51 protein-coding genes and 1 riboswitch (1 of these 52 running past the window's edge) are annotated in these 57,671 nt (G+C 53.1%); of the genes, 39 read left to right on the plus strand and 12 right to left on the minus strand.

The annotated features are described in order from the left end of the window. Positions 1–127: 127 nt before the first annotated feature. Positions 128–2,719, plus strand: a complete 2,592-nt coding sequence (locus JW953_23885) for a protein kinase (GenBank protein ID MBN1995747.1) — start codon at positions 128–130, stop codon at positions 2,717–2,719. Positions 2,720–2,805: 86 nt separating this feature from the next. Here JW953_23885 and JW953_23890 read toward each other — a convergent pair whose 3' ends face one another. After that, the gene (locus JW953_23890; GenBank protein MBN1995748.1) at positions 2,806–3,318 is read right to left on the minus strand and encodes a nitroreductase family protein; all 513 of its coding nucleotides are present in this window, start codon (positions 3,316–3,318) and stop codon (positions 2,806–2,808) included. Between the two features lie 116 nt (positions 3,319–3,434). Continuing rightward, positions 3,435–3,562: riboswitch (cobalamin riboswitch) on the plus strand. A 228-nt stretch (positions 3,563–3,790) separates the two neighbouring features. Between JW953_23890 and JW953_23895 the strand changes: the two genes are divergently transcribed. The 10 genes from JW953_23895 to JW953_23940 all read left to right on the plus strand — a co-directional run bounded on the left by JW953_23895 (position 3,791) and on the right by JW953_23940 (position 12,733). Beyond that, positions 3,791–4,759: a cobalamin-binding protein gene (locus tag JW953_23895; protein ID MBN1995749.1), complete on the plus strand. Its 969-nt coding sequence runs from the start codon at positions 3,791–3,793 to the stop codon at positions 4,757–4,759. Positions 4,760–4,763: 4 nt separating this feature from the next. Continuing rightward, positions 4,764–5,777 (plus strand): iron ABC transporter permease, encoded by a 1,014-nt coding sequence (locus JW953_23900; protein MBN1995750.1) that lies wholly within the window; start codon positions 4,764–4,766, stop codon positions 5,775–5,777. A gap of 71 nt (positions 5,778–5,848) precedes the next feature. Next, positions 5,849–6,679, plus strand: coding sequence for an ABC transporter ATP-binding protein (locus JW953_23905; GenBank protein MBN1995751.1), 831 nt, complete (start codon positions 5,849–5,851; stop codon positions 6,677–6,679). A gap of 13 nt (positions 6,680–6,692) precedes the next feature. Continuing rightward, positions 6,693–7,400 carry a histidine phosphatase family protein gene (locus JW953_23910; protein ID MBN1995752.1) on the plus strand — a complete coding sequence of 236 codons (708 nt, stop codon included), beginning with the start codon at positions 6,693–6,695 and terminating at the stop codon, positions 7,398–7,400. After that, the gene (locus tag JW953_23915) at positions 7,397–8,215 is read left to right on the plus strand and encodes an AAC(3) family N-acetyltransferase (GenBank protein MBN1995753.1); all 819 of its coding nucleotides are present in this window, start codon (positions 7,397–7,399) and stop codon (positions 8,213–8,215) included. The genes JW953_23910 and JW953_23915 overlap by 4 nt, the downstream gene beginning before the upstream one ends. Positions 8,216–8,247: 32 nt before the next feature. After that, positions 8,248–9,303: a nicotinate-nucleotide--dimethylbenzimidazole phosphoribosyltransferase gene (cobT, locus tag JW953_23920; GenBank protein MBN1995754.1), complete on the plus strand. Its 1,056-nt coding sequence runs from the start codon at positions 8,248–8,250 to the stop codon at positions 9,301–9,303. A gap of 181 nt (positions 9,304–9,484) precedes the next feature. Further along, positions 9,485–9,940 (plus strand): VOC family protein, encoded by a 456-nt coding sequence (locus JW953_23925; protein MBN1995755.1) that lies wholly within the window; start codon positions 9,485–9,487, stop codon positions 9,938–9,940. A gap of 23 nt (positions 9,941–9,963) precedes the next feature. Further along, entirely contained in the window at positions 9,964–10,620 is a 657-nt protein-coding gene (locus tag JW953_23930) for an HAD family phosphatase (GenBank protein MBN1995756.1), read from the plus strand. Between the two features lie 3 nt (positions 10,621–10,623). After that, complete coding sequence (locus JW953_23935) at positions 10,624–12,165, plus strand: cobyric acid synthase (protein ID MBN1995757.1); 1,542 nt, start codon at positions 10,624–10,626, stop codon at positions 12,163–12,165. Then, complete coding sequence (locus JW953_23940) at positions 12,152–12,733, plus strand: hypothetical protein (GenBank protein MBN1995758.1); 582 nt, start codon at positions 12,152–12,154, stop codon at positions 12,731–12,733. Before JW953_23935 ends, JW953_23940 begins: the two co-directional genes overlap by 14 nt. Here JW953_23940 and JW953_23945 read toward each other — a convergent pair. Both JW953_23945 and JW953_23950 read right to left on the minus strand, forming a co-directional pair. Continuing rightward, the gene (locus tag JW953_23945; protein MBN1995759.1) at positions 12,730–13,320 is read right to left on the minus strand and encodes a DUF4405 domain-containing protein; all 591 of its coding nucleotides are present in this window, start codon (positions 13,318–13,320) and stop codon (positions 12,730–12,732) included. The two genes, JW953_23940 and JW953_23945, sit on opposite strands and share 4 nt — an antisense overlap. A gap of 84 nt (positions 13,321–13,404) precedes the next feature. Then, on the minus strand, positions 13,405–14,109 hold the full coding sequence (locus JW953_23950) for a DUF2202 domain-containing protein (protein ID MBN1995760.1): 705 nt from the start codon (positions 14,107–14,109) through the stop codon (positions 13,405–13,407). A 161-nt stretch (positions 14,110–14,270) separates the two neighbouring features. On the opposite strand from JW953_23950, the gene cobD reads away from it, so the two are divergent. The 13 genes from cobD to JW953_24015 all read left to right on the plus strand — a co-directional run bounded on the left by cobD (position 14,271) and on the right by JW953_24015 (position 27,936). Beyond that, positions 14,271–15,287 carry a cobalamin biosynthesis protein CobD gene (cobD, locus tag JW953_23955; GenBank protein MBN1995761.1) on the plus strand — a complete coding sequence of 339 codons (1,017 nt, stop codon included), beginning with the start codon at positions 14,271–14,273 and terminating at the stop codon, positions 15,285–15,287. A gap of 65 nt (positions 15,288–15,352) precedes the next feature. Beyond that, a complete protein-coding gene (gene nadC, locus JW953_23960; protein MBN1995762.1) occupies positions 15,353–16,192 on the plus strand; it encodes a carboxylating nicotinate-nucleotide diphosphorylase in 840 nt (279 codons plus the stop codon). Positions 16,193–16,262: 70 nt separating this feature from the next. Further along, the gene (gene nadA / locus JW953_23965) at positions 16,263–17,291 is read left to right on the plus strand and encodes a quinolinate synthase NadA (GenBank protein ID MBN1995763.1); all 1,029 of its coding nucleotides are present in this window, start codon (positions 16,263–16,265) and stop codon (positions 17,289–17,291) included. A gap of 3 nt (positions 17,292–17,294) precedes the next feature. Continuing rightward, complete coding sequence (nadB, locus tag JW953_23970; GenBank protein MBN1995764.1) at positions 17,295–18,869, plus strand: L-aspartate oxidase; 1,575 nt, start codon at positions 17,295–17,297, stop codon at positions 18,867–18,869. Continuing rightward, positions 18,827–19,405: a cob(I)yrinic acid a,c-diamide adenosyltransferase gene (gene cobO / locus JW953_23975; protein MBN1995765.1), complete on the plus strand. Its 579-nt coding sequence runs from the start codon at positions 18,827–18,829 to the stop codon at positions 19,403–19,405. Before nadB ends, cobO begins: the two co-directional genes overlap by 43 nt. A 310-nt stretch (positions 19,406–19,715) precedes the next feature. Next, complete coding sequence (locus JW953_23980) at positions 19,716–20,576, plus strand: metal-dependent hydrolase (GenBank protein MBN1995766.1); 861 nt, start codon at positions 19,716–19,718, stop codon at positions 20,574–20,576. 14 nt (positions 20,577–20,590) lie between these two features. Beyond that, positions 20,591–20,797, plus strand: a complete 207-nt coding sequence (locus JW953_23985) for a hypothetical protein (protein ID MBN1995767.1) — start codon at positions 20,591–20,593, stop codon at positions 20,795–20,797. Positions 20,798–20,892: 95 nt separating this feature from the next. After that, on the plus strand, positions 20,893–22,179 hold the full coding sequence (locus tag JW953_23990; protein MBN1995768.1) for an argininosuccinate synthase: 1,287 nt from the start codon (positions 20,893–20,895) through the stop codon (positions 22,177–22,179). Positions 22,180–22,441: 262 nt separating this feature from the next. Beyond that, entirely contained in the window at positions 22,442–23,836 is a 1,395-nt protein-coding gene (argH, locus tag JW953_23995; protein MBN1995769.1) for an argininosuccinate lyase, read from the plus strand. Positions 23,837–23,970: 134 nt separating this feature from the next. Next, entirely contained in the window at positions 23,971–24,702 is a 732-nt protein-coding gene (locus JW953_24000) for a hypothetical protein (GenBank protein MBN1995770.1), read from the plus strand. Positions 24,703–24,835: 133 nt separating this feature from the next. Next, entirely contained in the window at positions 24,836–26,317 is a 1,482-nt protein-coding gene (locus JW953_24005; protein ID MBN1995771.1) for a hypothetical protein, read from the plus strand. Then, positions 26,314–27,663 carry a hypothetical protein gene (locus JW953_24010; protein MBN1995772.1) on the plus strand — a complete coding sequence of 450 codons (1,350 nt, stop codon included), beginning with the start codon at positions 26,314–26,316 and terminating at the stop codon, positions 27,661–27,663. Before JW953_24005 ends, JW953_24010 begins: the two co-directional genes overlap by 4 nt. A gap of 48 nt (positions 27,664–27,711) precedes the next feature. After that, positions 27,712–27,936 (plus strand): DUF2905 domain-containing protein, encoded by a 225-nt coding sequence (locus JW953_24015; GenBank protein MBN1995773.1) that lies wholly within the window; start codon positions 27,712–27,714, stop codon positions 27,934–27,936. A 99-nt stretch (positions 27,937–28,035) separates the two neighbouring features. Here JW953_24015 and JW953_24020 read toward each other — a convergent pair whose 3' ends face one another. From JW953_24020 to JW953_24030, 3 genes are all read right to left on the minus strand, one after another. After that, positions 28,036–29,967 carry a hypothetical protein gene (locus JW953_24020; protein MBN1995774.1) on the minus strand — a complete coding sequence of 644 codons (1,932 nt, stop codon included), beginning with the start codon at positions 29,965–29,967 and terminating at the stop codon, positions 28,036–28,038. 309 nt (positions 29,968–30,276) lie between these two features. Further along, on the minus strand, positions 30,277–33,036 hold the full coding sequence (locus JW953_24025) for a hypothetical protein (GenBank protein ID MBN1995775.1): 2,760 nt from the start codon (positions 33,034–33,036) through the stop codon (positions 30,277–30,279). A 620-nt stretch (positions 33,037–33,656) separates the two neighbouring features. Then, a complete protein-coding gene (locus JW953_24030) occupies positions 33,657–34,523 on the minus strand; it encodes an FHA domain-containing protein (GenBank protein MBN1995776.1) in 867 nt (288 codons plus the stop codon). A 341-nt stretch (positions 34,524–34,864) separates the two neighbouring features. On the opposite strand from JW953_24030, the gene JW953_24035 reads away from it, so the two are divergent. The 7 genes from JW953_24035 to JW953_24065 all read left to right on the plus strand — a co-directional run bounded on the left by JW953_24035 (position 34,865) and on the right by JW953_24065 (position 42,373). Beyond that, positions 34,865–35,053, plus strand: a complete 189-nt coding sequence (locus tag JW953_24035) for a hypothetical protein (protein ID MBN1995777.1) — start codon at positions 34,865–34,867, stop codon at positions 35,051–35,053. Positions 35,054–35,148: 95 nt separating this feature from the next. After that, on the plus strand, positions 35,149–35,409 hold the full coding sequence (locus JW953_24040; protein MBN1995778.1) for a hypothetical protein: 261 nt from the start codon (positions 35,149–35,151) through the stop codon (positions 35,407–35,409). Between the two features lie 253 nt (positions 35,410–35,662). Continuing rightward, the gene (locus tag JW953_24045; protein ID MBN1995779.1) at positions 35,663–37,627 is read left to right on the plus strand and encodes an amidohydrolase family protein; all 1,965 of its coding nucleotides are present in this window, start codon (positions 35,663–35,665) and stop codon (positions 37,625–37,627) included. Between the two features lie 28 nt (positions 37,628–37,655). Beyond that, positions 37,656–39,068 carry a tyrosine phenol-lyase gene (locus tag JW953_24050; protein MBN1995780.1) on the plus strand — a complete coding sequence of 471 codons (1,413 nt, stop codon included), beginning with the start codon at positions 37,656–37,658 and terminating at the stop codon, positions 39,066–39,068. Between the two features lie 87 nt (positions 39,069–39,155). Beyond that, positions 39,156–40,334 carry a LysM peptidoglycan-binding domain-containing protein gene (locus JW953_24055; protein MBN1995781.1) on the plus strand — a complete coding sequence of 393 codons (1,179 nt, stop codon included), beginning with the start codon at positions 39,156–39,158 and terminating at the stop codon, positions 40,332–40,334. A 2-nt stretch (positions 40,335–40,336) separates the two neighbouring features. Further along, complete coding sequence (locus JW953_24060; GenBank protein MBN1995782.1) at positions 40,337–41,008, plus strand: hypothetical protein; 672 nt, start codon at positions 40,337–40,339, stop codon at positions 41,006–41,008. A gap of 138 nt (positions 41,009–41,146) precedes the next feature. Beyond that, positions 41,147–42,373, plus strand: a complete 1,227-nt coding sequence (locus tag JW953_24065; GenBank protein ID MBN1995783.1) for a protein kinase — start codon at positions 41,147–41,149, stop codon at positions 42,371–42,373. Here JW953_24065 and JW953_24070 read toward each other — a convergent pair whose 3' ends face one another. Together JW953_24070 and JW953_24075 are read right to left on the minus strand one after the other, a co-directional pair. After that, positions 42,374–43,882 (minus strand): HAMP domain-containing histidine kinase, encoded by a 1,509-nt coding sequence (locus JW953_24070; protein ID MBN1995784.1) that lies wholly within the window; start codon positions 43,880–43,882, stop codon positions 42,374–42,376. Positions 43,883–43,908: 26 nt separating this feature from the next. After that, positions 43,909–44,631 (minus strand): response regulator transcription factor, encoded by a 723-nt coding sequence (locus tag JW953_24075; GenBank protein ID MBN1995785.1) that lies wholly within the window; start codon positions 44,629–44,631, stop codon positions 43,909–43,911. A gap of 257 nt (positions 44,632–44,888) precedes the next feature. On the opposite strand from JW953_24075, the gene JW953_24080 reads away from it, so the two are divergent. Next, positions 44,889–45,413, plus strand: coding sequence for a DUF456 domain-containing protein (locus tag JW953_24080; GenBank protein ID MBN1995786.1), 525 nt, complete (start codon positions 44,889–44,891; stop codon positions 45,411–45,413). A 15-nt stretch (positions 45,414–45,428) separates the two neighbouring features. On the opposite strand, the gene JW953_24085 is transcribed toward JW953_24080, so the two are convergent. Then, positions 45,429–45,899, minus strand: a complete 471-nt coding sequence (locus JW953_24085) for a GIY-YIG nuclease family protein (protein MBN1995787.1) — start codon at positions 45,897–45,899, stop codon at positions 45,429–45,431. Positions 45,900–46,062: 163 nt separating this feature from the next. On the opposite strand from JW953_24085, the gene JW953_24090 reads away from it, so the two are divergent. From JW953_24090 to JW953_24120, 7 genes are all read left to right on the plus strand, one after another. Continuing rightward, positions 46,063–46,941, plus strand: a complete 879-nt coding sequence (locus JW953_24090) for a hypothetical protein (protein ID MBN1995788.1) — start codon at positions 46,063–46,065, stop codon at positions 46,939–46,941. 41 nt (positions 46,942–46,982) lie between these two features. Continuing rightward, positions 46,983–47,693 (plus strand): class I SAM-dependent methyltransferase, encoded by a 711-nt coding sequence (locus JW953_24095; protein MBN1995789.1) that lies wholly within the window; start codon positions 46,983–46,985, stop codon positions 47,691–47,693. 86 nt (positions 47,694–47,779) lie between these two features. After that, positions 47,780–49,483, plus strand: a complete 1,704-nt coding sequence (ade, locus tag JW953_24100) for an adenine deaminase (protein ID MBN1995790.1) — start codon at positions 47,780–47,782, stop codon at positions 49,481–49,483. Between the two features lie 288 nt (positions 49,484–49,771). Further along, positions 49,772–51,043 carry a BMP family ABC transporter substrate-binding protein gene (locus tag JW953_24105; GenBank protein MBN1995791.1) on the plus strand — a complete coding sequence of 424 codons (1,272 nt, stop codon included), beginning with the start codon at positions 49,772–49,774 and terminating at the stop codon, positions 51,041–51,043. A gap of 172 nt (positions 51,044–51,215) precedes the next feature. Then, complete coding sequence (locus tag JW953_24110) at positions 51,216–52,748, plus strand: ABC transporter ATP-binding protein (protein ID MBN1995792.1); 1,533 nt, start codon at positions 51,216–51,218, stop codon at positions 52,746–52,748. After that, on the plus strand, positions 52,748–53,848 hold the full coding sequence (locus JW953_24115) for an ABC transporter permease (GenBank protein ID MBN1995793.1): 1,101 nt from the start codon (positions 52,748–52,750) through the stop codon (positions 53,846–53,848). The genes JW953_24110 and JW953_24115 overlap by 1 nt, the downstream gene beginning before the upstream one ends. Continuing rightward, entirely contained in the window at positions 53,845–54,810 is a 966-nt protein-coding gene (locus JW953_24120) for an ABC transporter permease (GenBank protein MBN1995794.1), read from the plus strand. Before JW953_24115 ends, JW953_24120 begins: the two co-directional genes overlap by 4 nt. A 21-nt stretch (positions 54,811–54,831) precedes the next feature. Here the strand turns inward: JW953_24120 and JW953_24125 are convergent, their stop codons facing one another. The 3 genes from JW953_24125 to JW953_24135 all read right to left on the minus strand — a co-directional run. Next, positions 54,832–55,446 carry a helix-turn-helix transcriptional regulator gene (locus tag JW953_24125; GenBank protein ID MBN1995795.1) on the minus strand — a complete coding sequence of 205 codons (615 nt, stop codon included), beginning with the start codon at positions 55,444–55,446 and terminating at the stop codon, positions 54,832–54,834. A gap of 584 nt (positions 55,447–56,030) precedes the next feature. Continuing rightward, positions 56,031–57,056, minus strand: coding sequence for an alcohol dehydrogenase catalytic domain-containing protein (locus JW953_24130; GenBank protein ID MBN1995796.1), 1,026 nt, complete (start codon positions 57,054–57,056; stop codon positions 56,031–56,033). Between the two features lie 94 nt (positions 57,057–57,150). Then, positions 57,151–57,671: the 3' portion of a transglycosylase SLT domain-containing protein gene (locus JW953_24135; GenBank protein MBN1995797.1), read on the minus strand. The gene runs 211 nt beyond the window's last position; only the last 521 of its 732 coding nucleotides appear in the window; the start codon falls outside the window, past its right edge; its stop codon occupies positions 57,151–57,153.

Consider the following 57,671-nt stretch of genomic DNA (forward strand, 5'->3'; position numbering starts at 1 on the left):
CGGAAAAGTCGTGAATATTTGGGGCTTTTCGTTCGTCAGTCGTCATTCGTCAGGTAAAAAAGTGTCAACAGAATTGTGGACCACCCTATTAATCATTCACAATTCACCATTACCCTGGGAGTAGACCATGACCGACCTCATCGGCCAGACTCTGGGCCAATACCGCATCATCGAACAAATCGGCGAAGGTGGCATGGCTACCGTGTACAAAGCCTACCAGCCCGGTCTGGACCGTTACGTAGCCATTAAAGTGCTGCCCCCCATTCACGCCAAGCAACCCGGCTTCAGCGAGCGTTTTGAGCGCGAGGCCAAAGCCATTGCCCACTTGAATCATCCTAACATCCTGCCCGTTTACGACTCCGGTCAGGAAAACCAAAATAGTTATATTGCCATGCGTTATGTGGAAGGAGCGGTTACGCTTAAAGCCATAATGGGGCCAGAATTGAGTTTGCAGCAGGCCGTCAACATTATTGGCCAAATTGCCGCCGCCCTGGATTACGCCCATCAGCAAGGTATCGTTCATCGGGATGTCAAACCGGGCAACGTATTGATGGATGGCGAGTGGGCCTTGCTCACCGACTTTGGCCTGGCCAAGATGACTGAATCTTCAGTGAAATTGACCGGCACCGGCGTGGGTATCGGCACCCCGGCTTATATGTCGCCGGAGCAGGGCCGAGGGGCGGCGGTAGACCACCGCACCGACATTTACGCCCTGGGCATCATTCTATTTGAGATGCTGACCGGCCAGATTCCCCACGACGCCGAAACGCCCTTTGCCATTGTGCTCAAGCGCGTCACCGAGCCGCTACCCCTGCCGCGCTCCATCAACCCAAACATCCCCGTAGCCGTGGAGCGCGTTATCCTCAAGGCCCTGGCCGCTGAGCCGGACGACCGCTACCAAACCGCCGGCGCACTGGCCGAGGCGCTCCACCAGGCCGTGGCCGAGTCTGGCGTTATCCCGGAGCAGGCCCTGGGCGTCACCAGAGTCAGGGTCACGCCGCCAACATCAAGCCCACTCCCAACTATCGCCGAAAAAAAACGCAAGCCCTGGCTGATACCCTTGTTGCTGGGAAGCGCGGGTCTATTGGCGCTGGTTTTGCTGACCGCCATCGGCCTGGGCACTCTTCTGCTCAACCGGTTTGGCGGCAGAACCACCCCCACCTCGCCCTTATTGATTGCCGGGATAACGACCACCCCCCAGGCCACATCAGAAGCCACCACCCCAGAAACAGCCCTGGCCCCCCCGGTGAGCACGCCCGAAACTGCCGCCACCAAACCGCTGCCAGCCGCGCCGTTGCCTGGTGCCACTCCGCCGGCCAACCGTTTTCTCTACCGGGTCAAAGAAGGCAACACCGAAAGCCTATATGCCACCACGCTCGATTTAGCAGGGCCATACCTTCTGGCCAGCGGCGCAGATAATGTATCTGGCCGCTTTTCACCCGATGGCGAGCGGATCATCGTGCAGTTGGAACGAAACGATAAAGACAGCCTCTACCTGGTGAACTTTGATGGCAGCAACCGGCAGGTCATGGTTAGTGATAAGGATTCGGCCTCCGGCTATTTCTCCAAAGAGGGAGACAAGATTCGGGTTCGCTGGAACAACAAGGATGACTACCACCTGATGGTGATGGCTGCCGACGGCTCAAACCGGGTCACGCTGGTCAGCGGGGCGACGACTTACATTTCGGAAAGTTGGAGCCCGGATTGGCAAAAAGTGGCCCTGAGCGTCAAACGAGGCGATGAATACACCCTTTATGTGGTCAATAGTGACGGCAGCGACCACCAGACTATCACCAGTGGCTCAAACAACTCCTACTCCCCCGATCTCCTGGCCGACGGCCAACGGCTGGCCTATCGGGTTGACAACGGCGATACCGAAACGTTATACCTGGCCAATGCCGACGGCAGCCAGCCAATGACTCTGTTCAACGGGGTGGATGCGGTCTGGCCCGCCGGTGTCTCCAACTCAGGCCAGAAGTTTTTTATTCAGGTCAGAGAAACCACTGCTGACCCCTACGATTTGTATATTGCAGACGCCTTGAGCGGGCAAAAGCAGCGGTTACTCAGCGGCAACCAGGCTTACGGCCGGTTCACTCTGGACGACCAATGGATTCTGGCCTACACCCGTTTGGATCGGGCCGAGCAGCCCGACGAATATTACCTGTACTTGATCAGCCCTGACGGGGCGCAGCAAAAAGAAGTGTTAGGTCCCAGCGAGTATACCAGTTGGGGAGGTTCCTCGCCTGACGAGCAATGGTTGCTGGCTTACGACAAGCGCAACCAGATTTACCAGGTGTACCTGGTTGGGGCCGGGGGCACGCTACAGCAAAAAATTGTAGACACCAGCGAAGGCGCGGATTGGGATGCCACCGGCTACTTCTCCCCTGATAGCCGGCGCTTGTTGATTCGCTTGGGCTACAAAGAGCCTTGTTGCCACACCACCCTCTATGTGATGAACGCCGATGGTAGCCAGCGCGCGCTCCTGGCCGACTATGCTCCCTGGCAGGTGACCGGCTCTTTCACCGCGGACGGCCAATCTATTATTTTCGACTCCAACCGGGACGGCAAACAGGCCATCTACGTGGCCGAGGCCGACGGTAGCAATGTGCGCCAGTTAGTGACCGGCTACCATCCGCAGGTGGCCTCTGGCCAGCCCGGTTCGATGTACGTCCGGGCCACGCCAAACCCCACGGCTACGCCTACAACCGCGTCACAATAACCAGGTAGTCCAGGCCCATCTGTCTCATTTTAACCTCCCCCAAACTTAAAAACGCCAACGTTCAAGCCGAGCCAACCTCAACCAACTTAGGCCCAGCCTTCGTACCGCACCAAGTCTGCCAAGTTCTTACGCTCTTTTGCGCCAGGTTGGTCAGCCGGATAACCCAGCGGGGTAAAGGCCACCGGCTCCACGTCATCCGGCAAACCTAACACCTCACGGGCCGCCTGAACGTCAAAGGCCGCCACCCAACACGTGCCCAAACCCAGGGCAGTAGCGGCCAAAATCAAATGGTCCATAGCAATGGCCGCATCCACGTAATGGTAATTCTGACCATCCCGGCGCGTCCAGGCCTGTCCCGGCAGGCTGCACATGCAGATAACCAACGGGGCCTGGCTGAACCAACTGCGGTGGTAGACGCGCTTCAACTCCGCCTCCCGACCGGCCGTATGGATAACAACAAGCTGAAAAGGCTGTCGGTTATAGGCCGAGGGGGCCAATCGGGCCGCATCCAGCACTTTTTGTAACTTGTCCTCCGCTACCGGATCAGGCTGGTAAGCCCGCACGCTGTATCGTTTTTGCATCAGGTCTAAAATGTCCATAGGTTTGACTCCTTTGCGCTAACAAAATTCTATTTGTCCCTAATCATATCGCTCCTGACCCGTTTGACAAATGTGACCACCTGTGTTATTTTCTAAGCTACAATTGAATCACAAAACGTAACAGCGCCCCCACCGGGTGCGCGCTCGCGTAGAGGAAGCCGGTTCAAGGCCGGCACTGTCCCGCAACGGTAATCTTGCTCCACGGCAAGAAAGTCCGACACTCCCCTGTTGCGTTATCGTCTCGTGACCACCTACGAGGAATAGGGGGGCGAGGCCGGAACCCAGAAGTTTTCAGCCCGCCAACCGGCGGCTTTTTTGTTTTGGTCTCCTCTCTCCTCTTCTTGGTTGGCCAATCTATAAAGACTCAGTAGGTCCAAATTTGGGCTGGTAGTCCGCACTTCAGTGCGTTTTTTTAGGCATTAAAATGCCCACTCCAAACAACATTTTGGATCTGCTGAGACTGAGGAGAACAATGAAAATCATCAATCGTTTCAATACAATTTTTAGCTTAACCGCCATCATCCTGCTGGCGCTGCTCAGCGGGGGTTGTACCCAAACTACCGCGCCATCATCATCGCCGCCAGAAACAACACCCGCTCCGGCGGCCGCATTTCCGCTCACCCTGACCGACGACCTGGACCGCGAAGTCACGCTTCCGGCCAGGCCAGAGCGCATCGTTTCGCTCCTGCCCAGCAATACCGAAATCCTCTTTACCGTTGGGGCCGGCGACCAGGTAGTTGGCGTAACCAGCTACTGCAACTATCCCCCAGAAGCGACCAGCCGCGAGCCGGTAGGCGGGATTACCAACAAGTCGCTCAGCGTAGAAACCATTGTGGCCCTGGAACCGGACCTGGTGCTGGCCAGCGATTCGCAGGATGAGATCATCCCGGTGCTGGAACAAGCCAGCTTAACCGTACTGGCCCTCAACCCGGCTACTTTCGACGACATCTACGCCAATATCGAAATGGTCGGCCAGGCAACCGGCCATCTTGACCAGGCTACGGCTCTGACCGCCGAAATGCGCCGCCGGGTAGCAACCGTCAGCGCCAAAGTGGATACTATTCCGGCCGACACCCGGCCCTCTGTTTTTTATGAGGTATGGCACGACCCCCTGATGACGGCCGGTCCCAACACCTTTATCGGCCAGATGATCAACATTGCCGGGGGCAAGAACATTTTTGCCGACGTGAATGAGGACTGGCCGCAGGTTAGCGCCGAGACCATTGTCGAACGTAATCCAACTATTATCTTTGGCCCGGCTAACCACAGCGATGAACTGACGATTGAACAAATCACCACTCGCCCCGGCTGGGCCGACATTGCCGCCGTGCAAAATGAGCAAATTTACATCTTGGATGGCGACGCAGTGAGCCGCCCCGGCCCGCGCGTAGTTGATGTTCTGGAAGAAATAGCCCGTGACCTCTACCCAGATTTATTCTAATCGGATCCGCCGGGATTACCTTTGGCCCACTCTGCTGTTAAGCCTGTTGCTGCTCCTGGCCATTTTTTTTAGCCTGGGCCTGGGCGCGGTTTCCATTACGCCGGGCCAGGTGTGGGCTGCGCTTAACCCACAAATTTCGCCGGAAGCGGTCAGCCCGGCTGTCCACACCATTGTCTGGGATTTTCGGCTGGCGCGGGTTTTGTTGGCGGCCCTGGTGGGCGCGGCGCTGGCCGGAGCGGGCGCCGCCTTCCAGGGATTGTTTCGTAATCCCCTGGCCGATCCGTTTGTGATTGGCGCGTCGGGTGGAGCGGCCCTAGGCGCAACCCTGGCCATGGCTTTTGGCTGGACGATTGCCTGGCTGGGTTTTGCGCCGGTGTCCCTGGCCGCCTTTGCCGGGGCGATGCTGGCGGTGATTCTGGCCTACACCATCAGCGAAGTCAGCGGCCAAACCAATATTTTGGCCCTGCTGTTGGCGGGGACCGCCCTGAGTTCGGCTTTTTCCGCCGGAGTATCACTGCTTTTGGTGCTCAATGACCATGACTTTGTGAACATTTTCTTTTGGCTAATGGGCGGCTTTTCCGGGCGCAGTTGGGACGACTTATGGCTGGCTCTGCCCTACATTGCCGTGGGTCTGCTTGGCCTGGGTTTACTGGCCCGTCCATTAGATGTGTTGGCCTTTGGCGAAGAGACCGCCCAGGGTTTGGGCGTGTCCGTCCGGCCGGTGCGCTTGTTGATTGTACTTTGCGCCACCCTGGCCACGGCGGCGGCTGTGGCCAACAGCGGTATCATTGGTTTTGTCGGCCTGATTGCGCCCCATATTGCCCGCCTGCTGTGGGGTCCTGTTCACGCGCTTCTGATCCCCACCAGTATCCTGCTGGGAGCGTTATTGCTGGTTATCGCCGACACCGCCGCCCGCACCATCATGGCCCCGGTGGAATTGCCGGTGGGCATTTTGACTTCGCTGCTCGGTGCGCCTTTCTTTTTGTATTTGCTCCGCACGCGCCGGGAGATGTTCTAAGATTCGTACGGCGTGTTGCTTATTGCGCACAGCATTCTACCTGATACGCAGTATGAGTAGGATGATTTGAGATGAAAAAACAAACTTCCCCCCCTCGTCTGGAAACACAAGCCTTATCCTGCGCCTACGCCGTAAATGGGCGCAAGACAATCTTGCATAACATTAACCTGGCCCTCTATCCCGGCGAATTGATTGGTCTGATTGGGCCTAACGGCGCAGGCAAAACCACGCTGCTGCGCGCCCTGGCCCGCCTGCTACAACCCCAAGAAGGGCAGGTGCTGCTGGACGGCCAGGATATTTGGCAATTGTCGCCCCGGCAAGTAGCCCAACACATTGGCCGGGTGCCCCAATCGGCCAACGCGGCCTGGCCTTATACTACCGAGCACGTGGTGCGCATGGGGCGTTATCCTCACCGGGGCTGGCTATCTCCTTTTAACGGCAAAGATGCGGCAGCCGTAGACAAGGCCCTGACCCTGCTGGGCCTACAGTTGCTTCGCGGTCGTTTGCTTAACACGCTCTCCGGCGGCGAACAACAGCGCGTGCTCATTGCCCGCGCCCTGGTGCAGGAGCCAACCGTTCTGCTGCTGGATGAACCCATTGCTAATTTAGACATTAACCACCAGCATCAAGTTTTGGCTATGGTGCAGAACTTGGTGCTGGGCTATAATCTGGCCGCTTTGCTGGCCATTCACGATTTGGGCCTGGCGGCTCGCTACTGCCACCGGCTGATTCTTCTCAATGAGGGTCGGGTCTGGGCCGCCGGCTCCGCCGCTGAAGTTTTGGAAACCAACCACTTACGAACCGTCTTTGGAGTCGAGTCCCAACTTTACCGCGATCCGGCAGGGCAGTGGGCCTTGAGTGTACAGCCGCCAGGCCAGCCAAATGACAGAAAACCAAGATGAGGTTGTACGAGTGATGAATCGACTCTATTTGGTCCGGCATGGCGAGAATCGGGCCAATATCACCAAAGAATTCTCGCACAAACAGGTTGATTACTCGCTAACCGATAAAGGAGTTCTGCAAGCGCAGCAAACCGCTGCTTATTTTAAAACCAGGGATATTCACGAAATCTATGCCTCGCCCCTGAAACGGGCCGGGGAAACCGCCGAGATTATTGCCGCCTCCCTCAAGCTGCCCGTGACGATTATTGAGAACTTCCGCGAGGTTAACCCCGGCATCTTAGAAAGCCAGCCGCCAACGCCTGAGAATTGGGCCATCTATCACCGGATAACGGTAGACTGGTTGAACGGCAAACCTGAGTCATCATTCCCTGGTGGGGAAAACTATTTCATGCTCTGGGATAGAGTACGGACCGGCCTTGAGCAAATTGTGGCAGGCAAACATGGCCGAAATATTCTCATTGTGGGTCACGGGGGCGTTTTTACCTACGTTTTAAAAGATCTCTGCCCAAACAGCAACGCGGCTTGGCAGGGCAATAGTCCTAATCACAATTGTTCCATTACCGAGATAATGGTTGAGGCAAAAAATGGGCATTTAGCGGGCAAGCTGATCACCTGGGCCGCTTACGACCACCTCACCGGCGCGGCAGCAAATTTGGTTTCCGGGATTCCGCAAGACGGTGAACTTGAGGATGGCCAAAAAGACCAAAAATCACCGCAATGAGCCTTATCGTTTCCGTCCAACAGTTGCAAACAGATTTATTGCGTTTAGGTGTCGCCAAAAACATCACCCTGGTTGTCCACATCTCTCTAAAAAATGTCGGGTGGATTGCCGAAGGCCCGCCGGGAGTCATTCAAGCCCTTAAAAGTGTTATTGGTCCGTCCGGAACATTGGTGATGCCCTCTATGACCGACGGAGATGGTTTGTACGATCCAAACTCAACCCCTACCTCAGATATGGGGATTGTGGCCGAAACCTTTTGGCGCATGCCCGGCGTTTTGCGCAGTATTCACCCCAACAGCGCCTTTGCCGCCCAAGGCCCTTTGGCCCAAAAGATCACGGCCACCCACCCGCTGGCCGACCCCGAAGGCATCAACAGCCCCATCGGTCAAGTGTACCAAAATGACGGCTGGGTGCTGCTTTTAGGCGTAGACCACAGCGCCAATACCACCATTCATCTGGGCGAGTCGCTCAGTCACGTGCCTTATCGCAGAGTCAAGACCGTTCAGTTAGTGGAGAATGGTCAGGAGACAATTAAAGAAGTGCCCTTCATTGACCACTGCTGCCGGAACTTTGTGAAAATAGCCCCTTTTTTACAAAACAGGGGTCTGGCGACGATTGGTAAAGTGGGTTACGCCACCGCCCAACTGATGAAGTCAAGAGACGTTGTGCAAACCGCCCGCAAGCTACTGAACCAGAATCACTTCTTTTTCTTGTGCCCCCCTGGCCGGCAATGTGAACAATGTGACGAAGCCAGGGCCTACGCCCAGCGATGCCACGATTCAACAATTCAGCCAATTCCGAAAAGCAAAAATTAATCATTCATAATTCACAATTTCCCAAGGAGCCAATCCTCATGCTGGAAAAAACCATCACGGTCATCAACCCCTTAGACCAAAAGGCTATGGCCGCGGCCCAAGACCGCCAGGCCCAACTGATCAAACCGGCCGGGGCGTTAGGCCGCCTGGAAACGCTCTCTATTCAAATGGCCGGGATCACCGGGCGGATTGACCCGCCGCTGGCAGAACGGGCCATCATTGTGGCCGCCGGTGATCACGGCGTCACTGCCGAGGGCGTCAGCGCTTATCCTTCAGAAGTCACCCGGCAAATGGTGCTCAACTTTCTCAACGGAGGCGCGGCCATCAATGTGCTGGCCCGGCAGGCCGGGGCGCGAGTGGTGGTGCTCGATGCCGGCGTTGCGGCTGATTTGCCTGAGCATCCCGACTTAATCAGAGCCAAGGTCGCGCCCGGCACCAACAATTTTACCCAAGGCCCGGCCATGACCCGCAACCAGGCCATCCAATCTATTGAAACCGGTATCGCTGCGGTTGCCCGCGAGATAGAAAAAGGGCTACACCTGGTGGGCACGGGCGATATGGGCATTGGCAATACCACGCCGTCCAGCGCTATTTGCGCCGTGTTGACCGGAACAGACATCGCCACAGTGACCGGGCGGGGCACAGGCATTGACGACGACACCTTAAAAATTAAAGTGGCTGTTATTCACCAGGCCCTGGAGAAAAACCGGCCTGACCCCCATGACCCGCTGGATATACTGGCCAAAGTGGGCGGTTTTGAAATTGGCGCGATTGCCGGGGTGATTTTAGGCGCAGCCGCTCGCCGTATTCCGGTGTTGGTGGACGGCTTTATTTCCACCGCCGGAGCCTTAATTGCCGCTGCGTTGGCTCCCCTCAGCCGGGACTACATGATTGCGGCTCATCGTTCCGTGGAGCCGGGCCATAAAATTATGCAGCAGCATCTAAATTTGGACCCCATTTTCTACCTGGATTTACGCCTGGGTGAAGGCACGGGGTCGGCCCTGGCTATGCCGGTGGTAGCCGCGGCTACGGCCACGTTAAACCAGATGGCCACTTTTGCCGAAGCCAGCGTGAGTGGTAAACTCTAATCCTTAACCCGCAGAAAAGAAGAGGGTGGTTTTTATGAACAGCGACAAAATCAAAAGAGGGTTGGAAAAGAGCGGACAATGCCCCGGCCCCAAGATAACCACCGGCTATTTGTCAAAATATATCAAGTTGGTTTCTTCCAGTAGAGAGGGCGCAGTATGCAAATAGGAGCGGAGATCAAAAATGGCTTTTGAAACCAAGTTTGTCCACACCAACATCGTTGCCCGCAACTGGCAAAACCTGGCTAAATTTTACCGGGAAGTTTTTGGCTGCGCGCCCGTTCTGCCGGAACGAGACCTCTCCGGCCAGTGGCTGGAAGATTGCACCGGCGTGCCCGGCGCCAAAATTCAGGGAGTCCATCTCCGACTCCCCGGCTATGGCGATGAAGGCCCCACGCTGGAGATCTTTCAATACAACCAGGCCCAAGAACGGCCCAAAACCGCCATCAACCGGCCCGGTTTTGCGCACCTTGCCTTTGCCGTAGACAACGTTGAGGCAGCGCAACAGGCTGTGCTGGCTGCGGGCGGCAGCACGTATGGGCAGAGGGTCACCGTAGAGATTCCCGGCGCAGGCCAGATTACGGTGGTCTATGTCACCGATCCCGAAGGCAATATTATAGAGTTGCAACGTTGGTCATGATCAAGCCGAAAATGAGCAGGAAAATGGCTAAAGGTTTTATTTTTGACATGGACGGGGTGATCATTGATACCGAACCCCTTTACTTAGAAATCGTCAGAGGCATCCTCACCGAACTCAATATTCTCATTACCGATGAAGAACTTCACGCTTACGTTGGCATTTCCAGCCGGGAGATGTGGCCCATCATCAAAACCAATCATCGCCTGCCCCAGGCGGTGGATTGGTTAATCAGCCAGGAAAAAGATAGCGTCACGGCAGCCTTACAAAAGGTCGCCACCCTGGGGCCGGTGACCGGAATCCCGGCACTGCTTGACTTTTTGCGGCAAAACAACTTCAAAATCGGCCTTGCTTCGGCTTCGTCGCGCCAAAACGTGAACCTTATTTTGCAAAAACTGCAACTGGCCAATTATTTTAACGCCACCGTCAGCGGCGAAGAAGTGACCAACGGCAAGCCGCATCCCGAAATATTTTTGATTTGCGCAGCCAGATTGGGCGTAAAACCGGAGAGATGTATTGTGCTTGAAGACTCGCCGCACGGCATCGCGGGAGCCAATAAAGCCGGGATGAAAACTATTGGTTTTGTCAATCCCAATTCCGGCGGGCAAAATTTGAACCATGCCGATTATCTGACCGCCAAAATAGATACCAGTTTACAAAACTATATTAAGGCCGCCCTCTAAACCATGACCGCCAAAACATTAATGATCTTGGGCACGCACTCCAACGCCGGAAAATCCATCCTGGTCACGGCCCTCTGCCGTATCTTTGCCCAAGACGGCTATCGTGTGGCTCCCTTCAAGGCCCAGAACATGGCCCTCAATGCCGGCGTTACGCCCGAAGGTCACGAAATTGGCCGGGCCACCATCGCCCAAGCCGAGGCCGCCGGCATCCCCGCGCACGTTGACATGAACCCCATTCTGCTCAAACCGGAAGGCAATCGCCGCAGCCAGGTGGTGCTGAACGGTAAACCCTACACCCACATTGACGCTGGAAATTGGCACAGTTTAAAACCAACCCTGTGGCAGCACGTCACTGCCGCGTTGGACCGTTTGCGCCAACGTTACGACCTGGTAATAATGGAAGGCGCGGGCAGCCCCGCCGAAATCAACCTCAAAGAAGGCGATATTGTCAACCTTAAAGTGGCCCAATATGCCCAGGCCCCGGTGCTGCTGGTGGGCGATATTGATCGTGGCGGCGTGTTTGCCACGCTGGTGGGTACAATGGTTTTGCTGGAACCGGCGGAACGGGCGCTGGTCAAAGGTTTTGTCCTCAACAAATTCCGGGGCGACCTCAGCCTGTTGGGGAATGGGTTGCAGATGCTCCAGGAATGGGCTTTTAATACGCCCACTCTGGGCGTGATTCCATATTTGCCCCACATTGGGATAGCGGCGGAAGACTCGGTAGCGTTGGATGAGCAGGGTAGGTTGGCAGAATGGCAGAATGCAGATGTATCCCCCCTGGATATTGCCGTTATCCGGCTGCCGCGCATTTCCAATTTTGATGACTTTGACCCGCTGGCTACCGAACCGGGCGTGCAAGTCCGTTTTGTGGAACGATTAGAGACTTTAGGCGCACCCAATGCCGTTATTTTACCGGGCAGCAAAATGACGCTGGCCGACCTGGAATGGCTGCGCCTATCCGGCCTGGCCGAACAAATTATTAAACTGGCTCACAACGGCAGGCCGGTGGTGGGCATTTGCGGCGGCTACCAGATGTTGGGCCAATCTCTTTTAGACCCCCAGGGGGTAGAAGCTGCGCCGGGCACGCGCTCGCCGGGCCTGGGCCTGCTGCCTGTAGAAACCGTCTTTGCGGGAGACAAACATACGGTTCAAGTGCAAGCCACCTTGCAGGCCGAAGTTGGCCCTTTGGCCGCCCTGCGCGGCACCCCCCTGCAAGGCTATGAAATTCATATAGGGCGCAGCCAACCTACAGACTCGTCGCTACTACATTCATTGTGCCGGATAGGTCGAGGCAACGAAGGTCACCGTGACGGCGCCCTCAACCCGGACGGGCGTATCTGGGGCACCTACCTGCATGGCCTTTTTGACAACGACGCCCTGCGTCACGCCTGGCTGCGCAGTTTGGGCTGGCAGGGAGCGGGGCAGGTCTTTGATCGCCAGCAAGCCTACAATCGCCTGGCCGATCATGTGCGAGCGCATTTGGATATGGCGGCCGTGGAACATATTGTTTGGCAGTATCAACCAGAGCAAAATGGACCTATCTGAAAAAAATAGAATCTACCTGACCGCTATGAGTCTTGTTGAAGCGTTGTCAGCCCGGTTGGGTGTAACCTCGTATATCTGGGGAGGCTTTACCCTGGACATATACCAAGGTCATTTGTTGAGAGAACACCAAGACCTTGATTACCTCACCGAAAATCTTCACACCTTAATCCCTCAATTGAGCGCGCTGTTTGTTGCCCAAGGTTGGCAACCCGAAAAACTGGCTAACGGCGACTTACGGGTGACCAAAAGTGGGTTCAAGATTCACCTAGGCCATCTTGAACTTGCCATTGAAGCAAAGTGGTCTCATAACGGCGAAAAAGGCTATCTCTGTTTTCCCCGGGCTTGGCTTCAGCCAGAGCCGGTACAATTTTACAACGTTAAATTGCACGTGATAGCGCCTGAATTTGAATACGTACTGAAAAAACATCCGCAACTGCTTAACCCCTCGTGGGAACCAAGAGAGGTTGACATTTTTGCCGGTGAAAAACTGAGCGAGATTCTTGAGAAAAAAGGCGTTGATTTGGATGATTTGTATACCCAAGTAACTGCTTGGACTTTGGTAGATTAAACCGGTTCAGGACGGGTCGAGTTCTTGTAGGCCGGCATCATCATACTGGCGGCGTAACGTTTGGCCGTAAGCATAATCCAATGCCAGTGTAAAACGATATGGAGAGCAGCCACAGATATCATCGCCACGCCCGTCCGATGGATGTCATTCCAGACGTGATGATCAAGTCCAAACCAGGTGACGCCATAGTAAGGATTGCGTCCCCCCTGGAAACCACCTGCCGGTAGAATCAACCAGGCCACTAGGCCAGACAGATTGACCAAAAAGAAAACTGTAAACAACAGACTATTTAGCGAAAAGTTGAGCCGGGACTGATGGGCCACTTTGGTAAAATAACGCTGGCCAACTACCTTGATCCACTTCCAGTGAATAACAATGTGCACACCCAAAATGATCAACGTGCCTAAACCAACCCAATCGTGAATATCCACCCAGGTAGATCGGGTCAGGCTAAGAAAAGTCAGGTAGTCACTACCGCGCCCGTGAGGCAAAACCAGCCATAGCAGTAGCCCGGTCAGGGCGGTGATGATAAAACCCAGCAAAGCACTGAGGTCAAGCCAGAAGTTGAAACGATTTTTGCCGTTCATTTTTGTTTCCTTGTTGCAAATATAGGGTAGGGATGAGTTCCCCTAGAAACTTACTTCCAGGGGAACTCTCAGGAACTGATGCTGTTATTGCGCACACCGCTGGAAGGCAGGCAAGTGCTTTTCCGTTGAGGCGCGTTGCAAGGCCTGATATACGGTTAAAATATCGGTGCGATCGGTGGTGGTAAAGAGTTCATTGTAAAGGGCCGCATTGGCAATTTCAGCCTCGACGCCGGCCGCGCACGCAGCCTGCACACTGTCAAAACTCTCAACATGGCCAACCCACGAATTATCCGGCACAGGCACGTCATATCGTTCAAAAAGGTTGACCAGGGCAGCAATATGTTGCGCTTCGGCCCTTTGAATATTAGTAAAGGGTTTCACCTGACCAAAATCTGCTATCACCTGGTCGTAGACAGCCCAGGCGTGGTACTCATCGTCCAAAGCTTTGAGGAGGCCCTGAATCTCGGCTTCGGTGAGCGGTTCATCACTGGGGGCGGGGGGTAATGGGTCATTACTGCCATTTCCACGCTGGTCCAGGTTGCCTTGACCATTACGCTCGTTATCCCGACCCGCTCCCATCCGACCGGCACCTGGCTGTCCAGAACCACGTTTACCACCCTGCTGCCCGCGAGACTCGGCAAACTGGTTGGATTCGTCCTCTGCCCCACGCCAACCTTGCCCATAGGTTTGTTCATTTGCGCTGGCGCTGGCACCATGATCATAAGCAACTACCACGATGAGGCCGAGTAATAGAACCAACAAACTACCAATCAAAATTTTCTTTAACATGGTGATACCTCCATTAAATTAACTATTCTCCAAATACTTTTCTTCCCTAAAGAGGGAAGCTTTTGACTTGACATTTATGATGTCCTACTGAGCTTATTCTACCCCAACAATATGAAGCACTTGTGGAAGAATTATGGAATTCCTATGGAGAAGGTTATGACATGTTTCGAGTAATTGTTATCCTCCTGGCCCTATTTTTGGACCTGGCCTTTGGCGATCCACCCAACCGCTTTCATCCTTTGATGTTGATGGGACAATGGTTAACTTTTGGCAAAAGGTTGGGGTTAAATAATTCTCTAACTATGCGAAGTCAATTTTGGTTTGGCACTTTTTGGACTTTGGCCGGGATTGGCCTTTTTGCCCTGCCGTTCGGTCTTATTGAAAAAAAACAAATGCCTTTGCTCATTCCTAAATTAAATCTGGTAACGAACAAAATAAGGCCATTCCCCCTTCATCTGTCCACCTTTATCCTTCAGCCCTTATTTCTCAAGCCTGTTTTTGCCTACCGTGGCCTGCGGCAAGCCGTAAGCCAGGTTGCTAAAGCCTTAGCTAATGAAGATTTGGTTGAAGCACGACGCTTGTTAAGCTGTCACCTGGTCAGCCGGGATACGGATCAACTCAGCGAGGCCGAAATCGCCGGAGCAGCCATTGAATCGCTGGCCGAGAATCTCACAGATAGCCTGGCCGCCCCCCTGCTGGCTTATGCCGGGGCGGGTTTGCCTGGGGCTTGGGCCTATCGTTTTGTCAATACGGCCGATGCTATGTGGGGGTATCGCACGCCGGAGTTTGAGCAGTTGGGCAAATTTCCGGCCCGGCTGGACGACGCGCTCAATTGGCTTCCGGCCCGGCTGGCCGGCTGGCTGCTGGTTGGGGCGGCCTGGCTGGCCCGCGAGGATGCCGGCAATGCCGTCCAAACGATGTTGAGCCAGCGCCATCAAACCGCCAGCCCCAACGCGGGTTGGACAATGAGCGCCATGGCCGGGGCGCTGCGGGTCACCTTAAACAAACGCGGGGTTTATGAATTGGCGGGAGGCCAGGCGAAACTCAACGCCGCCGCCATCGAACGCGCCCTGCGGATCGCCGATATTTGCGTGGGGTTAAGCGTAGCAATGATTTGCCTGGGTCTTATTGCCGCCAAAATCCTGGTCAGGGGCCGCTGGCCAAAATCCGGCCCCTAAATTTGACATTTGTTTTTTTCAGGCTATAGTTAGTGTATAATTAACACTATTTATCATAATGATCCATGACAAACAATATCCTATCACAGATTAAACCCATCATCCAAAACGCCCTGGCCGAAGATATTGGCGACGGCGATGTAACCTCCGACTGCATTATCGCTCCCGATATCTGGCTTCAGGGCCAATTGATGGCCAAAGCCGACGGGATTGTGGCCGGCCTGGCCGTGGTTCAACTTACCTTTGGCCTGCTTGACGAGCGCGTGCAGTTTACGGCTCACCTTGCCGACAGCGAGGCCGTAGAAACCGGGACAATTATAGCCACGGTAAGCGGTCCAGGCCTGGCGCTGCTGAGTGGGGAGCGGGTGGCGTTGAATCTGCTGCAACGGATGTCGGGCATAGCCACGCTGACGCACCAATTTGTCCAGACGGTATCGGGCACAAAGGCCGTCATTCTTGACACCCGCAAAACCGCTCCCGGCCTGCGTTTGTTGGATAAGTGGGCGGTGCGGCTGGGCGGTGGCCAAAATCATCGTTTGGGATTGTACGATATGGTACTCATCAAAGATAATCATATTACCGCCGCCGGGAGCATCACCGCAGCCGTTCAACGCGTGCGGGAAAAAGACCTACAAGGCCGGGCTATTGAGGTGGAAGTAAAAACATTGGCCGAATTACAAGAAACCTTGACCCTGGGAGTGGACCGCATTTTGCTTGATAACATGAGCCTGGCCGAAATGCGTCAGGCCGTGCAAACAGCCAATGGCCGCACTCCCCTGGAAGCATCGGGGAACGTGAGCCTGGATGACGTGGCCGGCATCGCCGCAACCGGAGTGGATTACATCTCGGTGGGGGCCTTGACCCACTCGGTAAAAGCATTGGATATCAGTCTATTACTCAAATGACCATTGACCACCGGCCGCAGAAAAAAATTATGGCAGTCGGCAGTCACACAGAGAGTGAGGTAAAATCAAAATGAGCGTTGAAGCAACTTACCAACAAATGAAGGCCAAACTGAACAAAGTGGTGCCCGATGTTGAATTGCGCTACAAGGCAGAATTGGCTTATCAAATCAACCAACTGAAAAAAGAGAAAAACGCGGTGATTCTGGGGCATAATTACATGGAACCGGCCCTCTTCCACTCCATCCCTGATTTCACCGGCGACTCCCTGGAATTGGCCCGCAAAGCGGCTACCACCGACAAAGACATCATTGTCTTTTGCGGGGTTAAATTTATGGCCGAAACCGCCAAAATTCTCAACCCGGAAAAAACCGTGCTACTGCCTGCCGAAAAAGCGGGCTGTTCCCTGGCCGCCAGCATTACGGCGGAAGATGTGCGGCAGCTTAAAGCCCAATTTCCCGGCGTGCCGGTGGTAACGTATGTCAACACCTACGCCGACGTTAAAGCCGAGTGCGACATTTGCTGCACGTCAAGCAATGCCGCCGCTGTGGTTGAATCTCTGAACAGCGATACCGTTATCTTTTTGCCCGATGAGTATCTGGCCCGGAATGTGGCCAAGGAAACCGGCAAACACATTATCTTCCCCGGCTTCGGCAATGCCATTGATCCTACTCTGGATTATCAAATGATTGGCTGGCATGGTCGGTGTGAAGTCCACGAAAAGTTTACCGTGCAGGATATTCAAAACGTGCGGCGACAATTCCCGGATGTGGCCATTTTGGCCCACCCGGAATGTCCACCCCAGGTGGTTGAGGCATCCGATTTTTCGGCCAGCACGTCGGCCATGATCAAATTTGTGCAACAAACCGATAAACCGCAATACCTGCTGCTCACCGAGTGCGCCATGGGCGACAATATTGCCGCCGCTAACCCCGATAAAGAAATGTTGCGGCTATGCAGCGTGCGTTGCCCTCACATGAATGAAATTACCCTGGAAGATACGCTCAATGCCCTCATATTAAACCGCTATGTGATTGAGGTGCCGGAAGATATCCGTGTCCGGGCCGCCAAATCTGTGGAGCGGATGATAGCGATTGGATAAAAAATGACTAACGACTATATTGAAACCGAAGTGCTGATCATTGGCTGCGGCATTGCCGGCGGCACCGCCGCCCTGCAATTGGCCGACGCCGGGGTCCAGGTGACGGTGGCCACCCGTACCTGGAAACCCCTGGAAACCAACACCTACTATGCCCAGGGAGGCATTATCTATCGCGGTGCCGACGATTCGCCGGAATTGCTGATTGAAGACTTGAATCGGGCCGGGGCGGGACACTGCAACCCGGAGGCGGTTGCGATTTTGGCTCAAGAAGGGCCGGACCTGGTGCGGCAAATTTTGATTGACAAAGTGAACGTCCCCTTTGACCGCACCTCGGATGGGGAGTTGGCCATGATCCGGGAAGGCAGCCACTCCGCCGCCCGCATTTTGCACGCCACCGACGCCACCGGCCGGGCCATCGAGCTAGAATTGCTCAAAATCTTGACCAAACACCCCCGGGTTACATTTCTCACCGGCCATACTGCGGTTGACTTGCTCACACCGGCCCACCACTCCCGGAACCGGCTGGCTATCTACGAGCCACACTCGTGTGTGGGAGCCTATGTATTGGACCAGGCAAGAGAAAAAGTAATTCGTTGTCTGGCCCAAAAAACCATCTTGGCCACCGGTGGCCTGGGCCAAATTTTCCTACGCTCCACCAATCCCTCCGGGGCGCGGGGAGACGGCCTGGCCATGGCTTATCGAGCCGGAGCGCGAGTGATCAACTGTGAATTTGTGCAGTTTCACCCGACCACGTTTTACCGTCCGCCGGCCCCGCACTTCCTCATCTCCGAAGCCGTGCGCGGCGCAGGAGCGCGTTTAGTAGATGAAAACGGCGAGCCGTTCATGCAAAAATACGACCCGGAGTGGAAAGACCTGGCCCCCCGTGATGTGGTTTCCCGCAGCATGCACCAGGAAATGCTAGAACGAGACGTGCATAATCTATACCTGGATCTGCGCTCTTACATCCCGGTAGATAAAATTCAAGAAAAATTTCCTAACATTTACGAAAGCTGCCTGGCGCAGGGGGTAGACATTACCCGCGATTTGGTGCCGGTGGTGCCTGCGGCGCACTATTTTGGCGGCGGCGTTTGGACGGATAAGTGGGGGCAAAGCACTATCAACAATCTTTACGCGGTAGGCGAAGTGGCTTGCACCGGCGTGCATGGAGCCAATCGCCTGGCCAGCGCCTCGCTGTTGGAAGGCGTCACCTGGGGCTACCGCGCGGCGCAGCGCATTATTGAACGCAAGCTGGGCCGGCAAGCCCCGCCTGATCTGGCCGATATCCCTCCCTGGCAGGATACCGGTCTCGACCCACCGGACCCGGCCCTCATCAGCCAAGATATGACGGCCATCAAAAACATTATGTGGAACTACGTGGGCCTGGTACGCACCACCCCCCGCCTGAAACGAGCCATGAGCGAACTCCGCCACCTGGAAGTGGAGATTGAAAACTTCTACCGCGCCTCCCGCCTTACCGACGGGCTGGTTGGCCTGCGTAACGCTGTTCGCGCGGCCATTATTGTTACCACTGCGGCGTGGGAGAACAAAAGGAGTATGGGGTGCCACTACCGCATCTAAACCGCCAGGCCCGCCGGGAAAAAGGGCTGGTCATCGTTAACACCGGCCAGGGCAAAGGCAAAACCACTGCCGCCCTGGGCGCCATGCTCCGCGCCTGGGGCCGGGGGATGAAAGTGGGGGTCATCCAATTTCTCAAACACGAAAAAGCCCGCTTTGGCGAAATCAAAGCCGGCGAAAAAATGGGCATTGACTGGATTTCCACCGGCGATGGATTCACCTGGGTCAGTCAAGATATGGATCAAACCGAGGCCAGAGCGATCCACGGCTGGCAACTGGCCCAAGAACGCATCGCCCGCGGTAACTATGACCTTTTGATTTTAGATGAGTTTACCTATCCCCTCCACTACGAATGGCTGGATACAAACGCCGTGATTGAATGGCTCAAAGCCAATAAACCTCCTATGCTGCACCTCATCATCACCGGGCGTCACGCCCCGGCAGCCCTGATTGAGTATGCGGATTTAGTTACTGAGATGCAAGAGATTAAGCACCCCTACCAGGAAGGCCTTAAAGCCCAGCCAGGAATTGAATTTTAGACTCCGGCTACTTGGGAGATGATCATCAACCGCATAGAAGCAGGTTGAATTTACATTGGGTATGGTCCCATCAAAACCCTACCGCTTAATGGCTAGGGTTTTGCTAGTTTTAACGGCGACTCGCTGCTTACCAGGAGAGATGTTGACGCTTCTCTTTTTAACCGTTGTGTACTATAATTTGGGGCGCAAAGTAAATAATTTTTCGAGTTAATATTTCAACTTGCCAGATTGGGTGACACATCTTGGGACAACTTATCTTGCCACGCACACTACCCTGCGCTTGAATCCGGGTTTAAGGCGATGGGTGGATGTGCGTTACCTATTATTAGGCGCACTTCTGCCGGATGCTACCCGCTTCACCATTATCTTGGTTGATGTGCTGGATTGGCCGGCGATCTCCACCTTCACCTACTTCATCCCGTTTCACAGCCTGCTCATCGTGGCCCTCCTGGCCGGAACAATAGCCCTGCTTATGCCAGCAGCAGGAAAAAACTGTTGCCGCGCTTTTGTCCTGATTCTGGCCGGCGCAATTGCTCATTTGTTGCTGGACGATCTGGAAGGCTGGGTGGGATGCGGCAGCACCACCTTTTATCCATTTTATTTTGGCAAGCCGCTAAACGGCTGGAATAGTGAAGGTGGTTTTGCCACATTTCTGTTGATTGTTTCGGCCCTGGCCATAGGGATTGCCTTGAGCCAACGCCAACGCCCGCCGGCGATTTCGCTGCAACTAACCCGCAAGCGAGTAGAGGGCGCTGCGGCTCTGCTCATCATGGCCCTGATCCTGCCTTTGTTTTTTCGAGAATGGATGATTGAGCGCAACGCCTACTTTTTGGGCTTTGTCCTCAATCCACCCGCTTTTGAAGGGCAGAGCGTTGAACTATGCTTTAGCGAGGTGATTGTGGCTGAACCGTTGACCATTGAAGAATTCGACACTCCATTTGTCCTGGACACTCCCCCCACCTTTGCCAAAGGAGAATGGTTAAGCGTGCGGGGGATTTACCAGGATGGGGTGATTCATCCCACCACCTTAATCCGGCATCAAGGTTTTTCGGATGTAATTTTGTCTTTAGCCGCTATCGTTGCTTTTGGGTTTTTGATGTTTGATTTTAGAGATTTGAAAATCCTTGGCTGGCATAACTTGTGGCCGCGGTCGGGTAAAACTCAAACTTGAGGGGAGTAATTTTTATGAACCTGGAAAAAAAACTTAAACGTAGTATTTTGATTGGCGCGCTCATTGGCGCGGTGCTGGGAGCCGGAACCGCTTACCTGTTGCTCACCGCCCCTTCGGATGAAAACGTTGATGAACCCATTACGGGCAAGGAGTTGCTGGGTTTGACCAGTTTAGCCGCCCTCCTGGTGCGGCGAATGGACAACCTGCGCCGTAAGTTATAGCAAAACAAAATAGAAAATAAGAATTAGAAATTGAAAGCGGAGTCCACAGCCTGCTTTCAATTTCTAATTTCTAATTTGAACCCCCTGGAGAAAAAATGGCTAAAAATCAAAAAGAACAAAAAATCGCCCCTCAAATAAAAAAAGTAGTGCTGGCCTATTCTGGCGGATTGGATACCAGCATTATTGTGCCCTGGCTAAAAAACAATTACGGCTGCGAGGTCATCTGTATGTGCGCCAACCTGGGCCAGGCCGAAGAACTGGACGGCCTGGAAGAAAAAGCTCTGGCCTCCGGCGCCGGCAAGTGCTACGTGGAAGACCTGCGGGAAGAGTTCATCACCCAATACATTTTCCCCACCGTGCGAGCCGGCGCGGTGTATGAGCGCAAATATCTGCTGGGCACCAGCTTTGCTCGGCCGCTCATTGCCCGGCGGCAGGTTGAAATTGCCGCCCTCGAGGGAGCCGATGCGGTGAGCCACGGGGCCACCGGCAAGGGAAACGACCAAGTGCGCTTTGAATTGACCTATCAGGCCCTCAACCCCAAACTGCACGTCATCGCCCCCTGGCGCGAGTGGAATATTGTTTCTCGAGAGGACGCCCTGGATTACGCCGTTGAGTACAACGTGCCGGTGGCAGCTACTGGCAAATCCATCTATAGCCGGGACCGCAACATCTGGCACATCAGCCACGAAGGCGGTATCCTGGAAGACCCCTGGCAAGAGCCGGAGCAAGAGATGTACCAACTCACCGTTGAGCCGGAAGATGCGCCTGATCAGCCAGAATACGTGGAGCTTGATTTTCAAGAAGGCGTTCTCAAAAAGATTGACGGCGTGGCCATGGGGCCAATCAGCTTGCTGGGTAAATTGAACCAACTCGGCGGGCGGCACGGTATTGGCCGGGTTGACATTGTCGAAAATCGGCTGGTGGGGATGAAAAGCCGGGGCGTGTACGAAACCCCCGGCGGCACCATTTTGTTGGAAGCGCATCAAGCCCTGGAGCAGTTGTGCCTGGACAAAGAAACACTCCATTACAAACAACAAATTGCCCTCAAATACGCGGAGCTGGTTTACAACGGCCAATGGTATACACCCCTGCGGGAAGCGTTTGACGCTTTTGTCAACGCCACCCAGCGCAATATGACCGGCACCGTCCGCCTAAAACTGTACAAAGGAAGCGTCATCCTGGCCGGGCGCCGGTCGCCCTACAGCCTCTACCGCGAAGATTTTGCCACCTTTGGCGAAGAAGATGTTTACGACCAAAAAGATGCGGAAGGTTTCATCAAACTCTTTGGCCTGCCTATGAAAGTAGAAGCCATGCTGGACATCGAGGGGGTCAGGCGTGGCCTGTATGAGGAGCCGGATTACAGCAAGTTCAAACGAGATTAACCTTTTGCGCCTCTCAAATACAAATACAAAACCGCCATGACGCAGGAGTAAACATGCGCGGTATAGCTTTGAAATTTTGGGATGATTCATAACTCTGTTGACGCTTTTTCACCTGACGAACGACAAACGACCATTGACGAACAAAAATAGCCGGATGTCCGCCATTTTCTTGTCGTTGGTCATTGGTCGTTCGTCGAAAGTGTAAAATTAATTCTTGTGTTTTATGAACCATTCCGAATTTTTTACTGGATTTGAGACTCAAATGACCCAACTCTGGGGAGGCCGCTTTAGCGGCGTTACCAACGCGCTCATGCGCCAATTTCAAGACAGTATCTATTTTGACCTTCGCCTTTGGGAAGCCGACCTAGACGGCAGCGTGGCCTATGCCAGAGCATTGGCCCGCGCCGGAGTTATTACCCAGGCCGAAGCCGACGCACTACAAAATGGATTGGCGCAAATTCGAGCCGAATTTTCCCAGGATCGTTTTGTGTTAAAAGACGGCGACGAGGACATCCACACCGCGGTAGAACGCCGCCTTAAAGAGTTGGTTGGCGAGGCGGCGGGTAAGCTGCACACGGGGCGATCGCGCAACGACCAGGTGGCTACCGATACCCGGCTGTGGTTGAAACGGCAAATCGTCGCGCTCCGAACCCATCTGACCAATCTACAACAGGCTATTCTGGCCAAAGCCGATGAACACATTGATGTGATTATGCCCGGTTACACCCATTTACAGCAGGCTCAACCGGTGCGCCTGTCTCACTGGCTGCTCAGCTACGCCTGGATGCTGCAACGCGATAAAGAACGGCTGGACGACCTGACCTGCCGGGTGGACGTGCTGCCCCTGGGCAGCGCCGCCCTGGCCGGCAATCCCTTTGCCCTTGACCGCCAATTTCTGGCCGCTGAGCTGGGCTTTGCCGCCATCTCGGCTAATAGCATGGACGCCGTGGGCGACCGGGATTACCTGGTGGAATTCCTCAGTTGGGCCGGCCTGCTGCAAATCCATCTTAGCCGATTGGCCGAGGATTTGATCATCTACAGCAGCCAGGAATTTGGCTTTGTGGAGATTGACGATGCCTACGCCACCGGCTCCAGCATTATGCCCCAGAAAAAGAATCCCGACTCGCTGGAACTAATCCGGGGCAAAACTGGGCGGGTGGTTGGCGCGTTGACCGGCCTGCTGACCATGCTCAAAGGCATGCCCTCAACCTACAACAAAGATCTACAGGAAGACAAAGAACTTCTCTTTGATACAGTGGATACGCTCAACATGACTCTGCCCATTGCCACGGGCGTCATTGCCACCCTCAAAGTCAATGAGGCCCGCATCTACGAAGCGATGGACAGCACCATGCTGGCCACGGAACTGGCCGATTACCTGGCCGGCAAAGGGATGTCCTTCCGCGAGGCGCATCACCTGGTAGGCCAAATTGTACAGCAGGCCCTCGCCCTGGAACAATCGCTTGACTCATTTCCCTTGACCGCCTATCAACAATTCAGCCAACTTTTTGACCATGAGGTCTACGAGTGGCTCACGTTCAAACATGCCGCCGACCGACGCGCGATTCCCGGCGGCACGGGTGAGGCTGCCGTACGCGAGCAGCTTACTTCACTGCGGGAGCTAGTAGAAACAAAAACAAAAGTGAAGGCGACATGAACAGACATAGACCAAACAGAGCCCGTTTTATGAGACAACATCACAGACCAGACTGGCATCGTTTTTTAAAAAAATACCGCGGCCAAATTAACGTCGTTATTATGCTAGCGGCCATCAACCTGTTTACAGGAATCATGTCGGGTGAGTTTTGGCCCTGGTTTTTGATCCCTGCCTTCTTCATTATGGGCTTGCCCATGATCCAAGATGCGGCCAACCTCCTGCTGGGCGAAGAAGAAGATGAGGAAGAAGAAGCTGGGGAAGAAGAGGCCAGGCAAGAATCCAGGGAGCAACCGGCCGCGGTAGAACCGGCCCGCACCCAAAAACATCAAGTTAGCCCGGCCATTCAGGCTCATCTGGACAAAGCCCGCATTTACAAAGAACAAATCGAAGCCTATATCCAGGCCACTGCCGACCCGCACAGCCAGGCCCGGCTGCAAGATTTATCAAACCAGATTCAGGAGTGGACCCAAGCTATCGAGGAGATGGCTACCCGGATTGACCGCTTTCAACAAAACCGCGTCATTCGCCAGGATTTGGAAACGGTTCCCGACTCCATTGAAAAACTGGAGGCTCAACTGGCGGGTGAAACAGACGAAACCCTTCGCGCCGAACTGGCCCGCACCCTGGCCAACCGTAAAAACCAACTCGTCACCCTGCAACGGCTGCAAAACACCATGCGGCAGGCTGAGATAAAAATCGAGAGCACCCTTGCCTCCCTGGGCACTATCTATTCGCAGCTACTCACCAGCCAATCTACCGACCATGTGGCCGATTATAGTCGCCTGTCGGCTGAAGTGAATGAAGAAGTACGTACCCTACAAGACCATCTGGAAGCCCTGGAAGAGGTCAAACTGGGGCGATCATAACCATAAATTTCTCAGCCGCCAAGTTTTATATTTTTCACTCTCTGGTATAATACCAATGGTTACGAAAGGGGAAAAATGAAAATATCTCCCCTTTTTTATTGTTTGACCCTTACGGTCACATCGAGAAGGAAGAATGACCTTGTTCAAGAAGTTTTTACCTCTGTTATGCCTGGCCGCGCTCGGGCTGTGGTTGACCGGCCCGGCCTACGCCCAAGACCCACCAGAAGGTCCGCTGCCCACGCTTGACTGGCAAGAACTACCCACCGAAAAATTCATCATTGTTTACGCCCAGGGCGTCACACTAGAAGGACAGCCGGTGGATTGCCCCGCCTGCGGCCTTGCTCCCGCCGAATACTACGCTACCCTTGTTGATGAAATCTACACCGACTTGGCTGCTGTTTTCAACATTGAATTGCAAACACCCCTTAACCTGCGCCTCTTCCCCACCGAAGAGAGCTACTTTCAGGTCAATCCCCTGGCCAGGGAGTCGGGCGGGGTGGTGGCCCACTCCATGAACGATACAGAAGAAATAGCCCTGGCCTTGCCCCGCACCGAGGGTTGGGCCGAGGAAGACCTGACCAACAACATCCGCCACGAAATCACCCATCTTTTTGCTTCCGCGCTATCAAACGGCAAACTCAACACCGGCTTTCAGGAAGGTATTGCCCAGTATCTGGAAAAGCCAAACGAAAAAACCGAAAAAAAACAAGATTTACTGCGCCAGGCTTATGAGCAGCAACGCCTCTTAACCTGGGCCGAATTGGACGACGCGCAAAAATTTTATGGCGACCCCCAGGTAGCTTATCCCCAGGCGTTCTCTATGGTTTCCTTTTTGATTGACCGCTACGGCCTGGCCAATTTTATAACCTTCATCAAAACAACGGCCAACGAGCCTGGTTATCGCAGCGCCCTGGAGTCTGCCTACAACATCCCGGCTGATGAATTGGAAGCCGAATGGCTGGATTATCTGCCCCAATATTTTGATGGACGCTGGCAGATCAACGCAATTTACGCTTACGACTTGAGCCGGGTCATCGAATTGGTCAATAAAGGCGCCTATACCGATGCCGAAACTGAACTAAGCGCCATCATCACTTTACTCCAAACAACGGAGCAAACCGACACGCTGGCCGCAGCCGAGTCCCTCCTGACCCGTATTCATCAAGGCCACAGCGCCGCCGCCTTTGCCGACCAGTCTCGGGCGGCCATCCAGGCCGGTAATTACGTCCAGGCTATTGAACTGGGCCACGCCGCCATTGCTGCTTACCAACAACTAGGGTACCTAGAGCGTATCCCCGAAATTCAAAATCACATCCACCGGGCCAACATTGGCCTGGAGGCGCTCGACCAATTGAGCCAGGGTGAGGCAATGCTGAACACGTTGCGCTTTTTTGAAGCAGAACGTGAAATCTACCAGGCCACCGTTTTGCTGCAATCCCTAGGTAATCAAACCGCCGCCCAACATGGCATTGAACTGTTGCAACAATCGGCTCAACGCCAGCGGATGCTGGCTTACGCCTTGGTGACCGTAGGCATTGCCATTTTACTGTTCAACGGCCTGCGCCGGCTCTTCAATCGCCTGAGTGCCACTCCCCTTGAGGTAGAATTGACATGACCGCCGAAACCCAACCTCTCTTCTTAAAATCCTTGCAACAACTTCAAACCGCCTTTTGGTTACGCCGGGCCGCCCACTGGGTGATCCGCGCCGCCTGGTTAGCCCTGCTCGTCCCCACCATTTTTATGGCCGGTTACCTGTGGCTAAACTGGGAAGTGCGCTGGTATTATTGGACGCTGCCCATGCTCCTCATTGTCTTACTTTCTTTGCTCTGGTCTAGCCGCCCCATTAGCCGCAAACGCATTGCGTGCCGTTTGGATGATCGCCTGGAACTGCAAACCCGTTTAACCACGGCCCTTGAAATAAGTGATACGCCCCAAACCCACAATCCGGTGGAGCAGCATCTTTTACAGGAAACCGAAGAAATCACTGCCACCCTGCGCCGGGGGGTGCCTCTTGTCAACCGGACCCTGTGGGTGGAAATACAAGCCCTTATTGCCGTTGCCGCGATACTGGGCGCCCTACTGATGATTGACTCCCTGGCGCCACGGATTCCGCAGGTCAATCCAACCGACCTGCCCGCCACCTGGAAAGAACCAAGCGCCAGCGAGGTGCTGCCTTCGGAAAATCCGCCGCTGGCTCAATCCATTGCCCCGGAAGACGTGCAAACAGACCCGATGCACGAAGAGGATTTTCAAACCGCCCTGCGAATTTTGGCCGACGTATTGCGCGACCATGCCGTCACCCATTCCATTGCCGAAGCCATTGACGATAATGACCTGGAGCGGGCCGCTCAAAATTTGCGCCGCCTGGCCGATCAATTGGATAACCTCTCACCAGAAGCGCGGGCCGAGTTGAGCAATCTATTACAGGAAGCGGCCGACAAAATTGGCAACATTGCTCCCAGCATCACCGATCCCCTGCAAGCCGGCAGCGCCGCCCTGGACAATGACGACCTGCTGCAAGCCGGCCAGTCTCTGGAAGAGCTAGCCCGGGTTTTGGAGGAAATTGAAGATTCGCCGGCTGAAGTGGCCGAGTACAAAGAAGTGGCCGAGGAAAATATTCCCGCGCCCGATCCCCTACAAACCGAACAAAGCCCCGCTTCTCCGCAAGACGACACAATGGATGACAACCCCATTGAGAGTGAAACAGAGCAAGACGAACAGCCCACCGAAGAAGAACGCCTGGCTATGGAAGGCGACCCTTTGGAGTTGGAAAGCGAGGCCGAATCCGAAGAAAGCGTGGTGCAAGAGGCCGATCCTGACGCCGAAGCCGGTGATGCCGAAGCCGAAGATGCTCCCTTCACCCGCCAGCCCCTCGACGCGCCGGCCCAACAACTGGGCCGCGATCCCTTGATCTATCCCTGGGAAAAACGGGAAGTCATTAGGCGGTACTTTACGCCGTGATGCTAAAATGCTAACCGGAAAAGTGTTTGATTGCTCGATAAAGAGGATATGGCAAGCGTAGGGAAAATCATCGTTGCCATAGGCGTGTTGCTGGTGGTTCTTGGCCTGGGGCTATGGTTTTTTGCCGATAAATTCAGTTGGTTTGGCTATCTCCCCGGTGACATCCGGGGCGAGCGGCCAGGATTTCGCTTCTATGCTCCCCTCACCAGTATGCTCATCATTAGCCTTGTGCTTAGTATTATCCTCTCTGTTTTGGCCAGGCTCTTTAAATAGTTGACCGTTCAAAGTTAGTTGACCGTTCAAAGTTGCCAACACAAGAACCCCCACTATCGTTTAATGGGGGTTCTTGTGATTCTTGCGGCAGCCTGCCTTTTACGGCCCGCCTTGTATTTCAAGCTCGTATTCAAGGGGTCCAATATCGTGATTGTATATTTTAACGTAATAAGTGTGTTCTTCCATCAATTGGCCCCGCCACAATACCTGTAGACTTTTTACATCTTTGGTCTCGTTGGGAGAGGTAGCGCTGGTACCTAATGGTTCAAGTTCGTCTGTTGTGCCGCGTGTCCAAATTTGCAGTTGGTCGGCGGGATATATGGCAAAATCGGCGTGGCGGGCGCGGATGTCGTCCAAAGGGGTGTTGGTCAGGTAAAAGATGAAATCATGTTGGGGTGTGGTGTCGTTGTAGGAATCTCGATAGTAAAATTCGTACCAAATTTCCTCACCGGCGTCCAACGTGCCTTTGGTGGTGCCAATTTTGAGCGGGATAGATTCGGGAGGGGATTCACCGGGGACCGGCGGCTGCATCGGGCGGGTGGGCGGCGAAGCTTCCGGTTGGGACACGCGCCCGGCAGTATCGTCGGCCTGGTGAAGGGTAGGATTGCCCAATTCGGCATTTTCCACATCATCCGGGAACAAGTAATAGTCTATTACATCCACAGTGCCGTTGGTGACTTTAATGAGATAACGATCGCCATCAACCAACGAACCGGACCAAAGGCGCTCGCCGGTATTGGGATCCTCATCTCTGGAAACCCACGCGCCATCGCCAAAGTGGGCCATATAGTCGGCATCGCCCCGCTCCCACACATGATATTGGCTGGCCGGGAATAATTCAAAATTAACGTAGTGACTCGTGTAGCCGGTGCGGGGAGTAAAGAACATGGTCAACGCCATATCCTCAATCAAATCTTCATCCAAATCATCTCGCCGCAGCGAATACCAGTGTTCGCCATGAGGAGCCAGCCGGCCGCTGTTTACATTGTTCAGGTCAAGTTCCAGAGGATTATTGGGATAGATATTCACCGGCGTATAATCTACCTCGGGTTGGATCGGTTCGGCAAGGGTTGTGGTTGAGCCGTCATCCTCGTCATCCCCAGTATTGTCATCATCGGTGCGCAACTCAGGATTTTTAACCGTTTGCGGCGGAATAGCCAGCCAGCCCAACGAGTCGGCTTGAATGAGCCATTGGGCCGCCGATTGAGCTTCCTGGCCTTCGATAGCTTGCGCAATCAACGTCCATAACATTTGAGGATCGGCTTCGTGGGGATCGGGGATGGCTTCCGGCAGCGTATCTGCCGTAACAATCCAGCCCACGGCCTGGGCTTCTTGCATCCAAATAGAGGCCTGGTCGGCCGTCATATTGTCTACGGCCATGGCGGTCAGGGTCCAGGCCAGTTGGCGCGTATTGAGGGCCTCGGCATTGCCAATGGTTGTCTTAAAGCTGGCCGGCACGGCCCGAGACAAAGCCGGTTGTTCCGCTTTAGCTTCCAGGGCATAATCCAGAGCAAAGGGGGAATCATTAAAAACACGCACATAGTAGCGCTCTTGTTCGGCCACACTGCCTGTCCAAAAAGACTCGGCCAGGCTTTGATTGGTAGTTTTTAAAGGAGAACGTAACCCTAACCCCACTACTTCTTGCGGATCGGCCGGGTTTTGAAACCAAGAGCCGGCAGGTTTTTGGGCCAACACCTCAAAGTTGACCTGGGTGGGACTGATGAGCGCCTCGCTCTCGTAGCGTAAAGCCAGAGAAATCCAAGGGATCTCAGCATCGGCAAAGTTGTTTCGCGTATAGGTATACCAATCCTCTTCGCCGGGGTTGAGATGATCTACATTGACTCCTTGGCCGAGGGAACGAGCGTCTTGAGCAGAGTTGCCGCTTGGAGCGCTGAAAGAGAAATCCAGCAGGTTGGGGCCGGGATTGGTGGTGGCAAACACCGGCACGGCAACAATAAGCAGCGCAATGATCACCAGGCTGTAACCAAACAGCGTTTTGTAAGTTAACTTTGATAAAAAGGTCCGTTTCATTTTCATCCTCCGTTCTACACAACAAAACACAACAGGCCAAGTGGAGGAAGTTGGTGGGGTTAAGCACAATTTCCTACAAACAGCTTACCATAAAATCAAGCCTTAGTCAATTATGTCAAGTTCCCAAAATAACAAAACCTCCCGGCTTTTACAGCGAGGAGGTTTTGCCAAAATGAAGACCCTAAAGGTTTTTGGCGAACCGGAGCCTGGATACCTTTAGGGTCTGGGTTAACCTGGCAGAATCTTGGCGACGTTTTCCGCGGCGATCTGGTGGTCACTTTCGTCGCGGTAAACCTGACCGCGGCGACTTTAGTCGCTTAGACAATTCCAGGTTTGAACACCTTCACCAAAGTTGATGCTCACCAGGATGATGTCGAGAACGTCCACAATCTCATCCCGGTTGATGTCGGTGGGCAGGCCGGGGCCGGTATTGCCCAGACTGAGGCCAACGGCGGTCGCGTCGGTGATGTCTACAATGTTATCACCATTAACATCGCCACTCTTCAGAGCAACCGTAACCAGGATTGTCTCCGGCGCCGTTATGGTGGGCGCAGTACAAACGGACGGCAGGTAGCCCGGCGCATCGGCGGTGATGGAGGTATGCAGTCCCGGGGTCACATCCACAATGCTGAACTGACCCGTTGCCCCGGTGGTATAACTTTGCCCACTATCATCAACCGACACAACGGCATCCGACCAATTGTTGTTAGCTCGACCCGACAGGCTGACTTGTCCTGTAAGCGTAGCCATTCCCGGTTCGGTGGTCGGCGTCGGCGAAGTGGTCGGCTCACTCGTCGGTTCGGTGGTTGGCGTCGGTGAAGTGGTCGGCTCAGTTGTCGGTTCGGTGGTTGGCGTTGGTGAAATGGTCGGCTCAGTTGTCGGTTCGGTGGTTGGCGTTGGTGAAGTGGTCGGCTCAGTTGTCGGTTCGGTGGTCGGCGTTGGCGAAGTGGTCGGCTCAGGGCCAATCGTGACAGTATAACTCTGCGGGATTACGTCAAAAGCAGTGGCTTCGGGATTACCCAGTTTCTCATTTTCAAAGGTAAACGTCACCTCACCTGAAGCGTCGGTGGCCACAGTAACTTCAAACGTCAGCAGCACAACATCACCGGTCAAGCCGGATACATCACCCTGGCGGCTGGCCACCATTGTGATTTTACCGGCCACATTGTCTACATTATTGAGTACAACAAAAGGTAAATTGGCGTTGACCTGGGAGTTACTGACTGTAACTTTACTGGAGTCGTAGTTGACGTCCAACTGCGCTCCGTAAATGCCGTCGCCCCCTACCCCTTGCGCTTCAACAGCCACCGTGAAAGACTCGCCCGGATTGGCAGAACTGGGGCCATCAAAGGCCAGGATAACCGGACTGGGAGTTGGCTCGGCAGTGGGTGAAGTGGTAGGTGAGGTGGTGGGGTTAGTGGTAGGTGAAGTGGTGGGGTTAGTAGTGGGTGTAGGTGTAGGCGTAGACGGCTCGCCTGTTCCCTCGTCGGCAAAAATCAAAACTGCTCCGCCACCTGACTGGCCGCCATCTGGAAATTCATTCCAGCAGCGGTCGGTAACGTACACTTTGCCGTTGTTGGGATTGATGGCAATTTCAAAGGGATTTTTCCATTGCAGGCTATCGCTCACCAGCGGCGGATTACCAACAACCGTGTGGGGGAGTTTCCATACACCGGGCGCGTCACCGGCCAATACTCCGCCATCAAAATTGATGGCATAGGTCCCGCCCCGCGCTTCGCTGTTGCAGACGGCCTCGTCGCCATAGGCATCCACGTAGGGGAAGCCAGCATAGGTGCCCAGCATGTGCTGCGTGGCCGGGTTGTAAACCAAACCAACTTCGGCATAATCACCAACCTTGATATCGGAATTGCGCAGCAACACATTCTTGGGGTCTATCGTCGAAAAGCTATAGACCAACAATTTGTTGGGGTTGATAAAATCGGGCTGGACCGGGTCAGCGCGAGTATCACGGGCATAGGTCATGAACAGCCGCGGCTCAATCATCCCTTCCTCTTGCCAGAGACCAATGGCATAGGGTGAACCACTGGGGCGTTTAGCGTCTCCATAGGGCAGGATAATATTCTGTTCCGTGTACCCAAAAGGTTCGGCGCTATTAAGCCCCCGGAACTGGAAGGGGCCAGGATTGTTGTAATCTCCGGTAATGGCGTCACGCATGGTCACATAATTGTAGCCTTGTAAACTCTTAGCCACTACCAGCTCAAAGGGACTGAAACCATATTGGTTGGCGATAGGTGGCTCGGCCACAATCTCGGTGCCATTGATAATTACCACCCGCCCGTCCTTATAATCCGGAAAGTGAACCCAACCCGTAAGCGGGTTAACGTCTGGCGCAGTAGGCCCAAAAGTATCGCGTTCCGGTTTAACATTGGCTATAACGTTATCGGTGTTGGCGTCAATCACGGAAACCAACCCGTCTTCAAAAGCGCCCACGTAAACGTTATCGCCGGACACAGCCACGCCCCAGGGGCCACGTCCAATACCGTCCGGCCCGCCGGGAATGGTGCGGAGCACTTCATCAGTGTCACCATCAATCACGGCTACAAAGGGATACGGCTTGGTTACAACCGTTTCAGTTACCGCGCTTGTTGAAACTTCTGATAGGATGACCGGCCCCTGAAAAGCAACGTAAACCTTATTTAACCCGGCATGTATCGCCACTCCCTTGGGATGCACCGGATAAACGGCGCCTAGAGTCACTTCAGCCTGCTCTCCTTCAGCCAAGTCAATAGGAGTACGAGGGGTGGTAGGGTAGTAGCCCTGGCTGGTTCCGCTGAAACGCAGAAAGGGGGTATAGCTTCCGGGAGCCAGATCGGTAAACGTAGCCGGAATAGGCAAACAATTGGTTTCGTCGTTCAAACAAGCCTCTACACCGGCAGGAACAACGCCGTCAACAGCATCGTCGCAATCACCATCCGCGTTTTGATCGGTACAGGCGTTGACCATAATCGTCCCATCACCTTGGGCATAAACCACGCCAAATGGTAAAGCGATAAGCAGTAACAGCCCCAACACGATAAACCACCGTTTAGTAAAAATTATATTTCTCATTTTTGCGTCTCCTAACTATTATCTGGATTCAGGCGTATAGCCCGAATTCAGGCTAACAAACCTCTAACGAGGAAAAGCGTAACTGCCTATCGCAGTTTAGCGCTATAAACGGGCGTTAAATCTTATTGCCCAACCGAATCCCTCCCAGGTATTACCCCTAGCCTGGCGGGCTTCTTCCACTGAATGTTTGCGCCTCCATTTTGCCATTACCTCCTACTCTTTTCTTAAGCAACAAAAACGCCCCCTGCGCGCTTTGAGTCTTTTACAGATAGACCCAAAGACAGGGGGCGTTGAAAGGCAAGCACATACTTTAAACAGGACGAAACTTGGCTAATTCAAATCTCGTCCTGATGGTCTGGCGTGTTGCCGGATAGCCCTGAACGCAGGTGTAAATTTGTTAAAGAACAACCCCCAACTGGTGGGGTTGATTAGGTTACACTTAAGGTAACACTACTTAACAATTGTAACATATTTTAAGGCAATGACAACAGGGTAATAAGTCCTAATCAGGATTTGCTGGGGATTCAGCCCTGGCACAAACAATGCCAACAAAGATTACATTATTGGGGACAATTATAATCTGGCGGAAAGGAAATTGTTGATAACAGACAGTGAGGCAATTACTTTTCGTGATACACTAATGTGGATACACCTACTAATATAATATCGCCATCTTCCAGGTAACGGGAGCCTTCAATGCGCTCATCATTAACAAAGGTGCCGTTCAGACTATTTTGATCTTCGATGATAAAATGGCCAGATTCACAAATGATTCTGCTGTGCTTACGAGAGATTTCTTTGTCATTGGACAAAGAAACAATATTATCACCGGCGCGTCCTATGGTGGTGATACCGCCGACCAATTTGAATACCTCTCCGGCGTGGGGACCAGTAATACAATCCAAATAGGCTGTTATTTCACCAGCCTTTTCCGCCGGAAGCACAAAGGTGGCTTCGTCATCTTCAACTCCAACCTGTTCTTCTTCAAACACCAGGGTAGGATCCTCGTCATCATCAAAGTCCAGGCTAACTTCTGGCAATGGTTCTGCCAATTCGCCAACTGCGGCAGGCATTGCCGTTCCTTCAGCCGCTTCGGCTTCGGCAAGGGCCATTGTCATTCCCTCAACCGCCTCATCTTCGTCGGGCAGTTCAAGGGTGGCATCGGTATCTTCTAAAGCGGCAATGTCCATAGGGGGCGCGTCTATCTCTTTTGCGTCCAGCCCAGACGCGCCCACACCCGTTTGTAACAATACAGGCCGAGAGTCGTCTTGCTCCACCGACTGACCGGGCCTGCCCCTGAGACATCTTATCTGGCTACGGGGAATCATTATCGGCTCGTCGCCAACTTGGATAAAAACATTCAATTCATCTTGAGTTAAAAATTCGCCGTCAAGCGTGTCACCATCCAAAAATTGAACAGTGACCCACCCCTTCAGAGTCAATAAAAATAAATCTTTCGCCTTAAGTGGATTATCTTTAGCCGGCATTGATCTATTCCTCCCAGAATCAATTAGAATTGAGGAGGAAACAAAATATACTCCAACCTCTACTAACTATTTTATTTCAGGTTACTATCAAGGTCAAGCAAGTAACGAGTTTTTACAGGTTTATCTTACAAAAGTTGGGGAGATTGGGATGATTTAACTACAAATTAGGATTTAGTGGAGAGATTTCAGTTGAGGTTTAGATACTTGACTGACCGGCCCAAATTAGCTAAACTTTAACCACAAATCTATTCAAGATTTTGGGGGAGACAATTTGGCCAAAACTAAAAAACCAAATCCAAACGGGGAGTAAGGTTGGGGCGATTATTTCGCCGGCAGCGATTGTGATTGCCGCATTACGGCTGATAACTGCCAAACTGATTATTGTTGATTGGTTCTACCGGCTGATGATTTTGTTGACCATCGCCGGGTTGGGCGTTTCAGCCTATTTGCTGTGGGCCTACACAATCCTGGCTCTATTTGACGTTTCTCTGATAGGTGTGTTATATTCGGCATATCTCACTTATTTGTAATTGAAGCAATATGCCGGCGGTGCATCGCTTCAGCCGTAATCATAAACGGCTATCTTTATTCTATCTACGCTAAACTTATATAGTGAAAGGGAACGATGGCTACTAGAATTATTTGTCGAGCGCTTGACTGCATCTTCAACGAAAGTAAAGCGTGTATCTCTGAAGAGATCGTATACGATCCAGAAGAGGGTTGCTTGACCTACGAGGTCTTAGATGATCTGGTTGAATTGGAGGAAGACGAAGAAGAGTGGGAAGATGACGAGTTGTTTGATGAAGATGAGGAGGAGGAGGAACTGGATTGGGACGATGATGAAGACCTCTTTCTGGATGACGACGATCTTGATGAAGACCTTTAGGGATTCAGATGCCCTCTACCTGGACAGGGTTCAGAGTTAAGGCCTTTTTGGACCCTGCTAACAAATTTTGTTACGTTGGAGTCCCCATGGATTTTAAGGTGGGGCGCTTTAATATTTTCATAACTTCAAATCAAAACATTAAAATCCTTAAACGAGCCAGCGGCCGGTATTGCCCTGGCTCGTTTCATAAATTCTGGGCTTTTGCCAGACCGTAGAAAGTGCAGGAAAACAAGTGATAAAACAACCGGTAGATATGCTCTTAACCAATGGTTACCTGGTAACAATGGACAGCCAGATGAACCTGTATTCCTCCGGCGCAGTCGCAATAAAAGATAATCTTATTGTAGCGGTTGGTCCCGCCAATGAGATTGCGTCTGCCTATCAGGCCACAGAAATAATTGACTGCCAGGATTGTATCATCAGCCCCGGTTTAATCAATGCCCACACTCACGTTCCCATGACGCTGTTACGCGGCCTGGCCGATGACCTGCGGCTAGACGTGTGGCTCTATGGCTATATGATGCCGGTGGAACGCGAATTTGTAGGGCCTGATTTTTGCTATACCGGCACCCTGTTGGGCTGCGCCGAGATGATTCGCTCTGGCGTGACCACTTTTTGCGATATGTATTACAATGAGGCCGAGGTGGCTCGCGCCACAGTTGAGGCCGGGATGCGGGCCGTGCTGGCCCAAACCATCCTTAAATTCCCCTCCCCCGACGCCAGCAATTACGATCAGAGTTTGGCCTACTGCCGCCAATTCATCGAGGAGTGGCGCGGCCACCCCCTGATTATTCCCGCCGTTGGCCCGCACGCCCCCTACACCGCCACGCCCGACATGGTGCAAAATTGTGCGGCGCTGGCCGCCGAATTTGATGTGCCCCTGCACATCCACATCGCTGAAACAACATTGGAACAAGAAAACAGCGTGGCGCAATATGGCGCCACCGTGGTGCCCTGGCTACAAACATACAACCTGTTTGAGGCCAAGGTAATTGCCGCCCACTGCGTGCATCTCCAAGAAAACGAGATGCGCACTTTGCATCAACACCGGGCCGGGGTAGCTCACTGCCCCAGCAGTAATCTTAAATTGGCCAGCGGCACTGCCCCGGTTCAAAAAATGGTTGACCTGGGCCTGCACGTGGGCATTGGCACCGACGGCCCCGCCTCAAATAACGACCTGGACATGTTCGAGGAAACCAGGCTGGCCGCTTTTTTGCAAAAAGGCGTTTTTGGCGACCCCACCCTGCTGCCGGCCAAAACCACCTGGGCCTTGGCCACCAGTGAAGGCGCTCGCGCCGTGCATATTGACCACCTGGCGGGTTCGTTGGAACCGGGCAAACGCGCCGACGTTGTCGTTATCGCCATGGCTCACACCCACCAACTGCCTCGTTTTGCCCGCGACCCGGAGGCAGTCTATTCGCAATTGGTTTACGCTACCAAAGCCACCGATGTTAGAGACGTGATTGTGGATGGCAAAGTGTTAATGCGAGAGCGTAAACTGCTAACCCTGAACGAGGCCAACATCATTGCCGAAGCCAAACAAATTGCCAAACGCATTGACGCCTTCTTGACCGCCCGCGAGGGAAATATTCTCTCCAAACTATTGGCCATCAGTACAGATTTTATTCCCCAGGAAACATTTGAAATTCAGGTCAAAGTAAAGTTGCCGGAACTCATCAACGTTAAGGCGGTGCTGGCAGAATCCGGCATCTCAACCTACCGCCCCTCCCTGAGAGACCAATACGACACCTACTTCTTGTTTGAAGATAAAGAAGCCGGGCGGCTGCGCTTCCGCGAGGATGAAGTAAAAAATGAACAGGGTGAATTACAGGAAACCTTTTACACAATGACCCTGATGGGGCCGACCAGTGAAAAAGAGTTTGAAAACTCGGTGTTGCTCACCCGCGCCCGTTACACAGCCTCGGCGCGACAGAGTTTACGCTTCTACCGGGAGTACTTCAAACCTGTTGCCGAACGAGAAGTGGTTAAGCGCCGCCGCCGCTGTCACATCAATTATAAAAATACAGATTTTGCCATTAACCTGGATCAATTATCCGACGCCGGCCTGGACAACGTTTATCTGGAAATCAAGAGCCGCACCTGGTCGGCCAAAGATGCCCTGCACAAGGCCGAACTCATTGGCGAACTGTTAGAGAAATTTCAGATAAAAACCGAAAACCAACTCAAAGCCGAGTACATAGACTTGATGCAAGAGTGAAGTTCAAGTTATGGTCAAGGAGGACGCTATGACTCACTCAAACCCGCAAACCATGGGCCAGCAGTTTGGCCGTCGTTCCTGGGCCGAACCATGGAAGATCAAAATGGTCGAGCCAATCCGCCTCATCAGCCGGGAAGAGCGGCAACAGGCTTTAGCCGAAGCCGGCTACAACACCTTCCTGCTGCGTTCCAAAGATGTCTATATTGACTTGCTCACCGACAGCGGCACCAGCGCCATGAGCGACCGACAATGGGCCGGCCTTATGTTGGGGGACGAGGCTTATGCCGGCAGTCGTAATTTTTATCACCTGGAACAAACCGTGCAAACCTATTACGGCTATCGCTATCTGGTGCCCACCCACCAGGGACGAGGTGCCGAGCATCTGATCAGCCAGGCCCTCATCAAACCCGGTCACTATATCCCCGGCAACATGTACTTTACCACCACCCGTTTGCATCAAGAATTGGCCGGAGGCACCTTTGTTGACGTCATCATTGACGAAGCCCACGATCCGGCCAACCCGCATCCCTTCAAAGGCAACGTTGATTTAGCCAAACTGGAAGCGCTCATCAAGCGCGTGGACGCTGAAAATATCCCCTACGTGAGCCTGGCCGGCACGGTGAACATGGCCGGCGGCCAGCCAGTGAGTATGGCTAATGTGAAGGCGCTACGCGAGTTATGCAACCGCTACGGTATCCGGGTCTACCTGGACGCAACCCGTATGGTGGAGAACGTTTACTTCATTCAACAACGTGAAGAAGGATATGCCAGCCGGTCCATTGCCGAAATTCTGCAAGAGTTTTGTAGCTACACCGATGGCGCCTGGATGAGCGCCAAAAAGGATCACCTGGTCAATATTGGCGGCTGGCTGGCCGTCAATGACCCAAAAGTTTTTGACCTGGCCCGCAATATGGTGGTCATTTATGAGGGGCTGCACACGTATGGGGGCATGGCCGGGCGCGATATGGAGGCGCTGGCCATTGGCATTGTTGAAGCTGTGCAGGATGACCATATTCGCGCTCGTGTTGGCCAGGTGCAGTATCTTGGTGAGTTATTGACCGACTGGGGGATTCCCATTGTGCAGCCGGTTGGCGGGCATGCCATCTTTTTAGACGCCAAACGCATCTATTCTCACCTCCCCCAGAACCAATTTCCGGCCCAAACCCTGGCCGTCGAACTTTATCTTGACTCCGGCATTCGTTCAATGGAACGCGGGATTGTCAGCGCGGGTCGGGACCCGGAAACAGGCGACCATCGTTATCCTGCCCTGGAATTGGTCCGCCTGACCATTCCTCGCCGGGTTTACACCCAGGCTCACATGGATGTCACCGCCGAGGCGGTCAAAGCCGTTTACAACGCCCGCGCCCAAACGCGCGGCCTGAAAATGGTCTACGAACCTAAATATCTCCGTTTCTTCCAGGCGCGGTTTGAACGTTTATAAGCTAAAACGTCAGAAGCTTTACCTATTTCTCAAACTGTGATACACTATGTAAAGTTCAAGTTAGCCTAGTGTTTTAAGGGAGGTCCTATGGTAAGGCTCGTCTGGTGTTACCTGCTGATTATTTTTGGCGGATTATTACTGACCGGCTGCGATTTATCCCGCCCGCAAGATGCAGCCGGCGATATTGAAGCGTTTGTGCCCCCGGCCGTGGCCCAAACCAACACGGTTATTGGGCTGCAACCGTCTACCCAGCAGCTCAACATGGGCGAGAGGGGAAACGTTGACCTTACCGTTGCAAACATAACCAACCTGTTTGGTTTTGAAATTGGTTTGCAATTTGATCCCAACCTCATCCAGATTCAAGATATGGATCCCACCAAGGAAGGCGTCCAGATTCAGCCGGGCGATTTTCTGTCGCCTGATCTGGTGCAAAGCAACATAGCCGACAATACCACCGGCAATATTCTGTACGTGGTCACCCAGGTTGCTCCTTCCCCGCCCGCCAGCGGCAGTGGGGTGCTGGCCACCATTACGTTTCAGGCTGTAGCGGAAGGCGTCAGCAACCTGACCCTGCCTACTGTTAAATTGGGGGATCCAAACGGCCAGCCCATTACCGCCGACGTCCAACCGGGCCAGGTGATTGTTGGTGAGGGCGCAGGTCAACCAACGCCTACTTTTACGGTTACGTTTACGCCTATTCCCGGTGAACCCACGCCTACACCCACTATCCCTGCAATAGACACACCCACCCCTACCTCTATCCCCCTTATCCCAACCGCCACGCCAACTATATCCCCCTCGCCCGCCCCTACCATCACCCCTATCCCCCCCATCACCAATATTCCGCCGGGCGCAACCGTAGGCTTCTGCTATCGAGTTCAGGAGGGAGAGACGCTCTACGGCATTGCCCAAAAATTTGGCGTAAATGCCCATTTTCTCAACCTGGTCAACGACCTGTACCCACCGGGTTATGTCTTTACCCATCAAGCCCTTTTTATACCAGAACAATGTGGGGGTGGCCCTAATGTGTACGTGGTTAAAGCAGGGGATACCCTGATCCGCATTGCCGACCAGTGTCATTTGCCGGTCTCTTTTCTGGCCTGGACCAACGGCCTGCCCGAAACCGCTGTTTTGCCGGAAGGCCACGTGCTGGAGATCCCCCTTCCGCCCTTCTCCCCGCCTTCCCGGTATCCTTATCCTCCCCCGGGACCGCCGCCTGTTGCGCCGCCGCCTGGAGGTTGCGCCGCCTGTAGCTCAAACTGGTAACGATGCCCAAACAATTCAAGGCAGAACAGATTTTTCTATTTGCCGGCCTGTTTTCTTTTTTTGTTTTTTTGTGGTTGGTTGCTTTTTTGCTTTGGATCATTGCTTCAGGCCGGCCTATCTCCATGGCGCTGCCTGCGCCCCTGGTTGAAATTGCGGCCACCCAGGGTTTTGTGCTGCCGCCCACCTGGACTCCTACAGCCGAACAACGACTTGGACCTACGCCCCTGGCTACCCGGGTTTGGGATGGGCAGCAGCCCACCCGTATTTACACACCGCACCCTACCTCGCTGCCGGGCCTGCCGATCCCCTTCTACCCCGCCCAGTTATCGGTGGTAGACCTGGCCCGGATTATGCAAGGCGAGTCGCCCGGCGATAAAGAAGCAGCTTATATGGTTGGTTGGATTGCCAAAAACCGCCTGCTGCACGCCGGTTATGGCGACACCTACGCTGTGGTTTCGCACGGCTTTTTTGGCTATCGGGCAGATATAGAACCCAATAAAGAGTTCCTGACTCTGGCCCGGCGAGTCATCAGGTCAAAAGAAGACCCCACCAACGGTTGTCTTTATGCCCTCTCCCGCACCGATATCACCAATTTGGGCATCCCCCCTGGCCAGGCCGATGTGGCCTATGGCGAATGGTTCTTCTTCAAAACCTGGCCTCTAAGCTCCCGCTAATATGCCAAAGGAAAACCCAATTGCTCTTGCTCCTGGTTCATGCTCGTGTTATAATTTTAGTGCTTCTGCGCGTCCCTTTTTAATATCCCAAACCCTAAAGATATTTAGGGTCTTCATTGTTCTCTGGTAGGTGGTAGCATGGACATTCCTGGCGGAAAATTTATAGACGATTTAACCGGCCAACATTTTGGCGGCTACGAGTTAAAAGAGTTAGTGGCCACCGGCGGGATGGCCAGCATTTACAAAGGGTTTGATGAAGCCTTATCGCGTTGGGTAGCGATCAAAGTAGTGCCTATCCAGGCCACGGGAGTCGCCGAGGAGACAATGCTGGCTCGTTTTCGTCTGGAAGCCCAGGCTATCGCGGCCTTGCGTCACCGAAATATTTTGACCATTTACGGTTATGGCGAGGAAAAAGGGTGGGCCTATATTGTAATGGAGTACGTGCCGGGCGGCTCTTTAAAAGACCGCATCAAACTCGACCAGCCCTTTACCTGGCAGCAGGCCCTCACAATTATTATTCCCGTTTCCGAGGCCCTGGCTTTTGCGCATGATCGCCACATTATCCACCGAGATATTAAACCGGCCAACATTTTAATGCCCGCCGAAGATTGGCCCCTTTTGGCCGATTTTGGCCTGGCCAAAATGGAACACTCTACCAGGCCCAACCTGACCATGCCCGGCCAGGTATTAGGCACTATGGCTTACGCCGCCCCCGAGCAAATTCAAGAGGGTGAGATTGATACCCGCGTAGATATTTATTCCCTGGGCATTGTTTTGTACGAGCTTTTAACCGGCAAGCTTCCCTTTGCCGGTGAAACCACCTTTGATTTTCTGATGGCCCGCCTGACTGATCCGCCGGCCCCTCTTTTAAAAATCAACCCCGATGCGCCCCCCCTCTTTGTGCCTATTTTAGATAAAGCCCTGGCCCAGGAACCGGAAGACCGCTATCAAACAATGATAGAATTTTCTGGAGCCTTGAAAGAAGCCCAACGCGAACTCACCAGCCTGATGACGACGACAGAAAGTGTCAAGGCCAAACGGCGAGAGCCAAAAGTCCGCCTGACGGTTAGCCCCGGCGGCCAAGAAATTTTGATCTCAGGCCAACCGGAGCTGATTATTGGCCGGGCTTCTAAAGATAAAGTGCCCGGCATTGATTTAGCCCCTTACGGCGGCAGCAAAGCCGGCGTCTCCCGCCAACATAGCCGCCTGGTAAACCAAGATAATGAGTGGTTTATTGAAGACTTGAGCAGCACCAATGGCACTTTTGTCAATGGCATCAAGCTGACGCCTCGCCAGATGGTCACTCTCAAAAATAACGACCTGATCCGCTGTGGGCAAATTGAGTTGCATTTTTTAATAGGTTAATTAACGGCGAGATGAAATGAGGGTGCGGGCGTCGGCTTCGCTGACCGGCAGGACCACTGTAATTGTTGTGCCTTCCCCCGCTTTACTCTGCGCGTTGACGTAACCCCCATGCGCGTCAACAATCTCTTTAACAATGGCCAAACCTAATCCGGTGCCGCGACTCCGTTTGCGACTTTTATCTACTTGATAAAAACGCTCAAAGATGCGAGCCAGATCGTCGGCTGGAATCTCCGGCCCGGTGTTGGTAATGCCGATCTCAACAAAATCGCCTCGCTCCGAAAGCGCCGTTGTCACATCAGCCTGCACTAAACCGGGCTTGACTCGCCGGGGACGAGGCAAATGTTTGTCAATACGGCTGCTAATGATCACCCGTCCCTCAACCGGGGTATGATGTACGGCATTATCCAGGAGATTAGTAAAAACCTGGGCCAACCGGTCGCCATCCCCCACCACGCGAGGCAAATCACCCCACTGCTGCACCACCTCAATTTGTTTTTGGGCTGCCTGGGGCAACAAATGCTCCAGCGTATTGGCTAAAATATGGGATAAATCCACCGGGGTTTTGTTCATCACCACCTGCCCCGCATCAATACGCGCCAGGTCCAATAAATCTTCCACCAGCCGGGCCATCCGGCTTGCTTCTTGATGAATAATCTTGGCGGCGCGGCGCTGCGCCAGCTCATCTTGGGTAGCGCCCTCCATAATGGCTTGCGAAAATCCCTGGATAGATGTGAGCGGCGTTTTCAATTCGTGCGACACATTGGACACAAAATCGCGCACGGCTCGCTGGCTGTTTTCAACCCGGCCAATCATCACATTAAAACTGGCCGCCACCCGTTTGAGCTCCGGCGGCCCGCTCTCGGCCATACGATGTTCGTAATCGCCGGCGGCAACGGCGCTGGCGGCCCTGGTGATGTGTTGCAAGGGGCGCGTCACCGACCGAGTGATCAATAGTCCCAAAAAAAGAGAGAGCGCCAGGGCTATTGTCCCGGCCATTAAAAAACCCTGGCCCAATTCAGTCAGCAAATCAAGTGGGGTTGGGGCATAGGGCGCCACTTCCGCCAAATAGCCAAGCGGTTGACCGGCCGGGCCAACGGGCACGGCCGCGTAAATAAACGTGCCGCCGCCGGGCGGGTCAAACGTTCCGCTTTGAGCAGGCGAACGAGACGGCGGCGGCCTGGTTTCCCCCAGGCCAATAGCGGGCCGTTGCCCTACCCATATATCTTGACTGTCAAACACAACCACACCCGTTGGGTCAAGAAAAACCAGGCGGGTTTGATTTTGCGCCGCCCAGGAATCCAGGCGGGGCAAAATCTTCTCTATGGGCACGCCCTGGCGCAGAAGGTTGTCAATTTGAGCGCCTACCCGCTGGGTTTGCGCCGCCAGCCGCAAACGGATCAGGCGGCTCTGCACCGGACGGGCAATCAAGATGAGGGTCAAAAAGGCCAGGGTTAAACTGACCGCAATTATGAGAATGTATGAGATGATCAGGCGCCACCGCAGGCTCATAACCAAACACCCTTCTTGCTCATCGCCTACTCCCGGCAAACAAATTTGTAGCCCACGCCCCACACCGTTTCAATGCCAACCCGTTCGTCGGGGCTAAGTTTATCGCGGAGATGGGCCACATGCACGTCAACCGTTCGGGTTTCGCCATAAAAGTCATATCCCCAGGCCAGTTCCAGCAGCTTTTCCCGGCTCAGGGCCAGACCTTTGTTCTCCACAAAGGTTTGCAGCAAATCAAACTCTTTGGTCCGCAAGTCCAGCAATTTACCATCCAGGTGAGCTTCACGGCGAGCCGGGGCGATAATGAGCGGGCCTGCTCGCAAAATTGGCGTTTCAACGTGGGCCGGGCTATCCGCAGGGGGCACAGGAGGTTGGCCTGTCTGCATCCTCCCCCGCCGCAAAACGGCCTTTACCCGCGCCACCAATTCCCGAGGGTTGTAGGGTTTGGTCATATAGTCGTCCGCGCCCAATTCCAGCCCTACAATTTTGTCAATGTCGTCGGTGCGGGCGGTAAGCATAATGATGGGCACGTCGCTGGTCGCCCTGATTTTTTTGCACACTTCCCAGCCATTCAGTTCCGGCAACATCAAGTCCAATACAATCAGCGTGGGTTGGCGGCGCTCAAATTTCTTGAGGGCCTCTATGCCGTCATACGCGGCCTCCACTTGATAGCCCTCGTTTTCCAGGTAAAGCCGGCCCAACTCAATGATGTTTTCTTCATCGTCCACAATAAGAATGAGATCGTTGGCCATAATGGAACGTTGGATTATCTCCATTCCTGAAATGTGCTTTTTATTGTATCACATCTCCTTTTGCCTTGACAACCAAGCTCCGCCCGCCTGTGTCAAGTATGGCTGAAAAATTCAAGCATCTGATTGTCAGCTTTAATCATTTATGGTATCTTCTTATTAAGCAGACACGCCACGGAGAACCCCATCGTACCCCTGGGCATGCGAGGCTTGACACGTGATCCCCGTTATGGAACCTTATTTCAGGAGGTGATTGATCCATGACCGAATTCTGGCAAGGGGTGATAATTTTTATCACGCTGTTTACAATGATGGTTGGCCTTATTTTTACGGCAGTTCCCCCTATCCCCGGCACTGTGGTCATCTGGGCGGCAGCTATTTTTTACGGCCTGGTTTTGGGTTGGGAAAATCTGGGCTGGCTTACATTTGGCGTACTGACTATTTTGATGATTGTGGGCCTGGTAGTGGATGTTGTCGCCGGACACTTTGGGGCCAAATTGGGTGGCGCTTCCTGCCTGGCCATTTTTGTGGGGGCAGTGCTAGGACTGATTGTGGGCATCATCCTCAGTTTGATCGGTACGCCGGTGTTGGGTTGTTTTGCCGGGCTAATCGGGATGGTGGCCGGGGTATTGTGGATAGAGTGGAAACGTCGGGGCGATTGGGAGAGGGCGGTCAGGGCCACCAAAGGCTACATCGCCGGGTCCGTAGCAGGCATTATGGCCAGGGTAACTTCCGGGGTGTTGATGTTTAGCATCTTTCTGGTTAGGGCTTATTGGGGAGGGTGAAAATTTATCCGGCTCCTAAAGTTTTCCGGAACCTTTAAGGTCTTCATAAGCCCGCAGCACCTGCGCGCCCGGGAAACGCGCTCGCACGCCCACTGCAAAATCCTCCAACAAAGGTCGCACGTCAAAATAAATCAGATGACTCTCGCGGTCCGAGTCGGACGCGCCAAAACCTTCCACCACTACCATTGCGCCGGGGATGGCCAGCATTAGGTCAACCCATTCCCGCTCACGACGTTCACTGCCGGGCGAGAGCCAGATTTCCTGCAAACGGGCGGCCTGGCGCAAGTAATCAATATGCCAATGCGGTTTCTCTACCGGCTTCAAATGGTATTTGAGCCGTCCTACCAACCCGCCAGACCCAAACGCACTGCCCACGTAGGCATACCAGCCTGCCGGAAAATCGAATGTTCCCAGTTTGCCAATGGTCAGCTGTTCATCAATAGGTAGGTGAAGCAGTAAAACATAATTTCCTGTTTCATCAGCCATTAGCGTATTGCCTATTGTATGTTGCCTGTGGCATAATAAATAACCATCTGCTCATTGCCGGACCTAAAGATTGCGACAACGGTTATGGGGTAATTTAGTTAATTCACAACCTTAACGGTTGCGGCAATCCTTTAAGATCGGTTCGCCATTTCAGGAGACCAACTTGCAACGTCCTTTGGGACACACCTTATATCTGACGCTCTCCCTGGCCCAACCCTGGCTACGTTTGGGGCCAGGCTGGGCTGCTTTGGCCGGCGCGCTATCAACGGGCCAGGCTACCTTCAACCTGTCCACCTTGTTGTCCCTGCTAGGCCTGTGGCTGCTGGTTGATCCTATTTTGGGCGGCCTATGGGATTTGTCGGTGCAACAGGGGTTGTGGCGCAGAATTGCCACAGCCCAATTAGAGCCGCCGCCGGCGTATGGGTTTTCCCTGCCTTATACCCAGCCAGGCTCAATGGCGGGACGTTTGGCGTTGCAATTGCGTCGTTACCAGGTTTGGTGGCAAAAAAGTTACTGGCCTGCATACGGCCGCAAATTCATAGCGTTTTGGTTAGCCACTATCCTGGCCCTGCTGCTTGGTCTCTTTTTGGCCCCGGCCATTTTTTGGCTGACCCTGCTAGCCGTCTGTCTGACCATCCTGGCCGGGCAAATTTCCACCGACTTAACCACCGCCCAAAGAGGATGCCTGCCGGCCCTGGTTGAATTGTTGTTACCCTGGTCTATGGGCCTGGCCCTGTGGTCGGCGCTCTCGCCCTTTGGCTTGATCCCTGCCTTCTGTTTTTGGGCTACTTACCTGGGCGGGCTAAGAATGTTGGGCCAGCACCATCGCGCCCAAATGCTTTTCTTCTTAGGCCAGGTAGCCGCAGTTTTCTGGCTGCTGGGTTGGCAATTATTGTCCGGCGCAGCTATTTTAAGCGTGCTCCTGACAGCGCAATTCATCATTAAAACCAAGTTTAATCATCCTGCCGACTTTCTGCAAAAAGTGCAGCCCCTTCTGGTGATGGGTGTTATGGCGGTGGGGCTTTCGTTGGCCAGTCTGTAACGTATCAGGTTTCAGGTATCACCTTTGCGCTTAACCAATAAATGATAATCTGGTTCACTATTGCCTTAGTTACTATTTTAATCATTGGTTTAATTCTTTACTGGCAGCTTATTCTGGCTGAAGGGGCTTACCTGGGTGCGCCGCTGGTGGCCCTGCTATATGATTGGACGGCAGAACGTTACAACAAGATCAAAGATTTTAATAGGGAAATGGAAGCCTTTTGCCTGGGTCGGCCGCTGGCCAACCGGCTCTGCCACCAACCCGAAGCAATGGTTTTAGATGTAGCCACCGGCACGGGGCGCGTCCCGCTGGCCCTGTTCGATCAACCTTTGTACCAGGGCAAGGTGATTGGTTTAGACCGCGCTTCTAAAATGCTGAACGTGGCCCGGCGCGACACAGCCACTGACCGATCCAGGATAACCCTCATCCAGGCCGATGCAATGGCCTTGCCCTTTGCCGATAACAGTTTCCCCCTGGTCACCTGCCTGGAGGCGCTGGAATTTTTACCCAACCCCCAAAAAGGCCTGGCCGAGTTGATTCGCGTTTTGCAGCCGGCCTCAAAAATAAATCCCGCTCAAGGCTGGCTACTGGTCACTCACCGCATTGGCTGGGAGGTCCGCCTGATGCCGGGTAAAACATGGCGCGCCAAAACGCTCGTCACCATTTTAAAAAGCTTCCCCTTGCAACATCTTGACATCCGGCCCTGGGAAGATATTTACAACCTGGTTTGGGCGCAAAAGGTTGAACATTGAACTTGCAGCCAAAGTGTTATTGTCGGCCGTTGGCGGGTAAAATAACCGGCAAAACAAACAGTTAGCGCAAAAAAGGAGATAGCTGTATGGAACTGGCCCAACTGATCAGAATCGCGCGCGGCGACGAGCCGGCCGACCTGATTTTAAAAAACTGTAAAGTCATAAATCTTTTTACCGGGGAAATCATTGACACCCACATTGCCATTGCCCACTCCCGCATAGTGGGGCTGGGCGATTACGAGGCTCAACAAACGGTTGACCTGGGGGGACGCTATGTAGCCCCTGGGCTGATTGATAGTCACGTGCATATTGAGAGCGCCATGGTTCCGCCTCCCGAATTTGCCCGAGCCGTAGTGCCCCGGGGCACCACTACCGTCGTTACCGATCCTCACGAAATTGCCAATGTGCTGGGACTGGAAGGCATTCGCTTTATGTTAGAAATGGCCAAACACAACCCCCTCAGCGTGTACGTCAATGCCCCCAGTTGCGTGCCCAGCACCCACATGGAAACTACCGGCGCGTCGCTGGAGTGGTACGATCTGGAGCCATTGCAACGCGAACCTTATGTTATTGGCCTGGCCGAAGTGATGAACTTTCCCGGCGTGGTAGCTGGCGAAGAAAGCGTACTCAATAAAATTCGCTCGTTCAAAGGGGTGGTTAAAGATGGCCACTGTCCCGGTTTGAGCGGTAAAGGCCTCATGGCTTATGTGAACGCCAGCATCGGCAGTGACCACGAATGTACCACGGGTGAAGAAGTGTTGGAGAAACTGCGTTTGGGCATGTATATTTTTTTCCGCGAGGCCACCAATGCCCGTAATCTCAAATCGCTTCTGCCTTATGTAACGCCTGAAAACGCCCATCGCATTTGCTTTTGCACCGACGACCGCCAACCGGCCGACCTGCTGGAAGAAGGTCACATAGACTTTATGCTGCGCACGGCCATTGCCGAAGGCATTCCTCCCCTGACCGCTTTCCGCATGGCCACGCTCAACCCCTCCGAATATTTCCACCTGCACGACCGGGGGGCTATTGCGCCCGGTCGCCGGGCCGATTTGATGATATTTTCCAACTTGCAAGCCCCAACGGCAGAGTTGGTTTATCGCGGCGGCAAACTGGTGGCCAAAGACGGCCAAATGCTACCCTGGGAACGCGAAGTGCGGCACAGTATTCTACGCAGCTCAATGAACGTAGATTGGAGCAAGGTTAATTTCAACATTCCGGCCAACGGCAGCCAAGTGCGCATCATTGGCGCCATCCCCAACCAAATACTCACCAACCACATTATTGAAGAAGCGCCTCAAACAAACGGCAAAATTATCACCGATACTAACCGCGACATCCTCAAAATGGCCGTTATTGAGCGTCACTTGGCCACCGGCAACGTGGGCAAAGGCTTGGTGCGCGGCATCGGCCTCAAACGTGGCGCCATTGCCAGCACGGTAGCTCATGATCACCATAATATCGTGGTTATCGGCGCCGACGACCAAAGCATGCTTACGGCTGCCCACGCTGTAGCCAATACCCGGGGCGGCATGGCTGCCGTTGAGGGCGATACCGTTTTGTGTCAACTCCCTTTACCCATCGCCGGGCTGATGAGCGATCAACCCATTGAGCGAGTGCGTGACCGGATGGGCCAGTTGCTCAGGGCCGCCCACCAACTCGGCTCGCCGTTGCACGATCCCTTCATGGCCATGAGTTTCCTGGCCTTGCCGGTCATTCCCTCCCTCAAACTAACCGATCACGGTTTGGTGGATGTTGACCGATTTCAACTGGTTTCGCTCTTTGTCTGAAACCCAGGATTTACCTTTTTGACAAGTCGGCGCGTTATGGTAGCATGGGGTTGTGTCAGAGTAACAGCAAGCGTTAAGATATCCCCCCCAAACACTTTGACACCTTTTTTATTCTTACTTCAAGATTAACTGTCTCAAGGAGGACATTATATGACCCCATAGTCTATAAAAGATCTCTTCACAAATGGTAGTTGTTTGACAACCGGCAACTTGGGTTGTTAACAAGGCGATGGTTATCTATTCAAAATAAGTTATTACCCATCTCTTAGTTTTAGGAGGAGATTCGTTATGAAACGCTTTGTTTGGCTGGGATTGTTAATTGTAGTTCTGGTTTTAATAGCAGCGTGTGCCGCTACGCCGGCGCCTGAACAGCCGGCGGCGGAAGAACCGGCGGCGGAAGAAGCAGCCCCCCAAGAAGGCGCCGAAGAGGCCGTCACCGAAGCCGAAGGTGGAAAATATCAGATACCTTCGATTGAAGAAGGCAAATATAACGTCGCCTTTGTTTACGTTGGCCCTCACGACGACGGCGGCTGGAGTCAAGCCCACGACGTTGGCCGGATGTATGTTGAAGAAAACCTTGACAACGTCCACACCGCTTACGTTGAAAACGTAGCTGAAGGGGCCGACTCTGAGCAGGTTACTCGCTCGCTGGCCAGAAAAGGCTTTGACGTGATCTTCACCACTTCCTTTGGTTTTATGGACGCCTCGGAGATTGTGGCCGAAGAGTTCCCGGATGTGGATATCATTCACATTAGTGGCTTCAAGTCTAACGAAGCCAACTTTGGGAACCTGATGGGCGCGATGGAAGATATGAAATACCTGGCCGGCATGCTGGCCGGTTCACGGGCCAAAGTTGACGGCAACCCCAAATTGGGTTACATTGCTACATTCCCCATTCCTGAAGAGCTGCGCCTGGGCAACGCCTTTGCCCTGGGTGTACAAAAAACCTGTCCCGAATGTACAATTGATGTTCGCTGGATTTACACCTGGCACGATCCCATTCTGGAAAAAGAAGCCGCAGCTTCGCTCTTTGATGGCGGGGCCCAAATAGTGATGACCGGTGCCGACACCCCTGCGCCTGCCGAAGCCGCTCCCGAGGGTAAATGGGGCATCACCTACGACTACTACGGAAACTGCACCGTTGATGCCTGCCTCACTTCTATGTATTGGAACTGGGGCCCAATTTACGCCGACATCGTTGAAAAGTCTCGCGCAGGCACCTGGAAAGGTGGCTGGGAATATTTTGACGCCGACAGCGGCGGTCTGGGTCTGTATGGCTTTATGGAAGGCGAAACACCCCAGCCGGGCGTAGAGGGTTTGCCAGAAGAAGACCTGGCTCTCATTCGCGAAACCCTGGACAAAATGCTCAAGGGCGAATTTAATCGCTTTGACGTTTTCTCCGGCCCCATCAAAGACAATCAGGGCAATGTGGTTCTGGCCGAAGGCGAAAAGCTTGAGCAATTAGACCTGGATGGCTTTTCCCAATTTGGCAGCGAATGTAAAACCTGCATGTACTGGTGGAATGAAAACATTACCGCCGAACTGCCTGAGTTAGAGTAAACAACCCTGGCTTAATTTTCAAGCCGAGGCGGTTTTAAAAACCGCCTCGGCTTTAGTTGCCGGACCGGAATTAACAAAAGATAAAGTTTCTATTTCCGCCGTTTGTTAATTCTGCTCTCAGATAGCCCTCGCCTATTTTGATAAAGCACTCTCAAGAATCAAGGTGACGTTTATGACCAAAACAAGCTATGCCGTTGAGATGAACGACATTGTGGTCCGCTTCCCTGGCGTGTTGGCCAACGACCACGTAAACTTCACTCTAAAGCAAGGAGAAATCCACGCCTTGCTGGGCGAAAATGGGGCGGGGAAAAGCACGCTGATGAACGTGTTGGCCGGTCTTTATAAACCCGCCTCCGGCGCAATAAAAATCTACGGCGAACCGGTCAACTTCAACTCCCCCAAAGCGGCCATAGCCCAGGGAATTGGCATGATTCACCAGCACTTTATGCTGGTGCCCACCCAAACCGTCACCGAAAACATTCTCCTGGGATTAGATGACCCTAAATTTTTCATGAACTTAAAAGTGTACGATCAGAAGATTTTAGAGTTGCAAAAGCAATTTGGCCTGCGCGTTGACCCCACGGCCAAAATCTGGCATCTTTCTGTAGGGGAGCAGCAGCGCGTTGAGATTTTGAAAGTGCTCTACCGGGGGGCAAATATTTTGATTATGGACGAGCCGACAGCCGTATTGGCTCCGCAAGAAATAGACGAGTTAATGAACACTATGCGCTCAATGGTGAAACAGGGTAAATCCATTGTTTTCATCAGCCATAAACTCCATGAAGTCACCGCTGTGGCCGACCGGATCACCGTGTTGCGCAAAGGCAGAGTTACCGCCGAGGGTCGGAATATGGAAGGAGTCACCAGAGAAGAGCTGGCTCAATTGATGGTGGGGCGTAATGTAGTGTTTGTGGTACACAAAAAACCCCAAGAACCGGGCGAGGTGGTGCTGGCAGTAAACAACGTTCAGGCTAATAATAACAAGGGCGTGCCCGCCCTCCGGGGATTGTCCCTGGAAGTTCGCAGCGGTGAGATTTTGGGCATTGCCGGAGTGGCCGGCAATGGGCAAACAGAATTGGCCGAAGTGATTACCGGCTTGCGGCCATGTTCCGGCAGCATTAAAATTAATGAGCAGGAAGTCAGCAACCAACCCCCGCTTACTTCTATTGAGCGTAAAGTATCTTACGTACCGGCGGACCGCACCGGCGTTGGCAGCGCCCCTAATTTAAGCATTACCGATAATACGATTATGAAGAATTATCGCCGCGAACCTATTGGCAATGGTTGGAGCATAAACTTTACCAATGCCCGGACCCAGGCCCGGGAATTAAAAAATAAATACAACATTTTGGCGCCCAGTGTCCAAACAGTGGCCCGTAATCTCTCAGGCGGCAATTTGCAAAAGGTCATTCTGGCCCGGGAAATTTCGGCCCAACCTCAATTAATGGTGGCCGTGCAGCCAACCCGTGGTTTAGACGTTGGCGCAATTGAAGCAATTCAAAATTTATTATTAGAGCAACGTGAGGCCGGTACCGCCATTTTACTTATCTCGGAAGAATTGGAAGAGCTACTGGCTTTAAGCGACCGCATTGCGGTTATTTTTGACGGCAAAATCATGGGCACAATGCCCGCCGATGAAGCTGACATCAAGGAAATTGGCTTGATGATGACCGGCACCGAGGTAGTGAAGGCAGGTGAAAATTGATGACGCCATTTACCCTTACTTTTGAAAAACGAGTCGAAGATATCCCCAAATGGTTGCCGGCAGCCACCTCTCTTGGTTCAGTGGTGATAGCCTTTATTATTAGCGGCATTATTCTCAAAATAATTGGCGGCCAACCGCTCCTGGCGGGCAGGTTCTTTTTTAATGCCACCTTTGGCAGTTGGGCGGTTTTTTCTGACACCCTGGTAAAGGCGACGCCCCTTATTTTGGTAGGGTTAGCCTGCGCTGTTGCCTTCAAAATGAAATTGTGGAACATTGGCGCTGAAGGGCAGTTTTACGCCGGCGCCTTTGGGGCCAGTTTGGTGGTGCTGGTGCCTATGGTGCCTTTAGACAGCCCAAAGGTGGTGGTGCTGGGGTTGATGATGATCATGGGCATGCTGGGTGGAGCCTTATGGGGCTTTATCCCCGGCTATCTCAAAGGTCGGTTCCAGGTTAATGAGATCATCACCACCCTTATGCTCAACTACGTGGCCATCTTATGGAATAATTTCTGGATTTTTGATAAATGGAGCGACGCCGGGTTTCAGATGACGCCTACTTTTGAAAAGTCAGCTTGGTTGCCCCGGCTGGCCGACTATGCCCGCCAATACAGAGCTTTCTCCGGCGTCACCCTGCATTTAGGCTTTGTCATTGCCCTGGTGGCCGTAGTAATTGTATGGTGGATATTGGCCCGCAGCCGGTGGGGGTACGAAATTAGACTCACGGGTGATAACCCAGAGGCGGCCCGTTATGCAGGCATTAATATTGTCAAAAATATCGTGCTGGTCATGATGCTGTCCGGGGCTTTGGCCGGTTTGGCCGGAATGTCAGAAATAAGTGGAGTAGTCCACCGCTTGCAAGAACGCATCTCGCCGGGCTATGGATTTACGGGGATTATTGTAGCCTGGTTGGCCAAACTGAACCCTTTTGCCGTGGTTATTGTTTCTATTCTCTTTGGTGCGCTGATTGTAGCCGGGCGAGAAATTCAGCCATCGGGGCTGGCCTTTCTCTTACAAGGCATTATTCTCTTTATGGTCATTAGCAGTGATGTGCTGCTGCGTTATAAAATCCGCCTGTTAAGGACAAGCAGAGAGGTAACATGAACCTGATCATTATTTTACATGCCGGCATAGCTACAGGCACTATCTTGCTTTTTGCAGGCATTGGCGAAATTTTTGCCGAGCGGTCCGGCGTGCTTAACTTGGGCGTTGAAGGCATGATGTTATTGGGCGCAATGGCAGGTTTCAGCACTTCCCTGGCTACAGGTAATCCCTGGTTGGGCTTGATGGTAGCCACTATTGCCGGCGGCCTATTGAGCTTAGCCCATGCGCTGGTGACTATTCACTTTCAAGCAGATCAGGTGGTGAGCGGCCTGTCGCTTACTTTTTTGGGCACAGGTTTGGCCCTGGTGCTGGGCGAAGGGTTGACCGGCCAGAATCCTCCCCTGATACCTTCATTTGACCTTCCTGGTCTGCTTGCCATTCCCTTTATTGGGCCTGTGTTTTTTGAAAACCATAGCCTGCTGGTTTACATAGGTTATATTTTTGCCCCCCTGGCCTGGTATTACATCTACAAAACTAGGCCCGGCATGCATTTGCGGGCCGTGGGTGAAAAACCGGAAGCGGCCGATACAATGGGTATAAACGTTTACGGACTGCGTTATTTTTACGTGTTTGTGGGGGGGTGTTTGGCGGGTTTGGCCGGGGTTACCATCAGCCTGTCTGTCTCGCCGGGCTGGTACAGCTCTCAAACTACTTCTGGGCAGGGCTGGATTGCTATTGCCTTGGTTATATTTGCTCAGTGGGACCCGCTTCGGGCGGCTTTGGGAGCTTATCTCTTTGGCGCACTGCGCCGGGGCATTCTAGATTTGCAAGGACCCGCCACCCTGTTTGGTTTTACCAATCCCCTCTACATCAATTCTAACTGGGGCTTCTTCCTCCAGATGACGCCTTACCTTCTGACCATCATTGCCCTGGTTTTGGGTTCACGAGCTGCGGCCAGAAAACGCCTTGGCGCACCCGCAGCATTGGGTCTTCCTTACATTCGTGGCGAGCGGGGACTATAACAAAATTATGGCCAGGTTTGATTAGAGATTAAACAGCTTGGCCGCTGCCAATATAGTCTCCAAACGACGTTGTGTCCCCAATTTTTGGCGGGCCTGTTTCAGATAATTGACAACCGTCCGCTCCGTAACCCCCATTGCTGCCGCAATCTGCCTATTTGTATGGCCTTCCACTAAACGCCGCAGTACTTCAACCTCTCGTTCCGTCAACGATGCTTTTAGCCTCAGGCGCTCCTGCCGGCTGATGGCCCCCATCAACAAAAGCCCCTGATTTGTTTGAATGTAGGCCTGAACAAGATAATTATAAAAATCTGCGGTTGCTTCCAGCCCGGCAATCAACAATTCGCCTGATAAACAAGAGAAACAAAATTCTCGCATTGTCTTGTTGATACCGGCCAGGAACATAGGTGTGGCTTTGATTTGATTCAGTTCCTCACCCAGTTGAGCCGGGATATTGCCTCCCAAATTGTGTAGAAACACAAAAAAAGCCTCTGTTAAGCTATAAACCAAGTGGTGCAATAGAGACGCGTTGGCCTCAAGGTTATAATAAGCATCTACAATATCCAATAACCCCCGGATGAGTTCTTTTTGATGAGATTCCAGGGCCTTACCGACCGTAAAATACTTCTCTTGGTACAAAAACAGCTCCCAACATTAAAAAGGAAAAATATCTTTCTCTAATTTCCTATTGACTAGCCCCCCTCAAAATGATAAACTAGCCACAATAAATTTCCTGCGAGAAAAGGAGGGAGGGAAAATTCTGCAGGAACTGTAAGGCGCAAAGATTAGGGGTAAACATAATCTTTGCGTCTTCTTTTTCCGCGTTGACACTCTTTCTTTCACTACCTCAATGATTATTTTCCCTAATCCATTTACAATATTGTAACAGCTTCCACCTGCGTAAGAAACAGTACGTTTTTACCAGACACTTTGATTTATGGATTATTTTGGAAACACCGAGCCATCCAGCCACCGTCAACAGTGAGGATGGTCCCCTCCACATAATTAGACATTTCCAAAGCCAGAAAAACGATGATTCCTTTGAAATTCTCCCGTCCAATTTAATCTCAGCAGATCCAAATTTATCAGGTGACAGTCACTTAAAATGGCAAAAAAGACGATTTTTTGAAAAATAGCCTTGAAGTGACTGTCACCCTTCCCTCTATCTAAAAATTGGATTTACTGAGTCTTGTCTGCCCCCTATAACAGACTTTGTAAGCTTTTCAGTTCTCCGAACAACTAATCAGTATTTTCATAATCTCCCCCCCCTTTTCCATTTGTTGGAGACCATCTTGCAATTTGGTCAGAGGATAAGTTGCAGAAATAAGGCCATCGAGCGGGATGCTGCCGGAGTCAGCCAGTTGAATGGCCTGCTCAAAATCAACTTTTTCATAAACACGCGCGCCGCGTAATTTCAATTCGCGCCAGAAAAAACGGAAAAGGTCAACCTGGGGCGATTTACTGAAAATGCCGACAATCACAATGCGGCCGCGCGTGCGAGGCAGCTTGGTCATCATTTCCGCTCCGGCAGGATGAGCGGTGACTTCAAACACCACGTCGGCTCCGGCTTGGTCGGTACGCTCTTCTACCAATTTTACTAAATCGGTTTTTTGTGGGTTTATGGTTTCAAGACCCAGCCGGCCAAGCAAATCAACCCGGAAGGGGTTTATTTCTGAAACAACAACCCGCGCTCCTTTGTTTTGGGCCACAAAACCAATCAAAGCCCCAATTGGGCCGCCGCCCAACACCACCACAAACTCATCACGTTCTACCTCTCCCAAACGAACATCGTGGCAAGCAACGGCTAAAGGTTCAATCATTGCGCCATAGGTCAAAGAGAGATGCGCGGGTAAGGGCAAAATTGTATGAGCCGGCACAGTCCAGTAGCTTTGAAAACCGCCTGGGGTATCAATACCCAAAAATTTTAAATTGTGGCAGATATGACTATGCCCGGCCAAACAAGCTGGACATTCGCCGCACGGGTCAAGGGGCATCACTGTCACCCTGTCGCCAAGAGAAAAGCCAGTCACCCCTGCCCCAACCGCCGAAATTGTACCAGAGATTTCATGGCCCATAATTTGAGATTCGGCAACGCGCCAATCCATGGCACCGTGATAAATGTGTAAATCTGTGCCGCAAATACCGCCGTAAGCCACCTGCACCTGCACTTCCCCAGACGTAGGCGGCACAGGTACACATTCTCCCACACGGATCGTTTTGTTTCTTTCGTAGAAGGCAGCTTGCTGCATTGTTTTTTCTCCTTACTTTTTAGAAATGCCTTGAACCATTTGTTTGTTCAGGTTAGACGTAATGAAGTCTGCCCAACCTGGAGAATTATAAACTTCAAGGAGTGATTCTGGCAACCGGCCTATCCCGGATTTTTTCCCAACCGGGCGGTGTATCTGACGCCGAATTTAAAATATCCAGAACGTATCGGCGTTGCTTCTCCGGTATTTGCTCCCACTCTCCTCCACTTTCAAGCAATTGGCCTAGATTGTGCGGCCCCCAATTATAAGCCACCAGCATCCAACGTTCTTCGGGATACCCCATTTTGGCAAAATATTCTCTCAAATAAGCCAGGTAAGCGGCGGCCACCAACACGTTGCTATAAGGGTCGTAAGGGTCGGCCACGCCTAGCTTTGGGGCCCACTCGTTCCAGGTAGAAGGGATAATTTGCATCAAACCTGCTTCATTAGCCTTGCCCACGGCCAAAGGGTCGAAGCGACTTTCTCGATGGGCCTGGCGGGCCAACAACTTCCAATCCAAGCCATATTGGGGCGCAATCTCCTGGAACATTTTCTCGTAAGTTATTTCAACGTCTACTGTTATTTCTGGCGCCAGATCGGCAACCACACTTTTTTGCC

This window comes from Anaerolineae bacterium, assembly GCA_016931895.1.
GTDB lineage: Bacteria > Chloroflexota > Anaerolineae > 4572-78 > J111 > JAFGNV01.

Bases quoted from the DNA above. Each gene is read 5' to 3' on its own strand.
- JW953_23885 (MBN1995747.1), top strand. From the start codon at position 128: ATGACCGACCTCATCGGCCAGACTCTGGGCCAATACCGCATCATCGAA.
- JW953_23890 (MBN1995748.1), bottom strand. From the start codon at position 3,318: ATGGACATTTTAGACCTGATGCAAAAACGATACAGCGTGCGGGCTTAC.
- JW953_23895 (MBN1995749.1), top strand. From the start codon at position 3,791: ATGAAAATCATCAATCGTTTCAATACAATTTTTAGCTTAACCGCCATC.
- JW953_23905 (MBN1995751.1), top strand. From the start codon at position 5,849: ATGAAAAAACAAACTTCCCCCCCTCGTCTGGAAACACAAGCCTTATCC.
- JW953_23910 (MBN1995752.1), top strand. From the start codon at position 6,693: ATGAATCGACTCTATTTGGTCCGGCATGGCGAGAATCGGGCCAATATC.
- JW953_23915 (MBN1995753.1), top strand. From the start codon at position 7,397: ATGAGCCTTATCGTTTCCGTCCAACAGTTGCAAACAGATTTATTGCGT.
- JW953_23925 (MBN1995755.1), top strand. From the start codon at position 9,485: ATGGCTTTTGAAACCAAGTTTGTCCACACCAACATCGTTGCCCGCAAC.
- JW953_23930 (MBN1995756.1), top strand. From the start codon at position 9,964: ATGGCTAAAGGTTTTATTTTTGACATGGACGGGGTGATCATTGATACC.
- JW953_23935 (MBN1995757.1), top strand. From the start codon at position 10,624: ATGACCGCCAAAACATTAATGATCTTGGGCACGCACTCCAACGCCGGA.
- JW953_23940 (MBN1995758.1), top strand. From the start codon at position 12,152: ATGGACCTATCTGAAAAAAATAGAATCTACCTGACCGCTATGAGTCTT.
- JW953_23945 (MBN1995759.1), bottom strand. From the start codon at position 13,320: ATGAACGGCAAAAATCGTTTCAACTTCTGGCTTGACCTCAGTGCTTTG.
- JW953_23950 (MBN1995760.1), bottom strand. From the start codon at position 14,109: ATGTTAAAGAAAATTTTGATTGGTAGTTTGTTGGTTCTATTACTCGGC.
- cobD (MBN1995761.1), top strand. From the start codon at position 14,271: ATGTTTCGAGTAATTGTTATCCTCCTGGCCCTATTTTTGGACCTGGCC.
- nadC (MBN1995762.1), top strand. From the start codon at position 15,353: ATGACAAACAATATCCTATCACAGATTAAACCCATCATCCAAAACGCC.
- nadA (MBN1995763.1), top strand. From the start codon at position 16,263: ATGAGCGTTGAAGCAACTTACCAACAAATGAAGGCCAAACTGAACAAA.
- nadB (MBN1995764.1), top strand. From the start codon at position 17,295: ATGACTAACGACTATATTGAAACCGAAGTGCTGATCATTGGCTGCGGC.
- JW953_23985 (MBN1995767.1), top strand. From the start codon at position 20,591: ATGAACCTGGAAAAAAAACTTAAACGTAGTATTTTGATTGGCGCGCTC.
- JW953_23990 (MBN1995768.1), top strand. From the start codon at position 20,893: ATGGCTAAAAATCAAAAAGAACAAAAAATCGCCCCTCAAATAAAAAAA.
- argH (MBN1995769.1), top strand. From the start codon at position 22,442: ATGACCCAACTCTGGGGAGGCCGCTTTAGCGGCGTTACCAACGCGCTC.
- JW953_24000 (MBN1995770.1), top strand. From the start codon at position 23,971: ATGTCGGGTGAGTTTTGGCCCTGGTTTTTGATCCCTGCCTTCTTCATT.
- JW953_24005 (MBN1995771.1), top strand. From the start codon at position 24,836: ATGACCTTGTTCAAGAAGTTTTTACCTCTGTTATGCCTGGCCGCGCTC.
- JW953_24010 (MBN1995772.1), top strand. From the start codon at position 26,314: ATGACCGCCGAAACCCAACCTCTCTTCTTAAAATCCTTGCAACAACTT.
- JW953_24015 (MBN1995773.1), top strand. From the start codon at position 27,712: ATGGCAAGCGTAGGGAAAATCATCGTTGCCATAGGCGTGTTGCTGGTG.
- JW953_24020 (MBN1995774.1), bottom strand. From the start codon at position 29,967: ATGAAACGGACCTTTTTATCAAAGTTAACTTACAAAACGCTGTTTGGT.
- JW953_24025 (MBN1995775.1), bottom strand. From the start codon at position 33,036: ATGAGAAATATAATTTTTACTAAACGGTGGTTTATCGTGTTGGGGCTG.
- JW953_24030 (MBN1995776.1), bottom strand. From the start codon at position 34,523: ATGCCGGCTAAAGATAATCCACTTAAGGCGAAAGATTTATTTTTATTG.
- JW953_24040 (MBN1995778.1), top strand. From the start codon at position 35,149: ATGGCTACTAGAATTATTTGTCGAGCGCTTGACTGCATCTTCAACGAA.
- JW953_24045 (MBN1995779.1), top strand. From the start codon at position 35,663: ATGCTCTTAACCAATGGTTACCTGGTAACAATGGACAGCCAGATGAAC.
- JW953_24050 (MBN1995780.1), top strand. From the start codon at position 37,656: ATGACTCACTCAAACCCGCAAACCATGGGCCAGCAGTTTGGCCGTCGT.
- JW953_24055 (MBN1995781.1), top strand. From the start codon at position 39,156: ATGGTAAGGCTCGTCTGGTGTTACCTGCTGATTATTTTTGGCGGATTA.
- JW953_24060 (MBN1995782.1), top strand. From the start codon at position 40,337: ATGCCCAAACAATTCAAGGCAGAACAGATTTTTCTATTTGCCGGCCTG.
- JW953_24065 (MBN1995783.1), top strand. From the start codon at position 41,147: ATGGACATTCCTGGCGGAAAATTTATAGACGATTTAACCGGCCAACAT.
- JW953_24070 (MBN1995784.1), bottom strand. From the start codon at position 43,882: ATGAGCCTGCGGTGGCGCCTGATCATCTCATACATTCTCATAATTGCG.
- JW953_24075 (MBN1995785.1), bottom strand. From the start codon at position 44,631: ATGGCCAACGATCTCATTCTTATTGTGGACGATGAAGAAAACATCATT.
- JW953_24080 (MBN1995786.1), top strand. From the start codon at position 44,889: ATGACCGAATTCTGGCAAGGGGTGATAATTTTTATCACGCTGTTTACA.
- JW953_24085 (MBN1995787.1), bottom strand. From the start codon at position 45,899: ATGGCTGATGAAACAGGAAATTATGTTTTACTGCTTCACCTACCTATT.
- JW953_24095 (MBN1995789.1), top strand. From the start codon at position 46,983: ATGATAATCTGGTTCACTATTGCCTTAGTTACTATTTTAATCATTGGT.
- ade (MBN1995790.1), top strand. From the start codon at position 47,780: ATGGAACTGGCCCAACTGATCAGAATCGCGCGCGGCGACGAGCCGGCC.
- JW953_24105 (MBN1995791.1), top strand. From the start codon at position 49,772: ATGAAACGCTTTGTTTGGCTGGGATTGTTAATTGTAGTTCTGGTTTTA.
- JW953_24110 (MBN1995792.1), top strand. From the start codon at position 51,216: ATGACCAAAACAAGCTATGCCGTTGAGATGAACGACATTGTGGTCCGC.
- JW953_24115 (MBN1995793.1), top strand. From the start codon at position 52,748: ATGACGCCATTTACCCTTACTTTTGAAAAACGAGTCGAAGATATCCCC.
- JW953_24120 (MBN1995794.1), top strand. From the start codon at position 53,845: ATGAACCTGATCATTATTTTACATGCCGGCATAGCTACAGGCACTATC.
- JW953_24130 (MBN1995796.1), bottom strand. From the start codon at position 57,056: ATGCAGCAAGCTGCCTTCTACGAAAGAAACAAAACGATCCGTGTGGGA.